This is a genomic window from Pseudomonas fluorescens HK44 (assembly GCF_000217955.3).
GTDB classification, from domain to species: Bacteria; Pseudomonadota; Gammaproteobacteria; order Pseudomonadales; family Pseudomonadaceae; genus Aquipseudomonas; species Aquipseudomonas fluorescens_AQ.
Genome location: NZ_AFOY02000020.1, coordinates 2501 through 52898, shown reverse-complemented (window position 1 = coordinate 52898; position 50398 = coordinate 2501). Strand labels below are relative to the sequence as shown.

The 50398-nt window shown below is 55.7% G+C and carries 58 protein-coding genes, 4 tRNA genes and 2 rRNA genes (1 of these 64 only partly in view); 10 read left to right on the top strand and 54 right to left on the bottom strand.

All coding sequences use genetic code 11. The annotated features are described in order from the left end of the window. The 9 genes from HK44_RS29965 to HK44_RS25565 all read left to right on the top strand — a co-directional run. Positions 1–234, top strand: a 234-nt coding sequence (locus HK44_RS29965) for a hypothetical protein (RefSeq protein WP_242031598.1), incomplete at its 5' end; no start/stop codon positions are given. Then, positions 209–790, top strand: a complete 582-nt coding sequence (locus tag HK44_RS25600) for a YjfI family protein (protein ID WP_242031597.1) — start codon at positions 209–211, stop codon at positions 788–790. The genes HK44_RS29965 and HK44_RS25600, both read left to right, overlap by 26 nt. Positions 791–809: 19 nt before the next feature. After that, the gene (locus HK44_RS25595) at positions 810–1511 is read left to right on the top strand and encodes a PspA/IM30 family protein (protein ID WP_019693867.1); all 702 of its coding nucleotides are present in this window, start codon (positions 810–812) and stop codon (positions 1509–1511) included. Positions 1512–1793: 282 nt separating this feature from the next. Continuing rightward, positions 1794–2357 carry a rhomboid family intramembrane serine protease gene (locus tag HK44_RS25590; RefSeq protein WP_019693868.1) on the top strand — a complete coding sequence of 188 codons (564 nt, stop codon included), beginning with the start codon at positions 1794–1796 and terminating at the stop codon, positions 2355–2357. A 73-nt stretch (positions 2358–2430) separates the two neighbouring features. Beyond that, complete coding sequence (locus tag HK44_RS30710) at positions 2431–2667, top strand: hypothetical protein (RefSeq protein ID WP_019693869.1); 237 nt, start codon at positions 2431–2433, stop codon at positions 2665–2667. After that, positions 2654–3304 (top strand): DUF2491 family protein, encoded by a 651-nt coding sequence (locus HK44_RS25580; RefSeq protein WP_019693870.1) that lies wholly within the window; start codon positions 2654–2656, stop codon positions 3302–3304. Before HK44_RS30710 ends, HK44_RS25580 begins: the two co-directional genes overlap by 14 nt. 12 nt (positions 3305–3316) lie before the next feature. Beyond that, positions 3317–3745 carry a DUF350 domain-containing protein gene (locus tag HK44_RS25575; protein ID WP_019693871.1) on the top strand — a complete coding sequence of 143 codons (429 nt, stop codon included), beginning with the start codon at positions 3317–3319 and terminating at the stop codon, positions 3743–3745. Positions 3746–3764: 19 nt separating this feature from the next. After that, positions 3765–4493: a DUF1190 domain-containing protein gene (locus tag HK44_RS25570; protein ID WP_019693872.1), complete on the top strand. Its 729-nt coding sequence runs from the start codon at positions 3765–3767 to the stop codon at positions 4491–4493. Positions 4494–4505: 12 nt separating this feature from the next. After that, positions 4506–5663, top strand: a complete 1158-nt coding sequence (locus HK44_RS25565; RefSeq protein ID WP_019693873.1) for a glutathionylspermidine synthase family protein — start codon at positions 4506–4508, stop codon at positions 5661–5663. An 87-nt stretch (positions 5664–5750) separates the two neighbouring features. Here the strand turns inward: HK44_RS25565 and HK44_RS25560 are convergent, their stop codons facing one another. Together HK44_RS25560 and HK44_RS25555 are read right to left on the bottom strand one after the other, a co-directional pair. After that, positions 5751–6275: a single-stranded DNA-binding protein gene (locus tag HK44_RS25560; protein WP_019693874.1), complete on the bottom strand. Its 525-nt coding sequence runs from the start codon at positions 6273–6275 to the stop codon at positions 5751–5753. 9 nt (positions 6276–6284) lie between these two features. Further along, the gene (locus HK44_RS25555; RefSeq protein ID WP_019693875.1) at positions 6285–7682 is read right to left on the bottom strand and encodes an MFS transporter; all 1398 of its coding nucleotides are present in this window, start codon (positions 7680–7682) and stop codon (positions 6285–6287) included. 193 nt (positions 7683–7875) lie between these two features. Between HK44_RS25555 and uvrA the strand changes: the two genes are divergently transcribed. Then, positions 7876–10710: an excinuclease ABC subunit UvrA gene (gene uvrA / locus HK44_RS25550; RefSeq protein ID WP_019693876.1), complete on the top strand. Its 2835-nt coding sequence runs from the start codon at positions 7876–7878 to the stop codon at positions 10708–10710. A gap of 144 nt (positions 10711–10854) precedes the next feature. Here uvrA and bfr read toward each other — a convergent pair whose 3' ends face one another. From bfr to HK44_RS25290, 52 genes are all read right to left on the bottom strand, one after another. Then, positions 10855–11319, bottom strand: coding sequence for a bacterioferritin (gene bfr, locus HK44_RS25545; protein ID WP_019693877.1), 465 nt, complete (start codon positions 11317–11319; stop codon positions 10855–10857). 155 nt (positions 11320–11474) lie between these two features. Next, positions 11475–12923: a catalase gene (locus tag HK44_RS25540; RefSeq protein WP_019693878.1), complete on the bottom strand. Its 1449-nt coding sequence runs from the start codon at positions 12921–12923 to the stop codon at positions 11475–11477. A gap of 228 nt (positions 12924–13151) precedes the next feature. After that, a complete protein-coding gene (gene rplQ / locus HK44_RS25535) occupies positions 13152–13538 on the bottom strand; it encodes a 50S ribosomal protein L17 (RefSeq protein ID WP_007924175.1) in 387 nt (128 codons plus the stop codon). A 42-nt stretch (positions 13539–13580) separates the two neighbouring features. Further along, entirely contained in the window at positions 13581–14582 is a 1002-nt protein-coding gene (locus HK44_RS25530; protein ID WP_007924176.1) for a DNA-directed RNA polymerase subunit alpha, read from the bottom strand. Between the two features lie 22 nt (positions 14583–14604). Then, positions 14605–15225 carry a 30S ribosomal protein S4 gene (gene rpsD / locus HK44_RS25525; RefSeq protein WP_003210056.1) on the bottom strand — a complete coding sequence of 207 codons (621 nt, stop codon included), beginning with the start codon at positions 15223–15225 and terminating at the stop codon, positions 14605–14607. 18 nt (positions 15226–15243) lie between these two features. After that, positions 15244–15633, bottom strand: a complete 390-nt coding sequence (rpsK, locus tag HK44_RS25520; protein WP_002555466.1) for a 30S ribosomal protein S11 — start codon at positions 15631–15633, stop codon at positions 15244–15246. A gap of 30 nt (positions 15634–15663) precedes the next feature. After that, positions 15664–16020: a 30S ribosomal protein S13 gene (gene rpsM / locus HK44_RS25515; protein WP_003186020.1), complete on the bottom strand. Its 357-nt coding sequence runs from the start codon at positions 16018–16020 to the stop codon at positions 15664–15666. Positions 16021–16150: 130 nt separating this feature from the next. Beyond that, on the bottom strand, positions 16151–16267 hold the full coding sequence (rpmJ, locus tag HK44_RS25510) for a 50S ribosomal protein L36 (RefSeq protein ID WP_002555468.1): 117 nt from the start codon (positions 16265–16267) through the stop codon (positions 16151–16153). 24 nt (positions 16268–16291) lie between these two features. Next, positions 16292–17620 (bottom strand): preprotein translocase subunit SecY, encoded by a 1329-nt coding sequence (gene secY / locus HK44_RS25505; protein ID WP_003228718.1) that lies wholly within the window; start codon positions 17618–17620, stop codon positions 16292–16294. Next, positions 17621–18058, bottom strand: coding sequence for a 50S ribosomal protein L15 (gene rplO / locus HK44_RS25500; RefSeq protein WP_003228720.1), 438 nt, complete (start codon positions 18056–18058; stop codon positions 17621–17623). It lies immediately after the preceding gene. A gap of 3 nt (positions 18059–18061) precedes the next feature. Then, entirely contained in the window at positions 18062–18238 is a 177-nt protein-coding gene (rpmD, locus tag HK44_RS25495; protein ID WP_003186033.1) for a 50S ribosomal protein L30, read from the bottom strand. Positions 18239–18240: 2 nt separating this feature from the next. Next, entirely contained in the window at positions 18241–18741 is a 501-nt protein-coding gene (rpsE, locus tag HK44_RS25490) for a 30S ribosomal protein S5 (RefSeq protein ID WP_003186035.1), read from the bottom strand. Between the two features lie 3 nt (positions 18742–18744). After that, positions 18745–19095 (bottom strand): 50S ribosomal protein L18, encoded by a 351-nt coding sequence (gene rplR, locus HK44_RS25485; RefSeq protein ID WP_003186037.1) that lies wholly within the window; start codon positions 19093–19095, stop codon positions 18745–18747. A 10-nt stretch (positions 19096–19105) separates the two neighbouring features. After that, positions 19106–19639, bottom strand: coding sequence for a 50S ribosomal protein L6 (gene rplF / locus HK44_RS25480; protein WP_007896774.1), 534 nt, complete (start codon positions 19637–19639; stop codon positions 19106–19108). A 12-nt stretch (positions 19640–19651) separates the two neighbouring features. Continuing rightward, positions 19652–20044 carry a 30S ribosomal protein S8 gene (gene rpsH / locus HK44_RS25475; protein WP_003186040.1) on the bottom strand — a complete coding sequence of 131 codons (393 nt, stop codon included), beginning with the start codon at positions 20042–20044 and terminating at the stop codon, positions 19652–19654. A 208-nt stretch (positions 20045–20252) separates the two neighbouring features. Further along, positions 20253–20558: a 30S ribosomal protein S14 gene (gene rpsN / locus HK44_RS25470; protein ID WP_003176414.1), complete on the bottom strand. Its 306-nt coding sequence runs from the start codon at positions 20556–20558 to the stop codon at positions 20253–20255. Positions 20559–20571: 13 nt separating this feature from the next. Next, positions 20572–21111 carry a 50S ribosomal protein L5 gene (gene rplE, locus HK44_RS25465; protein WP_003210069.1) on the bottom strand — a complete coding sequence of 180 codons (540 nt, stop codon included), beginning with the start codon at positions 21109–21111 and terminating at the stop codon, positions 20572–20574. 20 nt (positions 21112–21131) lie between these two features. Next, positions 21132–21446: a 50S ribosomal protein L24 gene (gene rplX, locus HK44_RS25460; RefSeq protein ID WP_007896770.1), complete on the bottom strand. Its 315-nt coding sequence runs from the start codon at positions 21444–21446 to the stop codon at positions 21132–21134. An 11-nt stretch (positions 21447–21457) separates the two neighbouring features. Beyond that, a complete protein-coding gene (gene rplN, locus HK44_RS25455; protein ID WP_002555479.1) occupies positions 21458–21826 on the bottom strand; it encodes a 50S ribosomal protein L14 in 369 nt (122 codons plus the stop codon). Between the two features lie 23 nt (positions 21827–21849). Beyond that, positions 21850–22116: a 30S ribosomal protein S17 gene (rpsQ, locus tag HK44_RS25450; protein ID WP_003176419.1), complete on the bottom strand. Its 267-nt coding sequence runs from the start codon at positions 22114–22116 to the stop codon at positions 21850–21852. Positions 22117–22118: 2 nt separating this feature from the next. Then, positions 22119–22310 (bottom strand): 50S ribosomal protein L29, encoded by a 192-nt coding sequence (gene rpmC, locus HK44_RS25445; protein ID WP_008030901.1) that lies wholly within the window; start codon positions 22308–22310, stop codon positions 22119–22121. After that, positions 22310–22723 carry a 50S ribosomal protein L16 gene (gene rplP, locus HK44_RS25440; RefSeq protein ID WP_003186052.1) on the bottom strand — a complete coding sequence of 138 codons (414 nt, stop codon included), beginning with the start codon at positions 22721–22723 and terminating at the stop codon, positions 22310–22312. The genes rpmC and rplP overlap by 1 nt, the downstream gene beginning before the upstream one ends. A 12-nt stretch (positions 22724–22735) precedes the next feature. Then, positions 22736–23422, bottom strand: a complete 687-nt coding sequence (gene rpsC / locus HK44_RS25435; protein WP_003176422.1) for a 30S ribosomal protein S3 — start codon at positions 23420–23422, stop codon at positions 22736–22738. Between the two features lie 13 nt (positions 23423–23435). Next, the gene (rplV, locus tag HK44_RS25430) at positions 23436–23768 is read right to left on the bottom strand and encodes a 50S ribosomal protein L22 (protein WP_003103908.1); all 333 of its coding nucleotides are present in this window, start codon (positions 23766–23768) and stop codon (positions 23436–23438) included. A gap of 11 nt (positions 23769–23779) precedes the next feature. Further along, positions 23780–24055 (bottom strand): 30S ribosomal protein S19, encoded by a 276-nt coding sequence (gene rpsS, locus HK44_RS25425; RefSeq protein ID WP_002555486.1) that lies wholly within the window; start codon positions 24053–24055, stop codon positions 23780–23782. A gap of 16 nt (positions 24056–24071) precedes the next feature. Next, entirely contained in the window at positions 24072–24896 is an 825-nt protein-coding gene (gene rplB / locus HK44_RS25420; RefSeq protein ID WP_003186055.1) for a 50S ribosomal protein L2, read from the bottom strand. 14 nt (positions 24897–24910) lie between these two features. Continuing rightward, positions 24911–25210 (bottom strand): 50S ribosomal protein L23, encoded by a 300-nt coding sequence (rplW, locus tag HK44_RS25415; protein ID WP_002555488.1) that lies wholly within the window; start codon positions 25208–25210, stop codon positions 24911–24913. After that, positions 25207–25809 (bottom strand): 50S ribosomal protein L4, encoded by a 603-nt coding sequence (rplD, locus tag HK44_RS25410; RefSeq protein ID WP_003186057.1) that lies wholly within the window; start codon positions 25807–25809, stop codon positions 25207–25209. Before rplD ends, rplW begins: the two co-directional genes overlap by 4 nt. A 12-nt stretch (positions 25810–25821) precedes the next feature. Next, positions 25822–26457, bottom strand: coding sequence for a 50S ribosomal protein L3 (gene rplC / locus HK44_RS25405; RefSeq protein ID WP_003186059.1), 636 nt, complete (start codon positions 26455–26457; stop codon positions 25822–25824). Positions 26458–26537: 80 nt separating this feature from the next. Then, a complete protein-coding gene (gene rpsJ / locus HK44_RS25400; protein WP_003186070.1) occupies positions 26538–26849 on the bottom strand; it encodes a 30S ribosomal protein S10 in 312 nt (103 codons plus the stop codon). Positions 26850–26988: 139 nt separating this feature from the next. Beyond that, positions 26989–28182 carry an elongation factor Tu gene (tuf, locus tag HK44_RS25395; protein ID WP_003186071.1) on the bottom strand — a complete coding sequence of 398 codons (1194 nt, stop codon included), beginning with the start codon at positions 28180–28182 and terminating at the stop codon, positions 26989–26991. Between the two features lie 30 nt (positions 28183–28212). Continuing rightward, positions 28213–30318 (bottom strand): elongation factor G, encoded by a 2106-nt coding sequence (gene fusA / locus HK44_RS25390; protein WP_019693879.1) that lies wholly within the window; start codon positions 30316–30318, stop codon positions 28213–28215. Between the two features lie 30 nt (positions 30319–30348). Then, on the bottom strand, positions 30349–30819 hold the full coding sequence (rpsG, locus tag HK44_RS25385) for a 30S ribosomal protein S7 (protein WP_002555493.1): 471 nt from the start codon (positions 30817–30819) through the stop codon (positions 30349–30351). A gap of 118 nt (positions 30820–30937) precedes the next feature. Next, the gene (gene rpsL, locus HK44_RS25380; RefSeq protein WP_002555494.1) at positions 30938–31309 is read right to left on the bottom strand and encodes a 30S ribosomal protein S12; all 372 of its coding nucleotides are present in this window, start codon (positions 31307–31309) and stop codon (positions 30938–30940) included. Positions 31310–31525: 216 nt separating this feature from the next. After that, the gene (gene rpoC / locus HK44_RS25375) at positions 31526–35725 is read right to left on the bottom strand and encodes a DNA-directed RNA polymerase subunit beta' (protein ID WP_019693880.1); all 4200 of its coding nucleotides are present in this window, start codon (positions 35723–35725) and stop codon (positions 31526–31528) included. A gap of 63 nt (positions 35726–35788) precedes the next feature. Further along, positions 35789–39862: a DNA-directed RNA polymerase subunit beta gene (rpoB, locus tag HK44_RS25370; protein ID WP_019693881.1), complete on the bottom strand. Its 4074-nt coding sequence runs from the start codon at positions 39860–39862 to the stop codon at positions 35789–35791. A gap of 220 nt (positions 39863–40082) precedes the next feature. Beyond that, positions 40083–40448 carry a 50S ribosomal protein L7/L12 gene (gene rplL, locus HK44_RS25365; protein WP_003206098.1) on the bottom strand — a complete coding sequence of 122 codons (366 nt, stop codon included), beginning with the start codon at positions 40446–40448 and terminating at the stop codon, positions 40083–40085. A gap of 75 nt (positions 40449–40523) precedes the next feature. Continuing rightward, positions 40524–41024: a 50S ribosomal protein L10 gene (gene rplJ / locus HK44_RS25360; protein WP_019693882.1), complete on the bottom strand. Its 501-nt coding sequence runs from the start codon at positions 41022–41024 to the stop codon at positions 40524–40526. Between the two features lie 198 nt (positions 41025–41222). Further along, entirely contained in the window at positions 41223–41918 is a 696-nt protein-coding gene (gene rplA, locus HK44_RS25355) for a 50S ribosomal protein L1 (protein ID WP_019693883.1), read from the bottom strand. Further along, positions 41918–42349, bottom strand: coding sequence for a 50S ribosomal protein L11 (gene rplK, locus HK44_RS25350; protein WP_008008888.1), 432 nt, complete (start codon positions 42347–42349; stop codon positions 41918–41920). Before rplK ends, rplA begins: the two co-directional genes overlap by 1 nt. Before the next feature lie 117 nt (positions 42350–42466). Then, a complete protein-coding gene (nusG, locus tag HK44_RS25345; RefSeq protein WP_010443972.1) occupies positions 42467–43000 on the bottom strand; it encodes a transcription termination/antitermination protein NusG in 534 nt (177 codons plus the stop codon). A gap of 9 nt (positions 43001–43009) precedes the next feature. Beyond that, positions 43010–43378: a preprotein translocase subunit SecE gene (gene secE / locus HK44_RS25340; protein WP_019693884.1), complete on the bottom strand. Its 369-nt coding sequence runs from the start codon at positions 43376–43378 to the stop codon at positions 43010–43012. Positions 43379–43423: 45 nt separating this feature from the next. Then, positions 43424–43499: transfer RNA gene (locus HK44_RS25335), tRNA-Trp, on the bottom strand. 53 nt (positions 43500–43552) lie between these two features. Next, the gene (gene tuf / locus HK44_RS25330; protein WP_019693885.1) at positions 43553–44746 is read right to left on the bottom strand and encodes an elongation factor Tu; all 1194 of its coding nucleotides are present in this window, start codon (positions 44744–44746) and stop codon (positions 43553–43555) included. Positions 44747–44830: 84 nt separating this feature from the next. Further along, positions 44831–44906 (bottom strand) — tRNA-Thr (locus HK44_RS25325). 26 nt (positions 44907–44932) lie between these two features. Beyond that, positions 44933–45006 (bottom strand) — tRNA-Gly (locus tag HK44_RS25320). 25 nt (positions 45007–45031) lie between these two features. Next, a tRNA-Tyr gene (locus tag HK44_RS25315) sits at positions 45032–45116 on the bottom strand. A 142-nt stretch (positions 45117–45258) separates the two neighbouring features. Beyond that, positions 45259–45705, bottom strand: a complete 447-nt coding sequence (locus HK44_RS25310) for a hypothetical protein (RefSeq protein ID WP_019693886.1) — start codon at positions 45703–45705, stop codon at positions 45259–45261. Positions 45706–45712: 7 nt separating this feature from the next. Then, the gene (locus HK44_RS25305) at positions 45713–46462 is read right to left on the bottom strand and encodes a pantothenate kinase (RefSeq protein WP_019693887.1); all 750 of its coding nucleotides are present in this window, start codon (positions 46460–46462) and stop codon (positions 45713–45715) included. Further along, the gene (birA, locus tag HK44_RS25300) at positions 46452–47411 is read right to left on the bottom strand and encodes a bifunctional biotin--[acetyl-CoA-carboxylase] ligase/biotin operon repressor BirA (protein WP_019693888.1); all 960 of its coding nucleotides are present in this window, start codon (positions 47409–47411) and stop codon (positions 46452–46454) included. The genes HK44_RS25305 and birA overlap by 11 nt, the downstream gene beginning before the upstream one ends. Positions 47412–47546: 135 nt before the next feature. After that, positions 47547–47662, bottom strand: a 5S ribosomal RNA gene (rrf, locus tag HK44_RS25295). Between the two features lie 160 nt (positions 47663–47822). After that, a 23S ribosomal RNA gene (locus HK44_RS25290) occupies positions 47823–50398 on the bottom strand (it continues 316 nt past the right edge of the window).

Below are 50398 nucleotides of genomic sequence, written 5' to 3'. Positions count from 1 at the left end.
TTTTTTTGTGATGAAAATCAGTCGATTAAAAATCTCACGCGTGAGTTATTGAGAGTGCTTGAATTTATCTGTAGTGTTCTCACGCGTGATACAAAAAAGCGGAGCCACTGCAATGAAACGTCGCTCTCCAGCAGCCTCAGACACAACACCCGCGAGCAGCCAGGGAGAGCGCTCGAAACCTTCCGCGAAAAAACCATCGAGCTTCTATATGAAGCAGATGCGCGGAGGACTTAGCGCCGCCGGCTATGTGAAACATGAAACTTGGGTGCTTCCCGAAAACCGGAGCCTGCTCAAGCAAATGGAGAAACAGCTACGCCAGCCGATCCTGGCTGGTTCATTCATGTTGGAGGATTACATGAGCGCAGGTAACAACTGGAACATCGATCGCCTCTTCAGCGCCCTGCAGGCCCTTGATGAGGTGGTATCCAACGAAATCACCCTGACGTTGATTCAAGGCTCCGAGCAGAGCATCAAGCTTGAAATGAACGAGTTTGGCGGGCTGCCGATTTACATCGCCGTCGTCGGCGAGCAAATCATCGTCGACACGGTGCTGGTCGATCTCGAATCCATCAAGGACGTGCAGCGTTTCAACGATGCCGTGCTGCGCAGCCGGGAAATGTTCCCGCTGTCGTCGATCGGTATCGAATCCATGCCCAACGGGCAGACCGTCTACAGCATGTTCGGCGCACTCAGTTCCGAGTCCAGCCTGACCAACGTCGTGACCGAAATCAAAACGCTCGTCGACAACGTTCAGCGCGCCAGCGAAGCCTTCGAAGGCTTCTTCAACTAATTTCAGGGAGTACCGAGTCATGCAAAACCAATCGATCTGGAGCAAGTTGTTCACCGCACTGCGTGGCGGCGCCAGCGAAGTCGGCGAAGCCATCGCCGACCAACAGGCCCTGCGCATCCTCGATCAGGAAATCCGCGACGCCGACAGCGCCCTGGCAAACGCCAAGCGCGAACTGGTCACCATCATGGCCAAGCACAAACTCTCGGCTGAACGCGTGGCGCAGTACAACGCCAAGATCAAGGACCTGGAATCCAAGGCCATGGCCGCGCTCCAGGCCAACCGTGAAGACCTGGCACTGGAAGTGGCCGAAGCCATTTCGACCCTGACCAACGAACACGACGCCGAACAGAAGCAAACCACCGAGTTCGGTGCCTACGCCGACAAAATGCGCAAGGACATCACCAAGGCCGAAGCCCGCATCAAGAGCCTGCGCCAACAAGTAGACATGGCCAAGGCCCGTGAAAGCGTACAGAAAGCGCAGGTCAGCGCCTCCATCGCCAGTGGCGGCGCCAACGGCAAACTGGAAACCGCCGTCGGCACCTTGAATCGCCTGCAAGCCAAGCAGGAACAACGGGCTGCCGAGCTGGAAGCGAGCGACGAACTGGCGGACGCGTCCACCGGCAACGATCTGGAGCGCAAGCTGCGCGAAGCCGGCATCACCCCCGACCAGGGCAGCGCGAACGCGATTCTGGACCGCCTGAAAAAACAATCGGCCGAGTAACCGGCTTACGCACGCATTCAAAAGGAAGGGCACCGGTGTAATGCCTGTCAGTTAAGGGACTCCGAGTGCAACGCATGACCCGTAGCATCTGGCGAAGCCTGCGTTCGGCTGCGAAGCAGTCGTAAAATCAGGGTATGCGTTACGCCAGGCAGGCAGTGCAAGTAGAGCTCACGACGGCTACGCCGCCGAACGCAGGCTTCGCCAGCTGCTACAGGTCGCGTTACGGCGTAACTGACTGGCATTAACCGGCATGCCCTTCTTTTTGTTGATTCGAGGACAAGGATGGACAGGGTAACCGGCTTCAAGATCATCGCAGGCCTGGCCATGCTGATGGTCGCGATCCACCTGCTGAACGTGCTGACAGGCTACGGCCTGACGATGTTCGGCCTGGTCCCCCGAACCGCCCACGGCCTCGTCGGCATTGTGACCTCACCGTTTCTGCACGCATCCTTTGCCCACTTGATCGCCAACCTGGTGCCATTCCTGGTGCTGGGAACCCTGGTGATCGCCGAGGGCCTCAAACGCTTTGCGGCCGTCAGCGCAATCATCATTCTGCTCGGTGGCTCGCTGGTCTGGCTGTTCGGTTTCAACGGCATTCATGTGGGCGCCAGCGCCTGGGTCTTTGGCCTCTGGGCGTACCTTCTGGCACGTGCCTGGTTCCACCGCAGCTGGAGCAACGTACTGATTGCCGGCATTGTCGCCCTCCTCTACGCAAGCCTGATTTTCGGCTTTATTCCGCGCCAGGGCAGCTCATTTGAAGGGCATATTGGCGGCGCATTCGCTGGATTTATTGCAGCCCGGCTACTTCTCTCCGGGCCGCGCAGCAGGTCTAATGCAGCCCGGTAAACACGCGGGCACGAAAAACGTCCACGGCGGGTTTATTCGTCAAGGACGCGTCACCCCAGGGAGCCAGGGACGAATGTCGATTTTCCTCTTGTTACGTGTGTACGCAGCGTCCTTCTTCCACAAGTCTGGATGGGCCGGCCTTGCCATCGCCTTGGCCTCACACATTGCCACCGCCTGCCTGGGCGAGCTGGCGCGCCTCATCGGCCAACAGCCTTCGATCAACCCGCCCGGCGCCACCCGCGTCCCGGGTGGCGAACACGTCTATATCCCTTCCACCCGCCTGAAGGAAATCACCCATGGGATGGTTTAAACAGTTGATGGGCCTTGAGGCCCCGACACCCAAGGACAGTGCACCGGTTGCCGGCCCCCTCGGGCTCGGCCAGGGCAAAGCGCTGGTGTTCGACACCACCCTCAAGCTGTTGCTCGACGAAAAAACCAGCGTGGTCATTCACGGCACCCAGCAGATCTGGAGCGTCGGCACTGTCGACCTCGGCCAGTCGACCTGGCTTTCGCGCTACTACATGGACGACGAAGACTTCTGGCTGCAGGTCCACACCACCGGTGCCGTCGCCGGCCAGGTCGAGTCGGTGATCCTGTTCAATTACCAAAGCTACGTCACCCTCAACAGTGAATCCGAGCTGCGCAGGCTCGCAGGGCCGAACAGCCTGATCGGTCTGCCGACGTACACCCTTGACGGCGTCGAATACACCCGCGAATGGGGCACCGAGGCCGGGCAGACCGAGCTGGTGGCCTTTACCGAGCAGGTCAGCAATCCGGATCAGTCCTACGCCGTGGAACATCGTTCGATGCTCTACGCCCGCGAGACCGGCCTGACCGACCGCCGCGAATTCCTGCTGTTCTCGGTGGAGGAAGACGCCGAAGGCAGCATCAGCTTGAGCACCTCACTGGGTATCTCGCTGTACACCACCGACCTCACCACAATTTAAAAGGAACAGCCCATGCTAGAAGCACTCTCCGTCTCGCTGAACAAAGCCGCCGTCCTGGGATTTGTTTCGTACATCATCGGTGCCGCCGTGCTGTTCGCGATTTTCCAGTTCGTCTACACCCGCATCACGCCGCACAAAGAGTTCGAACTGATTCGCTCCGGCAACACCGCGGCCGCCATCGCCTTGTCCGGCGCCATCATCGGTTTTGCGATCCCGGCGAGCAATGTGATTGCCTACTCGGTCAGCCTGCTGGACTTCGCGGTATGGGCACTGATTGCCGCAGTGGTGCAACTGCTGGCGTTCCTGATGACCAGCCTGGTGCTCAAAGGCACCTCCGAACGCATCCGTAATGGCGAAATCGCTGCCGCCATCTACGTCGCAGCCGTCGCCATCAGCGTTGGCCTGCTCAATGCTGCGTGCATGACCCCTTCGCAGAACTGATCGCGCCACGGAGGCAATGATGAAACGAAGCAAGTACGTTCAACTGTCCCTGGCGGCATCGGTTGCCGTCGCAATATCAGGTTGCGGGCCGACAGAAAAAACCTACACAGTGAATCAGAAGTTCAACTTTCAATCCGTGCAGCAGTGCGTGGATCAAAAGCTTCCGGTGAGTGTCTGCTCCAATGCCTACATGACCGCCCTCACCGAACACCGTCGCATTGCACCGCTGTACGACAGCCAGGCCGATTGCGATGCCGACTTTGTCGCCGACTGGTGCCAGCAGGACTCCACCGGCAAATTCATTCCAAAGCTTGGCGGCTTCGAGCTGGCAGCCAATGGCCAGGTCACGCAGACCCAGCTGGATGCCGCCAGAGCACAATTGCCCGCCTCCGAAGTGAGCTCGGGCGGTTCAGGCGGAATGGTAAACGGTCTTCTGGCCGGCATGCTGATCAGCAACATGCTGAACAGCAACCGGGGCAGCTACAACTCCGAACCGGTTTACCGCTACCGCGACTCACGTGGCGATTACTCATCGTCGACGCTCAGCCAGCGCATCGCCACGGGCTCGAGCTTCACCAAATCGGACCAGGCGAAATACGGTAGTGGCTACAGCAGCTCCACGTTCAAGTCGAGCAGCTCCAAGCCAATCTCGGTGGAATCGTCCACTTCCCGGGGCGGCTTTGGCAGCCAGGCCAGCGCCCGCAGCGGCTGGGGTGGCTCGAGCAGTTCCGGTCGATCGAGCAGTTAAGGAGCGAGCGCCATGAAGAAAATCCTCTGCCAGGAACGTCACGACTGGAAGCAGACCGCCGAAAACCTCGGCTTCATGTTTCACACCATCGATGACGAACCCTACTGGGACGAAAGCGCGTATTACCAATTCACGCTCAAGCAGATCGAGAACGATCTCGAAGACCCGACTACCGAGATCCATGAGATGTGCATGGACCTGGTCGACCGGGTGGTGCAGAGCGAAGAACTGCTGGAGCGCCTGAGCATTCCGACGCCCTTCTTCGACATGATTCGCACTTCATGGCGCGAAGGCCATCCGCACCTTTACGGTCGCCTGGACTTCTCCTACAACGGCACCGGCCCCGCCAAATTGCTGGAACTCAACTACGACACGCCCACCAGTTTGTACGAGGCCTCGGCGTTTCAATGGGGCTGGTTGGAACAATGCATCGAGCGCGGCTTGCTGCCCAGCCATGCCGATCAGTTCAACAGCATCGACACCAAGCTGCATCAGGCCTTTGCGCAGCTGCAGATCAAACAGCCTTTCTACTTCGCCTCGATGAAACAATCGGTCGAAGACAAGGGCACCACCGACTACTTGCGGCTGATCGCCGAAAAAGTCGGGATCGAGTCACGCCACATCGATATCGAAGACATCGGCCTCAACAGCGAAGGACGATTCGTCGATCTCGAAGAACGCTGGATCCCTCACCTGTTCAAACTGCACGCCTGGGAATTCATTTTCCACGAGCCGTTTGGTGAGGCCATCGCCCAGTGTGACACGCAGTTTTTCGAGCCCGCCTGGAAATCGATCATCTCGAACAAAGGCATCCTGCCCCTGTTGTGGGAGTTCAACAAAGGGCATCCGAACCTGCTCGCCACACACCTGGACCCCGAGCCCGGAAAAGCGGTGCCGAAAGGCTGGGTGCGCAAGCCGTTCTTCTCCCGCGAAGGCGCCAACATCGAACTGCACACCCCGGATGGCCTGGTCGTGAAGGAAGACGGGCCGTACACCGATGCGCCGTTCATCCTTCAGGAGTTCGCCCCGCTACCGAAGTTCGGCGACAGCTACACGTTGATCGGCTCCTGGGTGATCGGCGATCAGGCCGCCGGCATTGGGGTGCGCGAGGACAACAGCTTGATCACCAAAGACTCAAGCCGGTTTTTGCCGCACCTGATACTTGATTGAACGACTTCCACCTCCGGAAAGCGCCCAAAGAAAAAGGCCCGTAGTGTTTGCTACGGGCCTTTTGTCTATATCCGGCGGATCTGATGATTAGAACGGAATATCGTCATCAAAGCTGTCGAAATCCGGAGCTGGCTGCGGTGCGGCCTGCTGTGGTGCCGGAGCCGAACGCTGTTGCGGAGCCGACTGCTGCGGACGCGGCGCTTGCTGACGCGGAGCCGATTGCTGGTAGTTGTTACCGCCTCCGCCCTGGCCCTGTTGGTCGCCCTGTGGACGGCCGCCCAGCAGTTGCATGGTGCCTTGCATGTCGACCACGATTTCAGTGGTGTAACGCTTGATACCGTCTTTTTCCCACTCGCGGGTTTGCAGCTTGCCTTCGATGTAGACCTGCGAACCTTTACGCAGGTATTCGCCGGCGATTTCCGCAACCTTGCCGAACATCGATACACGGTGCCATTCGGTCTTTTCGACTTTCTGGCCGGTTTGCTTGTCGGTCCATTGTTCGCTGGTCGCCAGACTCAGGTTGGTCACGGCGTTACCGTTAGGCAAGTAGCGAACTTCGGGATCCTGGCCGCAAGTGCCGACCAATATGACTTTGTTAACCCCACGGGCCATAACGTTCTCCTAGGCTTCGCACGCGGTCGGGGCCGGGTTGTTGACCAGGCTCTCGAGGGTCGTGCGATCCAATAGTTCGGTGTCCAATTTGATGTAAATGGCCGCTTCATCAGCAACCACCACTGCATCTGTTACCCCAACGACGGCCAGCAGGCGCTCGACCAGACCAGCTTCGCGGATCGCTTCAGGCGATAACGGCAAGCGCAGGCTCGTCACATAGGGAGGTTCACGCATGGTAACAGCAAAGGCCAACCAGAGGGCAGCCAGTCCTGCGCATCCAAGGAACACAACCGACAGACCGCCGTGCTGGAACAACCAGCCCCCCATGATCCCGCCCAGTGCCGAACCGAGGAACTGACTGGTGGAATAAACCCCCATCGCCGTGCCTTTACCGCCTGCCGGTGAAACCTTGCTGATCAGCGACGGCAACGAGGCTTCGAGCAGATTGAACGCGGTGAAGAACACCACCGTACCAATCACCAGAGCCCGCAAGCTGTCGCCGAACTGCCAGAAGAATAGCTCAGTGAGCATCAGCGTACTGACCGCACCGAGTAAAACTCGTTTCATTTTGCGTTTCTTCTCGCCGTAGATAATGAACGGGATCATGGCGAAGAACGAAATCAGCAGCGCGGTCAGGTACACCCACCAGTGCTGCTCCTTGGGCAGCCCGGCTTTCTCGACCAGCGCCAGCGGCAACGCGACGAAGCTCGACATCAACATCGCGTGCAACACAAAAATACCCAGGTCCAGGCGCAGCAGGTCCGGATGCTTGAGCGTCGGGATCAGCGCCTGACGGGCAACGCCGGATTCGCGGTGATGCAACGGACTGGTGGCACGCGGCACCATGAACATCACGATCACGATGCCAAACAACGCCATGCCACCCGTCGCCAGGAACAAGCCGGACAGCCCAAAGGCACGGGTCAGCAATGGCCCGACCACCATGGCCACGGCGAACGACAGCCCGATGGTCATGCCGATCATGGCCATGGCTTTGGTGCGGTGTTGTTCGCGGGTCAGGTCCGACAGCAAGGCCATGACCGCCGCGGAAATCGCCCCGGCGCCTTGCAGGATTCGTCCGGCGATCACGCCCCAGATCGAATCGGCATTGGCGGCCAAAATGCTACCGAGGGCGAAGACGATCAGCCCCAGGTAAATCACCGGGCGGCGACCTATACGGTCGGAAATGATCCCGAACGGAATCTGAAAAATCGCCTGAGTCAGGCCGTAAGCGCCAATCGCCAGACCGATGAGGGCCGGGGTCGCTCCTGCGAGATCCATTCCATAGGTCGCCAACACCGGCAACACCATAAACATGCCAAGCATACGGAAGGCGAACACCAGGGCCAGACCGCTTGCTGCGCGGGTCTCGCCACCACTCATGCGTTCGCTGTGGGGATCGTGCATGGAATAACCTCATGTGAACCGGCGGCGATTCTACCAGTCCCATCGGTTGACGGGGTATAGGGCGACGCTTTGTCGCGAGCCTGCCTCGCGCCGTTGTCAGGCGCCGTTCAGCAAGCGTCACTTGATAGTGTGCATCCATCCAGTATTTGCCCGTATACTCCTACGTTTTCGACGCCCGCCAAGCGAGGCCACCTTGGACAAGATCCTGATTCGTGGGGCTCGAACCCACAACCTGAAGAACATCGACCTGACCCTGCCACGGGACAAACTGATCGTCATCACCGGTTTGTCCGGGTCCGGCAAGTCTTCCCTGGCATTCGACACCTTGTACGCCGAGGGTCAGCGACGCTATGTCGAGTCGCTGTCGGCCTATGCCCGGCAGTTCCTGTCGATGATGGAAAAACCTGACGTCGACACCATCGAAGGTCTGTCGCCGGCCATCTCCATCGAACAGAAGTCGACCTCGCACAACCCGCGTTCGACAGTCGGCACCATCACCGAAATCTACGACTACCTGCGCCTGCTTTACGCGCGCGTGGGTATTCCGCGCTGCCCGGATCACGACATTCCGCTGGAAGCGCAGACCGTCAGTCAGATGGTCGATCTGGTCCTCGCCGAGCCCGAAGGCAGCAAGTTGATGCTGCTGGCGCCGGTGATCCGCGAGCGCAAGGGTGAACACCTTTCGGTCTTTGAAGAACTGCGCGCCCAGGGCTTTGTCCGGGCTCGGGTCAACGGCAAGCTCTTCGAACTGGACGAATTGCCGAAGCTGGATAAACAGAAGAAGCACTCGATCGATGTCGTGGTCGACCGCTTCAAGGTCCGCGCCGACCTGCAACAGCGGCTGGCCGAGTCGTTCGAGACGGCGCTGAAGCTGGCAGACGGGATTGCACTGGTCGCGCCGATGGACGACGAGCCGGGCGAAGAAATGATCTTCTCCGCACGCTTCGCCTGCCCGATCTGCGGCCACGCCATCAGCGAACTGGAACCCAAGCTGTTCTCCTTCAACAACCCGGCCGGCGCCTGCCCGACCTGCGACGGCTTGGGAGTTAAACAGTTCTTCGACATCAAGCGCCTGGTCAATGGTGAGCTGACCCTGGCTGAAGGGGCGATTCGCGGCTGGGACAGGCGCAACGTCTACTACTTCCAGATGCTCGGCTCACTGGCCTCGCATTATGGCTTCAGCCTGGAAGTGCCGTTCAACCAGCTGCCGGTCGATCAGCAAAAGGTCATCCTGCATGGCAGCGGCACGCAGAACGTCGATTTCAAATATTTGAACGACCGTGGCGACATCGTCAAACGCTCGCACCCGTTTGAAGGCATCGTGCCGAACCTGGACCGTCGTTACCGCGAAACCGAGTCCGCGTCGGTGCGCGAAGAACTGGCCAAGTTCCTCAGCACCCAGCCTTGCCCGGATTGCCGCGGCACTCGCCTGCGCCGTGAAGCACGGCATGTATGGGTCGGCGAGAAGACGCTGCCGGCGGTGACCAACCTGCCGATTGGCGATGCGTCCGATTACTTCGGCACGCTGAAACTGACCGGTCGACGCGGCGAAATTGCCGACAAGATTCTCAAGGAAATCCGCGAACGCTTGCAGTTCCTGGTCAACGTCGGTCTCGACTATCTGTCGCTGGACCGCAGTGCCGACACCCTGTCTGGCGGTGAAGCACAACGCATTCGTCTGGCCAGCCAGATCGGCGCCGGCCTGGTGGGCGTGCTGTACATTCTCGACGAACCGTCGATTGGCTTGCACCAGCGCGACAACGATCGACTGCTGGGGACCCTCAAGCATCTGCGCGATATCGGCAACACGGTGATCGTGGTCGAGCACGACGAAGATGCGATTCGTCTGGCCGACTATGTGGTGGACATCGGCCCGGGTGCTGGCGTGCACGGCGGTCACATTGTCGCCGAAGGTACCCCGGCCGAAGTCATGGCGCACCCTGACTCACTGACCGGTAAATACCTGTCCGGCCGCGTGAAGATCGAAGTCCCGGCCAAACGCACGCCACGCAACAAGAAGCTCTCGTTGTCGCTCAAGGGCGCCCGGGGGAACAACTTGCGCGACGTCGATCTGGACATTCCGATTGGCTTGCTGACCTGCGTGACCGGCGTGTCCGGTTCGGGCAAGTCGACGCTGATCAATAACACCCTGTTCCCGCTCAGCGCCACCGCACTGAACGGTGCGACAACCCTGGAAGCCGCAGCCCACGACAGCATCAAGGGCCTTGAGCATCTGGACAAAGTCGTCGACATCGACCAAAGCCCGATCGGTCGTACGCCGCGCTCCAACCCGGCGACCTACACCGGGCTGTTCACACCGATTCGTGAATTGTTTGCCGGCGTGCCGGAATCGCGCTCACGCGGCTATGGTCCAGGGCGTTTCTCCTTCAACGTGAAGGGCGGACGCTGCGAGGCCTGTCAGGGCGACGGTCTGATCAAGGTGGAAATGCACTTTCTGCCGGACATCTATGTTCCGTGCGACGTCTGCAAGAGCAAGCGCTATAACCGCGAGACCCTGGAAATCAAGTACAAGGGCAAGAGCATCCACGAAACGCTGGAAATGACCATCGAAGAAGCCCGGGTGTTTTTCGATGCGGTTCCGGCGCTGGCGCGCAAGCTTCAAACGTTGATGGATGTAGGCCTGTCGTACATCAAGCTGGGGCAATCGGCGACCACCCTGTCGGGTGGTGAAGCGCAGCGGGTCAAACTATCCCGCGAGCTGTCCAAGCGCGATACCGGCAAAACCTTGTATATCCTCGATGAGCCGACCACGGGTCTGCACTTCGCGGATATCCAGCAGCTGCTTGATGTACTCCACCGTCTGCGCGATCACGGCAACACCGTGGTGGTGATCGAGCACAACCTGGATGTGATCAAGACCGCTGACTGGCTGGTGGACCTTGGGCCGGAAGGCGGTTCCAAGGGCGGACAGATCATTGCCGTAGGTACGCCGGAGGAAGTCGCCGAGATGAAACAGTCGTATACCGGTTTCTACCTCAAGCCATTGCTGGAACGCGATCGGGCTTAACGTCCGCGCATGAAAAAGCCCCGGTCACTTCATCAGTGACCGGGGCTTTTTTGTACCTGACTTGTAGGAGCACGGCTTGCCGGCGATGGCGTCCTTGAAATCGCCATCGCGAGCAAGCTTGGCTCCTACAAGTTGGTCATAGCATCAGAACTGCGATTGCAGGTAGTTTTCCAGACCGACCAATTTGATCAGACCCAACTGCTTCTCCAGCCAGTACGTGTGATCTTCTTCAGTGTCGGCCAGTTGAATGCGCAGGATCTCGCGGCTGACATAGTCCTTGTGCAGCTCGCAGAGCTCGATGCCTTTGCAGAGCGCGGCACGGACTTTGTATTCCAGGCGCAAGTCGGCAGCGAGCATCTCGGGAACCGTGGTGCCGACGTCCAGATCGTCCGGGCGCATGCGTGGCGTGCCTTCCAGCATGAGGATTCGGCGCATCAGCGCATCGGCGTGCTGGGCCTCTTCTTCCATCTCGTGATTGATACGCTCGTAGAGCTCAGTAAAGCCCCAGTCCTCATACATCCGCGAATGGATGAAATATTGATCACGTGCTGCCAGTTCGCCCGTGAGCAACGTGTTGAGGTAATCGATTACGTCTGGATGGCCTTGCATCGCCCTACATCTCCCTGCTTGAAAGGCTGTAGTTTGAACCAAGCGGACTGATTGGTCACTCGAGTAGCACGATAAAAGCGAAGATACGCTGAGAAAAGTAGCTGAAATAACGCAAAAACCGCCCAAATGAGGGCGGTTCTGCTTATCGTTTAGACTTACTTAAGCTGTACGCCCAGAGCCTTTGCGATGCCTTCCCCGTAAGCGGTATCCGCTTTGTAGAAGTGCTGCAGTTGACGCTGAACCACGTCACTGGAAACGCCCGCCATCGCACCGGCAATGTTGTTGATCAGCAGGGTTTTCTGCTCATCGCTCATCAAGCGAAACAGCGCACCGGCGTGGCTGTAGTAATCGGTATCTTCACGATGATCGTAACGATCGGCCGCGCCGCTCAGGGCCAGTGCTGGCTCTGCGTATCGTGGAGCTTGCTTCGGCGCATCGGCGTAGCTGTTTGGCTCGTAGTTCGGTGTACCGCCACCGTTGCTGCCAAATGCCATGGAGCCGTCACGCTGATAGCTGTTGACCGGACTACGTGGCGCATTCACCGGCAACTGCTGGTGATTGGTACCGACGCGATAGCGGTGGGCATCAGCGTAGGCGAACACCCGACCTTGCAGCATACGGTCCGGTGACAAGCCCACACCCGGCACCATGTTGCTTGGACCAAACGCCGCCTGCTCGACTTCAGCGAAGTAGTTCTGCGGGTTGCGATTGAGCTCAAGCTCACCGACTTCGATCAGCGGGAACTCTTTCTGCGACCAGGTTTTGGTCACATCGAACGGGTTCTCGTAATGCGCCGCGGCCTGGGCCTCGGTCATGATCTGAATGCACACGCGCCATTTCGGAAAGTCACCGCGCTCGATCGCACCGAACAAGTCGCGCTGAGCGTAATCCGGATCAGTACCCGCCAGGCGTGCAGCCTCGGCCGGCGCCAGGTTCTTGATGCCCTGCCTGGTCTTGTAGTGCCACTTCACCCAATGACGCTCGCCTTTGGCGTTGATCAGGCTGTAGGTGTGGCTGCCAAAGCCGTGCATGTGACGGTAGCCGTCAGGGATGCCGCGATCCGAGAACAAGATAGTGACCTGGTGCAGCGCCTCAGGCGAATGCGACCAGAAGTCCCACATCATCTGTGCGCTTTTCAGGTTGCTTTGCGGCAAACGTTTTTGGGTGTGGATAAAGTCCGGGAACTTCAGCGGATCACGGATGAAGAACACTGGCGTGTTGTTGCCAACGATGTCCCAGTTGCCTTCCCCGGTGTAGAACTTCAGCGCAAAACCACGCGGGTCGCGTTCGGTATCTGCAGAACCGCGCTCGCCACCCACCGTGGAGAAACGCAGGAAGGTCGGGGTTTGCTTGCCAACGGACTCAAACAGCTTGGCACTGGTGTACTGGGTAATGTCGCGGGTAACGGTGAACGTACCGTAAGCACCCGAGCCTTTGGCGTGTACGCGGCGCTCCGGGATGTTTTCACGGTTGAAGTGGGCAAGCTTCTCGATCAGGTGAAAGTCGTCGAGCAGCAGCGGGCCACGAGGGCCGGCGGAACGGGAATTCTGGTTGTCGGCGACGGGTGCGCCACTGGCGGTAGTAAGCGTTTTATCCTGGCTCATGCTCAATCTTCCTCTTCAGTCTTGGAAACTGCCGGCGAATCGGCTGGGAGGGAGTATTGACCACGAGCACGGCACCATCAAATTCATTAAATTGTCTTGATCGATAGAAATTAACTAACGATCAAGCCTTGCAGACAGTAAGGGTATCGGCATAACGCTTCAGTGCACTTTTCTTGCAGGCACAAAAAACCGGGCACTAGGCCCGGCTCTTCGTTTCAGACTGACGTCTTACTCAGCGGATACAGCTTCACCGCCGACAGCACGATCAACCAACTCGACGTACGCCATAGGCGCGTTGTCGCCAGCGCGGAAACCGCACTTGAGGATGCGCAGGTAGCCACCCTCACGGGTAGCGTAACGCTTGCCCAGGTCGTTGAAGAGCTTACCAACGATAGCTTTCGAACGAGTACGGTCGAAAGCCAGACGGCGGTTAGCCAGGCTGTCTGTCTTGGCCAAAGTGATCAGCGGCTCAGCAACGCGACGCAGTTCTTTAGCTTTTGGCAGTGTAGTTTTGATCAGCTCGTGCTCGAACAGCGACACCGCCATGTTTTGAAACATGGCCTTGCGGTGCGAGCTGGTGCGGCTCAGGTGACGACCACTTTTACGATGACGCATGGTTCATTCCTTACCAAACACAACGTTCGGTGATTACGACGATCAGGCAGTCGCCTTGTCGTCCTTCTTAAGACTTGCAGGCGGCCAGTTGTCGAGGCGCATGCCGAGGGACAGACCGCGGGAGGCCAGAACGTCCTTGATTTCAGTCAAGGATTTCTTGCCAAGGTTCGGAGTCTTCAACAGTTCTACTTCGGTACGCTGAATCAGGTCGCCGATGTAGTAAATGTTTTCCGCCTTAAGGCAGTTAGCCGAACGTACAGTCAGTTCCAGATCGTCAACCGGGCGAAGCAGGATCGGATCGATCTCGTCTTCTTGCTCGATTACCACTGGTTCGCTGTCACCTTTGAGGTCGACGAACGCAGCCAACTGCTGTTGCAGAATGGTTGCAGCACGGCGGATAGCCTCTTCAGGATCCAGAGTACCGTTGGTTTCCAGATCAATAACCAGCTTGTCCAGGTTAGTACGCTGCTCGACACGGGCGTTTTCCACCACGTATGCGATACGGCGAACCGGGCTGAACGAAGAGTCAAGCTGCAAGCGACCGATGCTGCGGCTTTCGTCTTCATCGCTCTGACGCGAGTCGGCCGGTTCATAACCACGACCACGAGCTACTACTAGCTTCATGTTCAGGGCGCCGTTAGACGCCAGGTTAGCGATTACGTGATCGGGATTAACGATCTCGACATCATGATCCAGCTGAATATCGGCAGCGGTAACCACCCCCGAACCCTTCTTCGACAAGGTCAGCGTAACTTCGTCACGGCCGTGCAGCTTGATAGCCAGACCTTTAAGGTTCAACAGGATTTCAATTACGTCTTCCTGTACACCTTCGATGGCGCTGTACTCGTGGAGCACACCGTCAATCTCGGCCTCGACTACTGCACAGCCGGGCATTGAGGACAACAGGATGCGGCGCAGCGCGTTGCCCAGGGTGTGGCCAAAACCACGCTCGAGAGGCTCGAGAGTGATCTTGGCGCGGGTTGGACTGACAACCTGCACATCAATATGGCGGGGTGTCAGGAACTCATTTACCGAAATCTGCATGGATGCACCTATTTTCTAGCCCTTACTTGGAGTAGAGCTCGACAATCAGGCTTTCGTTGATGTCGGCGGACAGATCACTGCGAGCTGGAACGTTCTTGAAAACGCCCGACTTCTTCTCAGTGTCTACTTCTACCCATTCTACGCGGCCACGTTGGGCACACAGATCGAGAGCTTGGACAATGCGAAGTTGGTTCTTTGCTTTCTCGCGAATCGCGACCACGTCACCAGCACGAACCTGGTAGGACGGCACGTTTACGGTCTGACCGTTAACGCTGACGGATTTGTGCGATACCAGCTGACGGGATTCGGCACGAGTCGAACCAAAGCCCATACGGTATACAACGTTGTCCAGACGGCATTCGAGCAGCTGCAACAGGTTTTCGCCGGTTGCGCCTTTCTTGCCAGCAGCTTCTTTGTAGTAGCCGCTGAATTGACGCTCGAGAACGCCGTAGATACGACGGACCTTCTGCTTTTCACGCAGTTGGGTGCCGTAATCGGACTGGCGACCGCGGCGTTGGCCGTGGATACCAGGTGCTGCTTCAATGTTGCACTTCGATTCGATCGCGCGCACGCCGCTCTTCAGGAAGAGATCGGTGCCTTCGCGACGAGCGAGTTTGCATTTTGGACCAATGTAACGAGCCATTCTTTACAATCTCCTGGATTACACGCGGCGCTTCTTCGGCGGACGGCACCCGTTGTGCGGGATTGGCGTCACGTCGGTGATGCTGGCGATCTTATAGCCACAGCCGTTCAAAGCACGGACAGCGGACTCACGACCTGGACCTGGACCTTTGACGTTAACGTCGAGGTTTTTCAGGCCATATTCCAGCGCAGCTTGACCAGCACGTTCAGCAGCTACTTGAGCAGCAAACGGGGTGGACTTGCGGGAACCGCGGAAACCCGAACCACCGGAGGTAGCCCAGGAAAGAGCGTTACCTTGACGGTCGGTGATGGTCACGATTGTGTTGTTAAAAGACGCGTGGATGTGGGCGATGCCATCAACCACTGTCTTTTTGACTTTTTTACGAGGACGAGCAGCAGGTTTTGCCATGATTAAATTCCTGTCGATTCGCTGGGGCGATTACTTGCGGATCGGCTTACGCGGACCTTTACGGGTACGCGCGTTGGTCTTGGTACGCTGACCGCGTACTGGCAGACCACGACGATGACGCAGACCGCGATAGCAACCGAGGTCCATCAAGCGCTTGATTTTCATGTTGATTTCGCGACGCAGGTCACCTTCAGTGGTGAACTTCGCCACTTCGCCACGCAGCTGTTCAATCTGCTCGTCGCTCAGATCCTTGATCTTTGCGGCTGGGTTTACCCCAGTCACTGCACAGATCTTCTGTGCAGTTGTGCGACCAACACCATAGATGTAGGTCAGCGAGATAACAGTATGCTTGTTATCTGGAATGTTGACGCCTGCAATACGGGCCATTCAGTGGGACTCCAATTGACAGCTACCTACGCCCCGGAAGCCAAGAAATAGGGCGCGAGATAATATCGCTGTAATAACAAATAATCAACCCAGCAGCGCACTAGCTGCTGGGCTTGAAGCACAATCACACTCAGCCTTGGCGCTGTTTGTGACGCGGTTCCGCGCTGCAAATTACTCGAACAACACCTTCGCGGCGAATAATCTTGCAGTTACGGCACAGCTTTTTCACCGATGCACGAACTTTCATCACCAACTCCTCGAACCTTATGGGTCAGCGCAGCATGCCGCTGCCGTAACCCTTCAGGTTGGCTTTCTTCATCAGGGATTCGTACTGGTGCGAAACGAGGTGCGATTGTACTTGGGACATGAAGTCCATCACAACCACGACCACGATCAGCAACGAGGTCCCGCCAAGGTAGAACGGAACGTTTGCCGCAACCACCAGGAACTGGGGCAACAAGCACACGGCCGTCATATAAAGAGCACCGAACATGGTCAAGCGAGTCAGAACGCCATCAATATAGCGCGCAGACTGCTCACCTGGACGGATACCCGGAATAAAGGCACCGGACTTCTTCAGGTTTTCCGCTACGTCTTTCGGATTGAACATCAACGCCGTATAGAAGAAGCAGAAGAAAATAATCCCTGCACTAAACAGCAGAATATTCAACGGCTGACCAGGAGCGATCGACTGCGAGATGTCCTGTAACCAGCCCATACCTTCAGACTGACCAAACCAGGCACCCAACGAAGCCGGGAACAGCAAAATGCTGCTCGCGAAAATAGCCGGAATAACACCGGCCATGTTCACTTTCAGCGGCAAGTGGCTAGTCTGCGCAGCAAACACCTTGCGGCCCTGCTGACGCTTGGCGTAGTGAACAGCAATACGACGCTGACCACGCTCAATGAACACCACGAAACCGATAATCGCTACTGCCAGCAAACCGATGGCAACCAAGGCGAAGATATTGATATCACCCTGACGCGCAGACTCGAAAGACTGCCCGATTGCTCTCGGAAGACCGGCGACGATACCCGAAAAAATCAACATCGAGATACCGTTGCCAACACCACGCTCAGTAATCTGCTCACCCAGCCACATCATGAACATCGCACCAGCCACAAAAGTGGATACCGCGACGAAATGGAAGCCAAAGTCACCAGTGAACGCAACGCCCTGCCCCGCCAGACCAATGGACATGCCAATTGCCTGAACGAGAGCGAGGACGACAGTGCCGTAGCGGGTGTACTGGCTGATCTTGCGACGGCCAGCTTCACCTTCCTTCTTCAACTGCTCCAGCTGCGGGCTGACGGCTGTCATCAGTTGCATGATGATCGATGCCGAAATGTACGGCATGATCCCCAGTGCAAAGATGCTCATCCGCTCCAGCGCGCCGCCGGAAAACATGTTGAACAAGCTAAGAATGGTCCCCTCATTCTGTCGAAACAGGTCTGCGAGTCGGTCCGGGTTGATACCTGGAACCGGGATGTGTGCGCCTATTCGGTAGACGATAATCGCCAGGAACAGAAAACGCAGACGAGCCCAGAGTTCAGACATACCGCCTTTGCCGAGCGCAGAGAGAGCACCTTGCTTAGCCATTTATTCCTCGAACTTGCCGCCAGCTGCTTCGATAGCCGCACGCGCACCTTTGGTGGCGCCGATTCCCTTTCCGATGGTGACAGCGCGAGTAACTTCGCCGGACAGCATGATTTTCACACGCTGAACGTTGACGTTAATTACGTTGGCATCTTTCAGGGACTGCACGGTGACGATGTCGCCTTCCACTTTAGCCAGTTCGGACAGACGCACTTCTGCGCGGTCCATGGCCTTCAGGGAAACGAAACCGAACTTCGGCAGGCGACGATGCAGCGGCTGTTGACCGCCTTCAAAGCCTGGAGCAATGGTGCCACCGGAGCGGGAGGTTTGACCTTTGTGACCACGGCCACCAGTCTTACCCAAACCACTACCGATACCACGGCCCGGACGATGCTTTTCGCGACGGGAACCCGGCGCTGGACTCAGATCATTGAGTTTCATCGATTAACCCTCGACACGCAGCATGTAGTAAGCCTTGTTGATCATCCCGCGATTCTCGGGAGTATCCAGCACTTCTACAGTGTGACCGATGCGACGCAGACCCAGACCCTTAACGCACAGTTTGTGGTTAGGGATGCGGCCGGTCATGCTTTTGATCAGCGTTACTTTAACGGTAGCCATGATCAGAAGATCTCCTTGACGCTTTTGCCACGCTTGGCGGCAATGGATTCAGGAGACTGCATAGCTTTCAAACCTTTGAAAGTGGCGTGAACCACGTTTACCGGGTTAGTCGAGCCGTAGCACTTGGCCAGAACGTTCTGAACGCCAGCAACTTCGAGGACAGCACGCATAGCGCCGCCAGCGATGATACCGGTACCTTCAGAAGCAGGCTGCATGTACACCTTCGAAGCGCCATGGGCAGACTTCATTGCGTACTGCAGAGTGGTGCCGTTCAGATCAACTTGGATCATGTTGCGGCGAGCAGCTTCCATTGCCTTCTGGATCGCAGCAGGCACTTCACGCGACTTGCCACGGCCGAAGCCAACGCGCCCTTTACCATCACCAACCACGGTCAACGCGGTGAAAGTGAAGATACGGCCGCCTTTAACGGTTTTGGCTACGCGGTTAACTTGAACCAGCTTCTCGATGTAGCCTTCGTCGCGCTTTTGGTCGTTATTTGACATAACTTAGAACTCCAGCCCAGCTTCACGAGCAGCATCAGCCAGCGCCTTGACGCGGCCGTGGTACTTGAAGCCAGAGCGGTCGAAAGCCACCTGCGAGACGCCAGCGGCTTTAGCACGCGTAGCGACCAGCTGGCCAACCTTAGTGGCCGCGTCGATGTTGCCAGTGGCACCATCACGCAGTTCTTTATCCAAAGTCGAGGCACTTGCCAGGACTTTGTTGCCGTCGGCCGAAATGACCTGGGCGTAGATGTGCTGCGACGAACGGAACACGCAGAGACGCACGACTTCGAGTTCGTGCATTTTCAGGCGTGCTTTGCGAGCGCGACGCAGTCGAGTAACTTTTTTGTCGGTCATTTGCTATGCCCTACTTCTTCTTGGCTTCTTTACGACGGACGACTTCGTCCGCGTAGCGCACACCTTTGCCTTTGTACGGCTCTGGTGGACGGAAGTCGCGGATCTCGGCGGCCACTTGACCTACCAGCTGCTTATCGATACCCCGGATCAGGATGTCGGTCTGGCTAGGAGTCTCAGCGGTGATGCCTTCCGGCAGTTCGTAATCCACTGGGTGCGAGAAGCCAAGAGCCAGGTTCAGCACTGTGCCTTTTGCTTGCGCTTTGTAACCAACACCGACCAGCTGGAGCTTGCGCTCGAAGCCTTGGCTTACGCCTTGGACCATGTTGTTTACCAACGCACGAGTGGTACCGGCCATTGCGCGAGTTTGTTGATCGCCATTGCGAGCAGCGAAACGCAGCTCACCAGCTTCTTCAACGATCTCAACGGACGAATGGATATTCAGTTCAAGAGTACCCTTGGCACCCTTCACCGAAAGCTGTTGACCTGCGAATTTTACTTCGACACCGGCTGGCAGCTTAACGGGGTTCTTAGCGACGCGAGACATGCTTATCCCCCCTTAGAACACAGTGCAAAGAACTTCGCCGCCGACACCGGCAGCGCGCGCAGCACGATCCGTCATCACACCTTTGTTGGTGGAGACGATAGACACACCGAGACCGCCACGAACTTTTGGCAGATCATCGACGGACTTGTACTGACGCAGGCCTGGACGGCTAACGCGCTTCACTTCCTCGATGACCGGGCGGCCCTCGAAGTACTTCAGCTCGATGGACAGCAGTGGCTTGATTTCGCTGCTGATCTGATAACCCGCGATGTAACCTTCGTCCTTCAGGACTTTAGCTACAGCCACCTTCAACGTGGAAGACGGCATGCTTACGACGGACTTTTCAGCCATCTGGGCATTACGGATTCGAGTTAGCATGTCCGCTAACGGGTCCTGCATACTCATGGGCTAGACGCTCCTAATACAAAAAAATAAGCCTTGCGGCTACTACCTTCGCCGAGAAACTCCGCACGAAAAAAGCACGGGCTCAGGCGAGCCGGGTATTCTAGACACACCCCACAAATGAATCAAGCCCCAATAGGGGCTTGATTCAAGTTCAAGGTCGCCGGCGGTCAGGATCTTGCGATCCCGAGCACCGAGACTTTGATAGTGCTTACCAGCTGGCTTTAACCAGACCAGGTACGTCACCACGCATTGCCGCTTCACGCAGTTTGTTACGGCCAAGGCCGAACTTGCGGTAAACGCCGTGTGGACGACCGGTCAGGCGGCAGCGGTTACGCATGCGCGAAGCGCTTGCGTCACGTGGCTGCTTCTGCAGAGCTACTGTAGCTTCCCAACGCGCTTCTGGACTTGCGTTCAGATCAACGATGATAGCTTTCAGTGCTGCACGCTTCTTGGCGTACTTGGCAACCGTGAGCTGACGCTTCAGCTCGCGGTTTTTCATGCTCATCTTGGCCATTTTCCTACTCCAATCAGTTGCGGAACGGGAATTTGAAAGCACGCAGCAGTGCGCGACCTTCATCATCGTTCTTGGCAGTGGTGGTCAGGGTAATGTCCAGACCGCGGAGAGCATCGATCTTGTCGTAATCGATTTCCGGGAAAATGATCTGCTCTTTTACGCCCATGCTGTAGTTACCACGACCATCGAAGGACTTGGCATTCAGGCCGCGGAAGTCGCGAACCCGAGGCAGGGAGATCGACAGCAGACGATCCAGGAACTCATACATACGCTCACGGCGCAGGGTCACTTTGACGCCGATCGGCCAACCTTCACGGACTTTAAAGCCAGCGATGGATTTCCGAGCGTAGGTCACAACGACTTTCTGGCCGGTGATCTTTTCCAGGTCAGCAACAGCGTGCTCGATGACTTTTTTGTCGCCGATCGCTTCGCCCAGACCCATGTTCAGGGTGATTTTGGTAACGCGCGGAACTTCCATCACGTTCGAAAGCTTAAGTTCTTCCTTAAGTTTCGGTGCGATTTCCTTCCGGTAAATCTCTTTTAGTCGTGCCATGGTCTTCTACCTAGCAGTGTTCAAGCATCAACCGCTTTTTGGGTCGACTTGAAGACACGAATTTTCTTGCCGTCTTCTACTTTGAAACCAACGCGGTCAGCCTTGTTGGTTTCGCCGTTGAAAATGGCGACGTTGGAAGCGTGCAGTGGCGCTTCTTTTTCGACGATACCGCCTTGTACGCCCGACATCGGGTTAGGCTTGGTATGACGCTTAACCAGGTTCAGACCACCAACGACCAGACGGTCGTCAGCGAGAACCTTAAGCACCTTACCGCGCTTACCTTTGTCTTTGCCGGCGATCACGATGATCTCGTCGTCACGACGAATCTTTTGCATGTCGGATCTCCTTACAGCACTTCTGGGGCGAGCGAGACGATCTTCATGAACTTCTCAGTACGAAGTTCACGGGTCACTGGCCCAAAGATACGGGTGCCGATCGGCTCTTGCTTGTTGTTCAGAAGAACAGCAGCGTTGCCATCAAAGCGGATAATGGAGCCATCAGCACGACGAACGCCGTGACGAGTGCGGACTACAACAGCAGTCATCACTTGGCCTTTTTTCACTTTACCGCGAGGAATTGCTTCCTTGACGGTAACTTTGATGATGTCACCGATACCAGCGTAACGACGATGGGAGCCACCCAGCACCTTGATGCACATAACACGGCGAGCGCCGCTGTTATCGGCCACATCGAGCATGGATTGAGTCTGAATCATATAATTTCTCCGACCCCTAGTCCTTAGACTTCCACAGCGCGTTCGAGAACATCAACCAGTGCCCAAGACTTGGTCTTGGCCAAAGGACGAGTTTCACGAATAGTGACTTTGTCGCCGATGTGGCACTGATTGGTTTCGTCGTGCGCGTGCAGCTTAGTCGAACGCTTAACGTATTTACCGTAGATCGGGTGCTTTACGCGACGCTCGATCAGAACGGTGATGGTCTTGTCCATTTTGTCGCTGACAACACGGCCAGTCAGCGTACGGACGGTTTTTTCGGCTTCAGCCATGATTACTTACCTGCCTGCTGTTTGAGCACAGTCTTCACGCGAGCGATGTCACGCTTAACTTGCCGGAGCAGGTGAGACTGCCCCAACTGGCCAGTTGCTTTCTGCATACGCAGATTGAACTGGTCGCGCAACAGGCCGAGCAGTTGCTCGTTTAGCTGTGGCGCGTCTTTTTCACGAAGTTCATTCGCTTTCATCACATCACCGTCCGTTTAACAAAGGAGGTGGCGAGCGGCAGCTTTGCAGCAGCCAGGGCGAAAGCCTCACGCGCCAGCTCTTCAGAAACGCCCTCGATTTCATACAGGACTTTGCCTGGCTGAATCTGGGCAACCCAGTACTCCACGTTACCCTTACCTTTACCCATCCGAACTTCGAGTGGCTTTTTGGTGACAGGCTTGTCCGGGAATACACGGATCCAGATCTTGCCGCCACGTTTTACGTGACGGGTCAGAGCACGACGCGCTGACTCGATCTGACGAGCGGTGAGACGACCACGAGCAACAGACTTCAGCGCGAACTCGCCGAAGCTGACTTTGCTACCGCGCAATGCCAGACCACGGTTGTGGCCAGTCATCTGCTTGCGGAACTTCGTACGCTTTGGTTGCAACATTTGGCGTACCCCTTACTTAGCAGCTTTTTTACGAGGCGCTGGTGCTTGTGGCTTCAGCTCTTCTTGGCGACCACCAATTACTTCGCCTTTGAAGATCCAAACCTTTACACCGATCACACCGTAGGTGGTGTGAGCTTCGTAGTTGGCATAGTCGATGTCGGCACGCAGGGTGTGCAGTGGCACACGACCTTCGCGATACCATTCAGTACGTGCGATTTCAGCACCGCCGAGACGACCGCTCACTTGGATTTTGATGCCTTTGGCACCAATGCGCATGGCGTTTTGTACAGCGCGCTTCATAGCGCGACGGAACATAACGCGACGCTCCAGCTGCTGAGCTACGCTCTGCGCAACCAGCATACCGTCGAGTTCCGGCTTGCGGATCTCTTCGATATTGATGTGCACAGGCACACCCATTTGCTTGGTCAGGTCCTGACGCAGTTTCTCAACATCTTCACCTTTCTTCCCGATAACGATACCTGGACGAGCGGTGTGGATGGTGATACGTGCAGTTTGGGCCGGACGATGGATATCGATACGGCTTACGGACGCGCTTTTTAGTTTGTCTTGGAGATACTCACGCACCTTCAGATCAGCGAACAAATAGTCCGCATAAGTCCGACCGTCTGCGTACCAGACGGAGGTGTGCTCCTTGACGATTCCCAGGCGAATGCCAATGGGATGTACTTTCTGACCCATCTCTTCGACTCCGTTACTTGTCAGCAACCTTGACAGTGATATGGCAAGACCGCTTGACGATGCGATCAGCACGGCCTTTGGCACGTGGCATGATGCGCTTCAGCGAACGCCCTTCGTTGACGAAAACGGTGCTGACTTTAAGGTCATCAACGTCTGCGCCTTCGTTATGCTCGGCGTTGGCTACGGCCGACTCCAGCACTTTCTTCATGATCTCGGCGGCTTTCTTACTGCTGAAAGCCAACAGGTTGAGCGCTTCGCCCACCTTCTTCCCGCGGATCTGGTCGGCGACCAAGCGGGCTTTCTGGGCGGAGATTCGAGCGCCCGACAACTTAGCGGCTACTTCCATTTCCTAACCCCTTAACGCTTGGCTTTCTTGTCAGCCACGTGCCCACGATATGTGCGGGTACCGGCGAACTCGCCCAGTTTGTGGCCGACCATGTCTTCGTTAACGAGAACTGGGACGTGTTGACGACCGTTGTGTACTGCGATGGTCAGACCGACCATTTGTGGCAGGATCATGGAACGGCGCGACCAGGTCTTAACTGGTTTGCGATCGTTCTTTTCCGCCGCCACTTCGATCTTCTTCAGTAGGTGAAGATCGATAAAAGGACCTTTTTTCAGAGAACGTGGCACTGTCGTATCCCTCTATTTACTTGCGACGACGGACGATCATTTTGTCGGTACGCTTATTACCACGAGTCTTCGCGCCCTTAGTCGGGAAGCCCCATGGCGATACCGGATGACGACCACCAGAGGTACGACCTTCACCACCACCATGTGGGTGGTCAACCGGGTTCATGGCAACACCACGAACGGTTGGGCGAACGCCACGCCAGCGTTTGGCACCAGCTTTACCCAGCGAACGCAGGCTGTGCTCGGAGTTCGAGACTTCGCCCAGGGTCGCACGGCATTCAGCCAGCACTTTACGCATCTCACCAGAACGCAGACGCAGGGTCACGTAGACACCTTCACGAGCGATCAGCTGAGCCGAAGCACCAGCGGAACGAGCGATTTGCGCGCCTTTACCTGGCTTCAATTCGATGCCGTGTACGGTGCTACCAACTGGAATGTTACGCAGTTGCAGAGCGTTGCCCGGCTTGATCGGTGCCAGAGCACCTGCGATCAGCTGGTCGCCAGCGCTCACGCCTTTAGGGGCGATGATGTAGCGACGCTCGCCATCTGCGTACAGCAGCAGAGCGATGTGAGCAGTACGGTTTGGATCGTATTCGATACGCTCGACAGTGGCAGCGATGCCATCTTTGTCGTTACGACGGAAGTCGACCAGACGATAATGCTGCTTATGACCACCACCGATGTGACGAGTGGTAATACGGCCATTGTTGTTACGACCACCAGACTTCGATTTTTTCTCGAGCAGCGGTGCGTGAGGAGCGCCTTTATGCAGCTCCTGGTTGACCACCTTGACCACAAAACGGCGGCCAGGGGAAGTCGGTTTGCATTTAACGATTGCCATGATGCACCCCTTCCTTACTCAGCACTGCTGCTGAAATCGAGATCTTGGCCTGGCTGAAGGGAGATAACTGCCTTCTTCCAGTCATTACGCTTGCCCAGACCGCGAGCAGTGCGCTTGCTCTTACCCAGAACATTCAGGGTAGTAACACGCTCTACTTTCACGCTGAACAGGCTTTCGACGGCCTTCTTGATTTCCAGCTTGGTTGCATCAGTAGCAACCTTGAAAACGAACTGGCCTTTCTTGTCTGCCAGAACCGTAGCCTTCTCGGAAACGTGCGGGCCAAGCAGAACTTTAAATACGCGTTCCTGGTTCATCCCAGCAGCTCCTCGAATTTCTTCACGGCCGACACGGTGATCAACACCTTGTCGTATGCGATCAGACTAACTGGATCGGAACCTTGCACGTCACGCACATCAACGTGTGGCAGGTTACGAGCAGCCAGGTACAGGTTCTGATCAACAGCATCGGACACGATCAGGACATCAGTCAGACCCATGCCATTGAGCTTGTTCAGCAGATCTTTGGTTTTCGGTGCTTCAACAGCGAAGTCCTGAACCACGACCAGACGATCAGTACGCACCAGCTCAGCAAGGATGGAACGCATTGCTGCGCGATACATCTTCTTGTTCAGCTTTTGGGAGTGATCCTGTGGACGAGCCGCGAAAGTGGTACCGCCGCCGCGCCAGATTGGGCTACGGATAGTACCAGCACGAGCACGGCCGGTACCTTTCTGACGCCATGGGCGCTTACCGCCACCAGAAACGTCGGAACGGGTCTTTTGCTGCTTGCTACCTTGACGGCCGCCGGCCATGTAGGCCACGACTGCTTGGTGAACCAGCGTCTCGTTGAACTCGCCGCCAAATGTCAGTTCGGAAACTTCGATCGCTTGAGCGTCATTTACATTTAATTGCATGTCAGCTTCCCCTTAACCGCGAGCCTTGGCTGCTGGACGTACAACCAGGTTGCCGCCAGTAGCGCCAGGAACAGCGCCCTTGACCAACAACAGATTGCGTTCAGCGTCCACGCGCACTACTTCCAGGGACTGCACGGTCACGCGCTCAGCGCCCATATGACCGGACATTTTTTTGCCCTTGAATACACGACCAGGAGTCTGGCACTGGCCGATAGAGCCTGGGACGCGGTGGGATACGGAGTTACCGTGGGTGTTATCTTGCCCGCGGAAATTCCAACGCTTGATCGTACCTTGGAAGCCTTTACCTTTGGACTGACCGGTTACATCAACCAGTTGGCCAGCGGCGAAGATTTCAGCGTTGATCAGATCGCCGGCCTGGTACTCGCCTTCTTCAAGGCGGAATTCCATTACGGTACGACCAGCGGCAACGTTCGCTTTAGCGAAGTGGCCAGCCTGAGCAGCTGTTACACGCGAAGCACGACGCTCGCCGACAGTGACTTGCACTGCACGATAGCCATCGGTCTCTTCAGTTTTGAACTGGGTGACGCGATTCGGCTCGATCTCAATGACCGTGACCGGAATGGAGACACCTTCTTCGGTGAAAATACGGGTCATACCGCATTTACGACCGACTACACCAATAGTCATGTTGTAAACCTCATGAGTGTACGGGGCTTTCACCCGCTATGGCCGCCCATTTCAGAGCGTTACACGACTAAGACCGAGTCTTAGCCGAGGCTGATCTGCACTTCCACACCGGCCGCAAGATCAAGCTTCATAAGTGCATCAACGGTTTTATCCGTTGGCTGGACGATGTCCAGAACGCGCTTATGAGTACGGATCTCGTACTGGTCACGCGCGTCTTTGTTGACGTGCGGGGAGACCAGAACGGTGAACCGCTCTTTACGGGTAGGCAGTGGAATTGGACCACGCACTTGAGCACCAGTACGTTTCGCGGTTTCCACGATTTCCTGGGTGGATTGGTCGATCAGGCGATGGTCAAAAGCCTTCAACCTGATACGGATTTGCTGATTTTGCATTGGATTTCAGACTCCGGCTGCTATTCCCACCGGGCGCACTGCGCCCGTTAAAAGGAGGCGCAATTCTATAGACGGGCTAACACAGTGTCAACCCAATAAAAAAGCCCCCGCAAGCGGGGGCTTTTTATCAAATCAACGATTACTCGATGATTTTGGCTACGACGCCAGCGCCGACGGTACGACCGCCTTCACGGATAGCGAAACGCAGACCGTCTTCCATTGCGATGGTCTTGATCAGGGTGACAACCATTTTGATGTTGTCGCCTGGCATTACCATTTCAACGCCTTCCGGCAGTTCGCAGTTACCGGTCACGTCAGTGGTCCGGAAGTAGAACTGTGGACGGTAGCCTTTGAAGAACGGAGTGTGACGACCGCCTTCCTCTTTGCTCAGAACGTACACTTCAGCTTCGAACTTGGTGTGCGGCTTAACCGAACCCGGCTTAACCAGAACCTGGCCACGCTCAACGTCGTCACGCTTGGTACCACGCAGCAGAACGCCGCAGTTCTCGCCAGCACGACCTTCGTCGAGCAGCTTACGGAACATTTCAACACCGGTGCAGGTGGTGACGGTAGTGTCACGCAGACCAACGATTTCCAGTGGATCCTGAACCTTGACGATACCGCGCTCGATACGGCCAGTTACAACAGTACCACGACCGGAGATCGAGAATACGTCTTCGATTGGCATCAGGAACGGCTTGTCGATAACACGAACTGGCTCTGGAATGTAGCTGTCCAGAGTCTCTACCAGACGCTTAACAGCGGTGGTACCCATTTCGTTGTCGTCTTGGCCGTTCAGAGCCATCAGAGCCGAACCGATGATGATCGGAGTGTCGTCACCCGGGAAGTCGTAAGTGCTCAGCAGATCGCGCACTTCCATCTCAACCAGTTCCAGCAGCTCAGCGTCGTCAACCATGTCAGCCTTGTTCAGGAAGACAACGATGTACGGAACGCCTACCTGACGGGACAGCAGGATGTGCTCACGGGTTTGTGGCATCGGACCATCAGCGGCCGAGCAAACCAGAATAGCGCCGTCCATCTGTGCAGCACCGGTGATCATGTTCTTCACATAGTCAGCGTGACCTGGGCAGTCAACGTGAGCGTAGTGACGAATCGAAGAGTTGTACTCAACGTGCGCGGTGTTGATGGTGATACCACGAGCCTTTTCTTCCGGAGCGCTGTCGATTTTATCGAAAGCAACAACGGCCGAACCGAAAACTTCGGAGCAGACGCGAGTCAGAGCAGCAGTCAAAGTGGTTTTACCGTGGTCGACGTGACCGATGGTGCCAACGTTGACGTGCGGTAGGGAACGATCAAATTTTTCTTTAGCCACGACAATTAACTCCTTGCCTAAAGGGCTGAATCAGCCTTGCTTTTTGGTAACAGTTTCGACGATGTGCGACGGAGCTGTATTGTATTTTTTGAATTCCATAGAGTAGCTTGCGCGACCCTGGGACATGGAACGAACGTCGGTCGCATAACCGAACATCTCGCCCAGCGGTACTTCGGCGCGAATTACTTTGCCGGAGACCGTGTCTTCCATACCCAAGATCATGCCGCGACGACGGTTAAGGTCGCCCATCACGTCACCCATATAGTCTTCAGGTGTAACAACCTCTACCGCCATGATCGGCTCAAGCAACTCACCACCGCCCTTCTGGGCCAGTTGCTTGGTCGCCATGGAAGCAGCCACCTTAAACGCCATCTCGTTGGAGTCGACGTCGTGGTAGGAACCATCAAACACGGTAGCCTTCAGGCCGATCAGCGGATAGCCGGCAACAACGCCGTTCTTCATCTGCTCTTCGATACCCTTCTGGATAGCCGGGATGTATTCCTTAGGAACCACACCACCCACCACTTCGTTCAGGAATTGCAGACCTTCCTGACCTTCGTCAGCAGGAGCAAAACGGATCCAGCAATGACCGAACTGGCCACGACCACCGGACTGACGAACGAACTTGCCTTCGATCTCACAGCTCTTCGTGATGCGCTCACGATAGGAAACCTGAGGCTTACCAATGTTGGCTTCGACGTTGAACTCACGACGCATCCGGTCAACCAGGATGTCCAGGTGCAACTCGCCCATGCCGGAGATGATCGTCTGACCAGTCTCCTCATCGGTTTTAACGCGGAAAGACGGGTCTTCCTGAGCAAGCTTGCCCAGAGCGATACCCATTTTTTCCTGGTCATCCTTGGTCTTAGGCTCAACGGCAACCGAAATAACCGGTTCCGGGAAGTCCATGCGAACCAGGATGATTGGCTTGTCAGCGTTGCACAAGGTTTCGCCAGTGGTGACGTCCTTCATGCCGATCAAGGCCGCGATGTCACCAGCGCGTACTTCCTTGATTTCTTCACGGGCGTTTGCGTGCATTTGCACCATACGACCCACGCGCTCTTTCTTGCCTTTAACCGAGTTGATCACGCCGTCGCCGGAGGCCAACACGCCCGAGTAAACACGAACAAAGGTCAAGGTACCCACGAATGGGTCGGTAGCGATCTTGAACGCCAGAGCCGAGAACGGCTCGTCGTCGCTCGCATGACGCTCCATTTGCTTTTCCTCGTCATCCGGGTCAGTACCCTTGATGGCAGGAATATCGGTAGGAGCAGGCAAGTAGTCGATAACGGCGTCGAGAACCAGGGGAACACCCTTGTTCTTGAAGGAAGAACCGCAAACAGCCAGAACGATCTCACCAGCGATAGTACGCTGACGCAGAGCAGCCTTGATTTCCTCGATGGAGAGTTCTTCCCCTTCGAGGTACTTGTTCATCAGCTCTTCACTGGCTTCAGCCGCAGCCTCAACCATGTTGCTACGCCACTCTTCAGCCAGTTCCTGCAGCTCAGCAGGGATAGCTTCGCGACGAGGCGTCATGCCCTTGTCAGCATCGTTCCAGTAAACCGCTTCCATGGTCATCAGATCGATCTGACCCTGGAAGTTGTCTTCGGAACCGATAGCCAACTGGATTGGCACCGGAGTGTGACCCAGACGCTGCTTGATCTGAGCGATCACGCGCAGGAAGTTCGCACCAGCACGGTCCATCTTGTTCACGTAAACGATACGTGGAACACCGTACTTGTTGGCTTGACGCCATACGGTTTCGGACTGAGGTTCAACACCCGAAGTACCACAGAACACAACGACCGCGCCATCGAGTACACGCAGGGAACGCTCAACTTCAATGGTGAAGTCTACGTGGCCCGGGGTGTCAATGACGTTGAAGCGGTATTGGTCCTTGTGCTGCTTCGCAGAACCCTGCCAGAAGGCGGTGATAGCAGCAGAAGTAATGGTAATACCACGCTCCTGCTCCTGCACCATCCAGTCCGTGGTCGCGGCGCCGTCATGCACCTCGCCCATCTTGTGACTTTTGCCGGTGTAAAAAAGGACGCGCTCAGTGGTAGTGGTTTTACCAGCATCCACGTGAGCAACGATACCGATGTTACGGTAGCGGCTAATCGGAGTAGTACGAGCCATAAAGCCCTCGCAAAATTAGTGAAGCTAAAATTAGAAGCGGTAGTGCGAGAAAGCTTTGTTAGCTTCAGCCATACGGTGCACGTCTTCACGCTTCTTAACAGCAGCACCTTTACCTTCAGCAGCGTCCAACAGTTCGCCAGCCAAACGCAGAGCCATAGACTTCTCGCCGCGCTTACGGGCGAAGTCTACCAACCAGCGCATTGCCAGAGCGTTACGACGGGACGGACGAACTTCGACCGGAACCTGGTAAGTAGCACCACCTACACGGCGCGACTTCACTTCGACCAGCGGAGCGATGGCGTCGAGAGCTTTCTCGAAGATTTCCAGGGGATCGCTGTTCTTGCGTTCTTTAACCTTTTCCAGCGCGCCATAAACGATACGCTCGGCAACGGCTTTCTTGCCGCTCTCCATCACGTGGTTCATGAACTTGGCCAGGATTTGGCTTCCGTATTTTGGATCGTCAAGCACTTCGCGCTTGGCTGCTACGCGTCTTCTTGGCATGGATAAGCCCTCAAACGGTCTTCAGGTTCGCTCGGAATCGGTGCCCTTTCGGGACGCCTCCGACCTTACTCTTATCGACTCAGAAAATAGATAATTCAGTGTTTACAAAAAGCCGCTACTACTTAGGCTTCTTGGTACCGTACTTCGAACGACCCTGGTTACGACCTTTAACGCCGGAAGTATCCAAAGAACCGCGTACGGTGTGGTAACGAACACCTGGCAAGTCTTTTACACGACCGCCGCGGATCAGTACCACGCTGTGCTCTTGCAGGTTGTGGCCTTCACCGCCGATGTACGAGGAAACCTCGAAACCGTTGGTCAGACGCACACGGCATACTTTACGCAGTGCCGAGTTAGGTTTTTTCGGCGTGGTGGTATACACACGGGTGCATACGCCACGACGTTGCGGGCAGTTCTGCAGCGCAGGCACGTCGGATTTCTCGACGATACGCTTACGCGGCTGACGTACCAGCTGGTTGATAGTTGCCATCTACTAGCTCCACTGTTGTCTTGCGACGCTATTGTCTTGCAAGAAAAGCAAAATGGCAGGAACGAATTCCCGCCAAATTTAGGGGTACAAGAGTCTAAAGAGGATCTTGTCCCCAGTCAAGGCAAGGCCCCGACCTCCCCGCTCATCCAACCTCGACAAATTGTCTCGATTCGATGAGCGGGGGCGCCAGGGCCCCACACTTATTTATCGCAGAACTCAGTTACCACTCGAGTTCAGCGCTTCGGTCAGTGCAGCTTCCACTTCACTGGCGCTTACGCGCAACGGTTTGTCAGCATCACGGCGGCGCTTGCGCTCGCTGTGATAAGCCAGACCGGTACCTGCCGGGATCAAACGACCCACGACCACGTTTTCTTTCAGGCCGCGCAGGTAATCGCGCTTGCCGGTTACCGCCGCTTCGGTCAGTACGCGAGTGGTCTCTTGGAAAGAGGCCGCCGAGATGAACGATTCGGTCGACAACGACGCCTTGGTGATACCCAGCAGAACGCGAGTGAACTTGGAAACGAACTTGTCGTCGCCAGCCAAACGCTCGTTCTCTACCAGGACGTGAGTCAATTCCATCTGGTCGCCCTTGATGAAAGTGGAATCGCCGGATTCAGCGATTTCAACTTTACGCAGCATCTGACGCAGGATGGTCTCGATGTGCTTATCGTTGATCTTCACGCCTTGCAGACGGTAAACGTCCTGGATCTCGTTAACAATGTACTTGGCCAGCGCACTCACACCCAGCAGACGCAGGATGTCGTGTGGATCGCTCGGGCCGTCGGAGATAACTTCGCCGCGGTTCACTTGTTCGCCTTCGAAGACGTTCAGGTGACGCCACTTCGGAATCAGCTCTTCATACGGATCGCTACCGTCGTTCGGGGTAATGACCAGACGGCGCTTGCCTTTGGTCTCTTTACCGAACGCGATGGTGCCGCTGACTTCAGCCAGAATCGAGGCTTCTTTCGGACGACGGGCTTCGAACAAGTCGGCAACACGCGGCAGACCACCGGTGATGTCACGGGTCTTCGAAGTCTCTTGCGGAATACGCGCGATAACATCACCGATCGCGATTTTCGCACCGTCCGCCACACCGACCAGGGCGTTGGCAGGCAGGAAGTACTGAGCAATTACGTCGGTACCCGGCAGCAAGAGATCCTTGCCATTGTCATCAACCATCTTCACTGCAGGACGGATGTCTTTACCGGCAGCTGGACGGTCTTTGGCGTCGAGTACTTCAATGTTGGTCATACCGGTCAATTCGTCAGTCTGACGCTTGATCGTGATGCCTTCTTCCATGCCCACGTAGGTCACGGTACCTTTCATTTCGGTAACGATCGGGTGAGTGTGCGGATCCCACTTGGCCACGATTGCACCAGCGTCGACCTTGTCACCTTCTTTAACCGAAATCACGGCACCGTACGGTAGCTTGTAGCGCTCGCGCTCACGACCGTAGTCATCAGCGATTGCCAGCTCACCGGAACGGGATACAGCAACCAGGCAACCATCCACTCGCTCAACGTGCTTCAGGTTATGCAGACGGACGGTACCGCCATTCTTCACCTGAACGCTGTCGGCTGCGGAGGTCCGGCTTGCCGCACCACCGATGTGGAACGTACGCATTGTCAGCTGGGTACCCGGCTCACCGATCGACTGGGCAGCGATTACGCCGACAGCTTCACCGATGTTCACCTGGTGACCACGAGCCAGATCACGGCCGTAGCACTTGGCGCAAATGCCATAACGGGTTTCGCAGCTGATCGGCGAACGCACGATCACTTCGTCGATGCTGTTCAGCTCGATGAATTCAACCCACTTCTCGTCTACCAGAGTGCCGGCAGGAACGATGATTTCCTCGGTACCTGGCTTGAACACGTCACGGGCGATCACACGACCCAATACACGCTCACCCAACGGCTCTACAACGTCACCGCCTTCAATGTGCGGAGTCATCAGCAGACCGTGTTCGGTGCCGCAATCGATCTCGGTTACCACCAGATCCTGCGCTACGTCTACCAGACGACGAGTCAGGTAACCGGAGTTCGCAGTTTTCAACGCGGTATCCGCCAGACCTTTACGAGCACCGTGAGTGGAGATGAAGTACTGAAGTACGCTCAAACCTTCACGGAAGTTCGCAGTAATCGGCGTTTCGATGATGGAACCGTCCGGCTTGGCCATCAGGCCACGCATACCGGCGAGCTGACGGATCTGCGCAGCAGAACCCCGTGCGCCCGAGTCGGCCATCATGTACATCGAGTTGAAGGACTCTTGCTCGACTTCGACGCCATGACGGTCGATGACTTTCTCTTTCGAGAGGTTGGCCATCATCGCCTTGGAAACTTCGTCGTTCGCCTTGGACCAAAGGTCGATCACTTTGTTGTACTTCTCGCCCTGGGTTACCAGGCCGGAGGCGTACTGACTTTCGATCTCTTTCACTTCATCGGTGGCAGCACTGATGATGCGGGCCTTTTCATCCGGGATAACGAAGTCGTTAACACCGATGGAAACGCCGGAAATGGTCGAATAGGCGAAACCGGTGTACATCAACTGGTCAGCGAAGATCACGGTCTCTTTCAAACCAACCACGCGGTAGCACTGGTTGATCAGCTTGGAGATCGCCTTTTTCTTCATTGGCAGGTTGACGACATCGTACGACAGACCTTTTGGCACAACCTGGAACAACAGCGCACGGCCGACAGTGGTGTCGACGATACGGGTGTTGCTCACGCTGCCACCGTCACGGTCGTTGACGGTTTCGTTGATCCGCACTTTAACCTTGGCGTGCAGTGCGGCTTCGCCGGCACGGAACACACGGTCAACTTCTTGCAGATCCGCGAACACACGACCTTCGCCTTTGGCGTTGATCGCTTCACGAGTCATGTAGTACAGACCCAATACAACGTCCTGCGACGGAACGATGATTGGCTCACCGTTGGCTGGCGACAGAATGTTGTTGGTCGACATCATCAACGCGCGCGCTTCCAACTGGGCTTCCAGTGTCAGCGGTACGTGCACGGCCATTTGGTCGCCGTCGAAGTCGGCGTTGTACGCGGCGCAGACCAGCGGGTGCAGCTGGATAGCTTTACCTTCGATCAGAACCGGTTCAAATGCCTGGATACCCAAACGGTGAAGGGTAGGTGCACGGTTGAGAAGCACTGGGTGTTCGCGGATAACTTCAGCGAGAACGTCCCAAACTTCCGGCAGTTCGCGCTCAACCATCTTCTTGGCAGCTTTGATGGTGGTCGCGAGACCACGCATTTCCAGCTTGCCGAAAATGAACGGCTTGAACAGCTCGAGAGCCATTTTCTTCGGCAGACCGCATTGGTGCAGACGCAGGGTCGGACCTACGGTAATTACCGAACGACCGGAGTAGTCAACACGCTTACCGAGCAAGTTCTGACGGAAACGACCCTGCTTACCCTTGATCATGTCAGCCAGGGATTTCAGAGGACGCTTGTTGGAACCGGTGATAGCGCGGCCACGACGACCGTTATCGAGCAAGGCGTCGACAGCTTCCTGCAACATACGCTTTTCGTTGCGCACGATGATGTCCGGAGCGGACAGATCAAGCAGGCGCTTCAAGCGGTTGTTACGGTTGATCACTCGACGATACAGGTCATTGAGGTCGGAAGTCGCGAAACGACCGCCATCCAATGGGACCAGTGGACGCAGATCTGGCGGCAGAACCGGCAGAACGGTCAGCACCATCCACTCTGGCAAGTTGCCGGAACCCTGGAAGGCTTCCATCAACTTCAGACGCTTGGACAGCTTCTTGATTTTGGTTTCGGAGTTGGTTTGCGGAATTTCTTCACGCAGACGACCAATCTCGTGTTCCAGGTCGATAGCGTGCAGCAGTTCACGGACAGCTTCGGCACCCATGCGGGCATCGAAATCGTCGCCGAACTCTTCCAGCGCTTCGAAGTACTGCTCGTCGTTGAGCAGCTGACCTTTTTCAAGGGTGGTCATGCCTGGATCGATAACGACATAGCTCTCGAAGTAGAGAACACGTTCGATATCACGCAGGGTCATGTCCATCAGCAAGCCGATACGGGACGGCAGCGATTTCAGGAACCAGATGTGGGCAACTGGCGAGGCCAGTTCGATGTGCGCCATGCGCTCACGACGAACTTTTGCCAGCGCGACTTCAACGCCGCACTTCTCGCAGATCACACCACGGTGCTTCAAGCGCTTGTACTTACCGCACAGGCACTCGTAATCCTTTACCGGGCCAAAGATCTTGGCGCAGAACAGGCCGTCACGCTCAGGTTTGAACGTACGGTAGTTGATGGTTTCCGGCTTTTTAACTTCACCGAACGACCACGAACGGATCATCTCAGGCGATGCCAATCCGATACGGATGGCGTCGAACTCTTCGACTTGACCCTGGTTTTTCAGCAAATTCAGTAGGTCTTTCAAGGCCTTTCCTCCTGGCGGAGCAGAGAGCGGGCAATCCTGCCCCGCTCTCATTCGCGTCACGTGTTATTCGGTTTCCAGATCGATATCGATGCCGAGGGAACGAATTTCCTTGATCAACACGTTGAAGGACTCGGGCATGCCCGGCTCCATACGGTGATCGCCGTCCACGATGTTTTTGTACATCTTGGTCCGACCGTTCACATCGTCCGACTTCACTGTGAGCATTTCTTGCAGAGTGTATGCAGCACCGTATGCTTCCAGTGCCCAGACCTCCATCTCCCCGAAACGCTGACCACCGAACTGCGCCTTACCACCCAGCGGCTGCTGGGTAACCAGGCTGTACGAACCGGTAGAACGAGCGTGCATCTTGTCGTCTACCAAGTGGTTCAGCTTCAGCATGTACATGTAGCCAACGGTAACCGGGCGCTCGAACTTGTTGCCGGTACGACCGTCAGTCAGCTGCATCTGGCCGCTTTCCGGCAGGTCTGCCAGTTTCAGCATGGCCTTGATTTCGCTTTCCTTGGCACCGTCGAACACCGGAGTGGCCATCGGTACGCCGCCGCGCAGGTTCTTCGCCAGATCCAGGATTTCCTGGTCGGAGAAGGTGTCCAGCTCTTCGTTGCGACCGCCGATCTCGTTGTAGATCTCGTGCAGGAACTTGCGAAGGTCAGCAACCTTGCGCTGCTCTTCGATCATACGGTTGATCTTCTCGCCCAGGCCTTTGGCCGCAAGGCCCAGGTGGGTTTCAAGGATCTGACCAACGTTCATACGCGAAGGTACGCCCAACGGGTTGAGGACGACGTCGACCGGGGTGCCATTGGCATCGTGCGGCATGTCTTCAACCGGCATGATCACGGAGACCACACCCTTGTTACCGTGACGACCGGCCATCTTGTCGCCCGGCTGGATGCGGCGACGGATTGCCAGGTAGACCTTGACGATTTTCAGCACGCCTGGAGCCAGGTCATCGCCCTGCTGCAGTTTGCGCTTCTTGTCTTCGAACTTGTCGTCCAGCAGACGGCGGCGATCAACGATGTAGGCCTGAGCCTTCTCGAGCTGCTCGTTCAGAGCATCTTCAGCCATGCGCAGCTTGAACCACTGGCCATGCTCAAGACCGTCGAGAACTTCGTCGGTGATTTCCTGACCTTTCTTCAGACCGGCGCCGCCTTCGGCTTTGTGGCCGACCAGAGCGGAACGCAGACGTTCGAAAGTAGCGCCTTCAACGATACGGAACTCTTCGTTCAGGTCCTTGCGGATCTCGTCGAGTTGAGTCTTCTCGATCGACAGAGCACGAGCATCACGCTCAACACCGTCACGGGTGAAGACCTGTACGTCGATGACAGTACCCTTGGTACCGGTAGGTACGCGCAGGGAAGTGTCTTTAACGTCGCTGGCTTTTTCACCGAAGATCGCACGCAACAGCTTCTCTTCCGGAGTCAGTTGGGTCTCGCCTTTCGGAGTGACCTTACCAACCAGAATGTCGCCTGCGCCAACTTCAGCACCTACGTAAACGATACCGGCTTCGTCCAGCTTGTTCAGTGCAGCTTCACCCACGTTCGGGATGTCTGCAGTGATTTCCTCTGGCCCAAGCTTGGTGTCACGTGCCACACAGGTCAGTTCCTGGATGTGGATCGTGGTAAAGCGGTCTTCCTGAACCACACGCTCGGACAGGCAGATGGAGTCTTCGAAGTTGAAGCCGTTCCACGCCATGAACGCGATGCGCATGTTCTGGCCCAGAGCCAGTTCACCCATGTCGGTGGACGGGCCGTCGGCCATGATGTCGCTACGCTGAACCCGATCACCCTTGCTCACCAGCGGACGCTGGTTGATGCAGGTGTTCTGGTTGGAGCGGGTGTATTTGGTCAGGTTGTAGATGTCGACACCAGCTTCGCCGGTTTCAACTTCGTCATCAGCAACACGGACCACGATACGGCTGGCATCAACGGAGTCGATCACGCCGCCACGACGAGCCACGACGCAAACGCCGGAGTCACGAGCCACGTTACGCTCCATGCCGGTACCTACCAGCGGCTTGTCAGCGCGCAGGGTTGGTACAGCTTGACGCTGCATGTTCGAACCCATCAACGCACGGTTGGCGTCGTCGTGCTCGAGGAACGGGATCAGCGACGCTGCAACCGAAACTACCTGCTTCGGCGATACGTCCATCAAGGTGACGTCTTCCGGCGCCTTGACGGTGAACTCGTTCAAGTGACGAACAGCTACCAGTTCGTCGACCAGGACTTTCTTGTCGTTCATCGTGGCCGAAGCCTGAGCGATCACGTGATCAGCTTCTTCGATGGCGGACAGGAACACGATCTCGTCGGTGACCAGAGCGTCTTTTACCACGCGGTACGGGCTCTCGAGGAAGCCGTACTGGTTGGTGCGCGCATAGGCGGCCAAGGAGTTGATCAGACCGATGTTCGGACCTTCCGGCGTTTCAATCGGGCATACACGACCGTAGTGAGTCGGGTGTACGTCACGAACTTCAAAGCCGGCACGCTCACGAGTCAGACCGCCAGGGCCGAGTGCAGAGACACGACGCTTGTGGGTGATCTCGGACAGCGGGTTGTTCTGGTCCATGAACTGGGACAGCTGGCTGGAACCGAAGAACTCTTTCACCGCCGCAGCCACTGGCTTGGCGTTGATCAGGTCTTGCGGCATCAGGCCTTCGCTTTCTGCCATCGACAGACGCTCTTTGACCGCACGCTCAACGCGTACCAGGCCAACGCGGAACTGGTTCTCGGCCATTTCGCCTACGCAGCGAACACGACGGTTACCCAGGTGGTCGATGTCATCGACGATGCCTTTGCCGTTACGGATGTCGACCAGAGTCTTCAATACCGCAACGATGTCTTCTTTGCACAACACGCCCGAACCTTCAATCTCGGTACGACCGATACGACGGTTGAACTTCATCCGGCCGACCGCAGACAGGTCATAACGCTCAGGGCTGAAGAACAGGTTGTTGAACAGAGTCTCGGCAGCGTCTTTGGTTGGCGGCTCGCCTGGACGCATCATGCGATAGATCTCGACCAGCGCTTCCAATTGGTTGCTGGTGGAGTCGATCTTCAGTGTGTCGGAGACGAACGGACCGCAGTCGATATCGTTGGTGTACAGAGTCTCGATGCGAACAACCTGGGCCTTGGCGATTTTCGCCAGGATTTCGGTGTTCAGCTCGGTATTGCACTCTGCCAGGATTTCGCCGGTAGCCGGATGCACGATGACCTTGGCGGTAGTGCGACCCAGGACGTAGTCCAGAGGCACTTGCAGCTCTTTGATCCCGGCTTTTTCCAGCTGGTTGATGTGACGAGCGGTGATACGACGACCTTGCTCGACAATAACCTTGCCTTTGTCATCCTGAATATCGAGGACAGCAATTTCACCGCGCAGGCGCTGAGGCACCAGTTCCAAGCTAAGGTTTTCACCTTGCACGTGGAAGACGTTGGTGGTGTAGAACGCGTCCAGCACTTCTTCAGTAGTATAGCCGAGCGCGCGCAGCAGTACCGATGCAGGCAGCTTGCGACGACGGTCGATACGCACGAATACGCAGTCTTTCGGGTCGAACTCGAAGTCCAGCCACGAACCGCGGTAAGGAATGATCCGCGCGGAGTACAGCAGTTTGCCGGAGCTGTGCGTCTTGCCACGGTCGTGGTCGAAGAACACGCCCGGGGAACGGTGCAGCTGGGAAACGATTACACGCTCGGTACCGTTGATTACGAAGGTACCGTTCTCAGTCATCAGGGGGATTTCACCCATGTAGACTTCTTGCTCTTTGATGTCCTTGATCGCTTTGTTCGACGATTCTTTGTCGAAAATGATCAGGCGCACTTTTACCCGCAAAGGTACGGCGTAAGTCACACCGCGCAATACGCATTCTTTGACATCAAATGCCGGTTCGCCCAGGCGATAACCGACGTACTCCAGCGCAGCATTGCCGGAGTAGCTGATGATCGGGAAAACGGATTTGAAGGCCGCATGCAGGCCCACGTCGCGGAACTGATCTTTAGTCGCTCCCGCTTGCAAGAATTCACGATACGAATCCAGCTGGATGGCCAGGAGGTACGGCACATCCATGACGTCCGGCAACTTGCTAAAGTCCTTGCGGATACGTTTTTTCTCAGTATATGAGTAAGCCATCAGCGTTCCCCAGCTTGGTCACCTGCTTGTTTGGCCCCTCCCGACGGGAGCAGCCAGAAAATCGTGCAAACCCCATGGTTTGCGCCACCGCATCGGGTGGTTACAGCTCGTTATCAGCACCGACCCAGTCGGCTGCCAATAACGGAAAAAGGCCGGTGGCAAGAGCCACCAGCCATCAGCCTTTCGCTTAACGCTCGGGCTGGAGACGCAAAGTCGAAGCTTACTTCAGCTCGACTTTAGCGCCTGCTTCTTCCAGAACTGCTTTGGCTTTGTCAGCTGCGTCTTTGGCAACAGCTTCCAGAACCATGGCAGGAGCGCCGTCAACTACAGCCTTGGCTTCTTTCAGGCCCAGACCGGTCAGTTCACGTACAGCCTTGATCACGTTAACTTTCTTCTCGCCAGCTTCGGTCAGCATGACGTTGAATTCGGTTTGCTCTTCAGCAACGGCAGCAGCAACAGCTGGACCAGCCGATGCAGCAGCAGCGGTAACGCCGAATTTTTCTTCGAAAGCTTTGATCAGTTCAACAACTTCCATTACGGACATGTTGCCAACGGCTTCAAGGATATCGTTTTGAGAGATAGACATGACTCTAATTCCTGAATTGGGGGACGGCCTACGCGACCATCGAAATAAACAAAAAACGCGAGAAGATGGTGAGCCTTAGGCTGCAGCAGCTTCTTTCTGGTCGCGAATTGCCGCCAGAGTACGAGCCAACTTGCTGGTAGCGCCTTGAATCACGCTCATCAGCTGAGAAATTGCTTCGTCACGGGTCGGCAGAGTTGCCAGTACGTCGATTTGGTTAGCTGCGAGGAACTTGCCCTCGAACGCAGCTGCCTTGATCTCGAACTTGTCCTGACCTTTTGCGAATTCCTTGAAGATACGAGCAGCAGCGCCCGGATGTTCTTTGGAGAATGCAATCAAGGTCGGGCCAGTGAACACGTCGTTGAGAACACTGTATTCAGTGTCAGCAACAGCGCGTTTGAGCAGGGTGTTACGTACAACACGTACGTAAACGCCAGCTTCACGAGCCTCTTTACGGAGTCCGGTCATAGCGCCTACTGTTACGCCACGGGCATCAGCCACGACAGCGGACAGAGCAGCTTTGGCAGCCTCGTTGACTTCAGCGACGATGGCCTTCTTGTCTTCGAGTTTAATTGCCACGGGTTTAACTCCTGCTTGTTACCGTTTCATCCAGCCGGGGCCGGATGTCGTTTTGGTGTCTGATTCGGTAAGGAACCGGGAGCACCATCTGCGTAGGCTTGAGGTTTAAGACTTTCGTCGCCTACGGTCTTGGATAGCCCCCGCCAGGCAGGGACCCCAATTTTTCAATTGGCGCAATTACTTGCGCCAATCTGTGTCTTACGCGTCGAGCGAACCTTGGTCGATGACCAGACCTGGGCCCATAGTGGTGCTCAGGGTAACGCGTTTGACGTAAATACCTTTCGAGGAAGCTGGCTTGATGCGCTTCAGATCAGCGATCAGGGCTTCAACGTTTTCCTTCAGCTTGACGGCATCGAAGCCGACTTTGCCAACGGAGGTGTGGATGATGCCGTTTTTGTCAGTGCGATAACGAACCTGACCAGCTTTTGCGTTTTTAACCGCGGTAGCTACGTCTGGCGTTACGGTGCCGACTTTAGGGTTAGGCATCAGGCCACGTGGACCGAGGATCTGACCCAACTGACCTACAACGCGCATTGCATCCGGGGAAGCAATAACTACGTCATAGTTCAGGTCGCCGCCTTTCATTTCGGCAGCCAGGTCGTCCATGCCTACGCGATCAGCGCCGGCGGCCAGAGCAGCTTCAGCTGCTGGGCCCTGGGTGAACACAGCAACGCGAACGGTCTTGCCAGTGCCGTGTGGCAGCACGGTAGCACTACGAACAACCTGGTCAGATTTACGCGGGTCAACACCCAGGTTCACAGCAACGTCGAACGACTCGCTGAACTTGACAGTCGACAGCTCAGCCAGCAGAGCAGCGGCGTCTACAAAATTGTAGGCCTTGCCTGCTTCGATTTTGCCGGCGATAGCCTTTTGGCGCTTGGTCAGCTTAGCCATTACACACCCTCCACGTTAAGGCCCATGCTACGAGCAGAACCGGCGATAGTACGCACGGCTGCTTCCATATCAGCTGCAGTCAGATCCGCGTTTTTGGTTTTCGCGATTTCTTCCAGCTGAGCACGAGTTACAGTGCCAACCTTAACGGTGTTTGGACGAGCGGAACCGCTAGTCAAACCAGCAGCCTTCTTCAGCAGAACCGAAGCCGGGGTGCTTTTTGTTTCGAAAGTGAAGCTACGGTCGCTGTAGACAGTGATGATCACTGGAGTCGGCAGGCCTGGCTCAATACCCTGAGTACGGGCGTTGAAAGCCTTGCAGAACTCCATGATGTTCACGCCGTGCTGACCCAGAGCAGGACCAACAGGTGGGCTTGGGTTAGCCTGAGCGGCCTTCACTTGCAGCTTGATGTAAGCGGTAATCTTCTTGGCCATGAGGCACTCCAATTACGGGTTCGAACGCCTCGAAAGGCTCCCCGGTTACTTGCGCGTTTATCCCAGTGACGACAAAACCCCACAGCCTAGGGCTGCGGGGTTGGGATGCTTGTTCGGCTAGACCTTTTCGACCTGGCTGAACTCTAGCTCTACCGGAGTAGAGCGACCGAAAATGAGCACAGCGACTTGGATCCGGCTCTTTTCGTAGTTAACTTCTTCGACCGTGCCATTAAAATCAGCGAACGGACCGTCGGTAACACGAACCACTTCACCCGGCTCGAACAGAGTCTTGGGCTTCGGCTTGTCGCTACCATCAGCGACACGACGCAGAATTGCCTCTGCTTCTTTGTCAGTGATCGGCGCCGGCTTATCAGCTGTACCACCGATAAAGCCCATCACCCGAGGAGTATCCTTGACCAAGTGCCAAGTACCCTCATTCATGTCCATCTGAACCAGCACGTAGCCTGGGAAGAACTTACGCTCGCTTTTGCGTTTCTGGCCATTACGCATTTCAACCACTTCTTCAGTGGGAACCAGAATTTCGCCGAAGCCATCTTCCATGCCAGCCAGCTTTACGCGCTCGATCAACGAGCGCATGACATGCTTCTCGTAACCCGAGTAAGCATGCACAACGTACCAACGCTTAGCCACGGGACACCCTTAGCCAACAATCAAGGAAACAAGCCAGCCGAGCAGGGAATCAAGCCCCCACAACAGCAACGCCATAACCAGAACAACAGCCACCACAATCAGGGTGGTCTGCGTGGTTTCTTGGCGAGTTGGCCACACGACTTTACGAATCTCGGTGCGAGCTTCCTTAACCAGTACAAAGAAAGACTTGCCCTTGACCGTCTGCAGGCCTACAAAGGCAGCTACAGCGGCAATAACAAGCAAAGCGAGTACACGGTACAGGATCGGCGCAGCATGGTAATACTGATTGCCGACAACGCCAACAACCACCAAGGCGACTACTACAAGCCACTTGAGCAGATCGAAGCGAGAGCCTTGAGCTTCAGCTTTAGGAGTCATCTATGAAGATCCTGTGAAAAGAAAGCCAGACACACTGAGTGAATCTGGCAGGTCAGGAGGGAATCGAACCCCCAACCTACGGTTTTGGAGACCGTCGCTCTGCCAATTGAGCTACTGACCTAAAACAAAATTAGGCCGACCATTATGCCGGCCTAAAAAAGACATTACAACAACTTACTCGATGACTTTGGCCACGACACCAGCGCCAACGGTACGCCCGCCCTCACGGATAGCGAAGCGAAGACCATCTTCCATCGCGATGGTTTTGATCAGAGTGACAGTCATCTGGACGTTGTCACCCGGCATTACCATCTCAACACCTTCTGGCAGCTCGCAGTTACCAGTCACATCAGTAGTACGGAAGTAGAACTGTGGACGGTAGCCCTTGAAGAACGGAGTATGACGACCGCCTTCTTCCTTGCTCAGAACATAAACCTCTGCAGTGAACTTGGTGTGCGGCTTAACGGTACCCGGCTTAACCAGAACCTGACCACGCTCAACATCGTCACGCTTGGTGCCACGCAGCAGCACACCGCAGTTCTCGCCAGCACGACCTTCGTCGAGCAGCTTGCGAAACATCTCAACACCAGTACAGGTAGTTTTGACAGTGTCACGAAGACCAACAATCTCAACCTCTTCCTGAATGCGGACAATGCCACGCTCAACACGACCAGTTACAACAGTACCGCGACCCGAGATCGAGAACACATCCTCGATAGGCATCAGGAACGGCTTGTCGATAGCACGCTCCGGCTGCGGAATGTAGCTATCCAGAGTCTCAACCAACTTTTTGACGGCAGTAGTGCCCATCTCGTTGTCGTCTTGACCATTCAGAGCCATCAAAGCCGAACCGATGATGATTGGAGTGTCATCACCCGGGAAATCGTAGGCGCTCAACAGATCGCGCACTTCCATCTCAACCAGCTCCAACAGCTCAGCGTCGTCAACCATGTCAGCCTTGTTCAGGAAGACAACGATATACGGAACGCCCACCTGACGAGACAGCAGGATGTGCTCACGGGTTTGCGGCATCGGACCATCAGCGGCCGAGCAAACCAGAATAGCGCCATCCATCTGAGCAGCGCCGGTGATCATGTTTTTTACGTAGTCGGCGTGACCCGGGCAATCAACGTGTGCGTAGTGACGCACGGCCGAATCATACTCGACGTGAGCGGTGTTAATGGTAATACCACGAGCTTTTTCTTCTGGGGCGCTATCGATCTTGTCGAAGTCGACCTTTGCCGAACCGAAAACCTCGGAACAGACTCGAGTCAGAGCGGCAGTCAGAGTAGTCTTACCGTGGTCGACGTGACCAATGGTGCCTACGTTGACGTGCGGCTTATTACGTTCGAACTTTTCCTTAGCCATCGAAATCACCCCTAGGAGAAGAATTAAGCAAGTCACACTAACCATTAAAACAAAGGCAGATATTTTCATATCTGCCTTGTTATATGGAGCTCTTGAGCGGATTTGAACCGCTGACCTCACCCTTACCAAGGGTGTGCTCTACCAACTGAGCTACAAGAGCGAAACACTTTGCACAACCTGCAAACTTGGAGCGGGTAGCGGGAATCGAACCCGCATCATCAGCTTGGAAGGCTGAGGTTCTACCACTAAACTATACCCGCGTAAGCTTGCAGCTCACGCTAAAAATGGTGGAGGGGGAAGGATTCGAACCTTCGAAGTCGTAGACGTCAGATTTACAGTCTGATCCCTTTGGCCGCTCGGGAACCCCTCCTAAGCGAGCCGGCATTCTACATCATGCCAGCCTTCTGTCAAGCATTTTCTCATTAAAAACCTGAGGTTAGCTGCGTTGACTTCGCTTCGCACCGTTGACCGTTAAAGGTCTTCACTGCGAAGCGGGCGCCATTCTATGCAACCTATTCATCAGTTGCAACCCCCTCACACGGCATTATTTTATGTTTTAACTCATTGAATTCTTTAGCAAGGTTCTGCAATACGGAATCGTCAGCCAATCGCCGGCTTTCCGGGGTCACACGCATCCAATATCCAACAGAATCAGGAAGAGAAACCGATAGCTGCTGAACCCTGATGTCGAGAGCAGTCAATCGCTGTTCGAGCGCCTTCGCCGTCTCCTGACGAGCAAAGCCACCCAAGTAAAGACAGCTGCTATCCGCCTGCGCAGATTTACCCTTGTCACGCGCAGCTGCTGCATCAGGCGTCTCACTCAACAGGCGAATGTCCTGCTGCGAACCTTTATACAAACTCAACGGAGTGACGTCCTTCGCACGCAAGGGCGCCTCCTGCTGATGCCAAACGTAATAAAACACATTGAGGACCAGCAACAGCAGAAACAACCAACGCATAAAAACCTCAGGACAATGGGCACGCCATGGCCAAACCTACGAATACGAGATCCGGCACTACCCGCGCTTCTGGCACGATTCCGGAAACCAGGCCTGCATCGCCACCAGTAAGGAACACCGAGAATTCCTGCCCCCAATAGCTGCGCGCCAACTCCAGTTGCGTCAGGACAAACCCTCTCAACATTAATGAACAGCCACGCTCGACAGCCTCCACCGTATTTCGCCCTGGCTCAAAGCTCTCGAGCGCCCTGGATGCCGCGAGATCGTCATAGCGAATCCGCCGGGTATGGGTGCGTAACTGATTACGCATCAAGGGCATTCCTGGACAAATGAACCCTCCCAGGTGCTCACCATCCGCGGCAATAAGGTCTGCGGTAAGCGCAGTACCAAAATCAAGAACCAGACAAGCTCCCGGGGCAAGATGAAATGCCCCAAGCATCGCAAGCCAGCGATCAAGGCCCAGTCGCTGATAATCCTCGTAACCGTTGCGGACTCCAGACATTTCACGAGCCGGTGCCGCGCAGGACACCGTTACGCCGAATGTATCAACCAGCAAGGAAACAAGCGCAGCGGTCTCCTCATTGGTTCTTACGCTTACCAGGCGACAGTATTTGAGATTCAGCGCATCACAACCGTGCAGACTGTCCAGTAAGGCTTGATCCGAGTCGACAACCCCCTCGGCAACCAAGCGCGCCGCATCTGCGTGCAGCACACGCCATTTAATAAAACTGTTTCCGCAGTCGAGCTCAAGAATCATCGCGCAACCTCAGACTTAGCTCACCACCACTAAACACTTTTTCTACGCCACCCACCTTCAAACGCAATGCGCCCTGGCCATCAATCCCTATCACCTCACCGTCAATCCGGCTCACTCCAGCAATCAGCGAAACCGCGCGCCCCTGCCATAAGTGTCCCTTCTCCCACTCTGCCTGAAGTGACGAAAACCCTGCCGACTGGTGACGACGCAGGTGCTCCTGGAGAACAATCCCCAGATGCGCCACTAGAAGATTACGATCAAACACCCTTCCTGCTTCAAGACGCATAGAGGTCCATTGCTGATCGACCTCATCAGCCATTTGCATATTTACATTGATTCCCACACCCAGAACGACATGACACACATCAGCGGGATCCCCGACCAACTCCAACAATATCCCGGCGATTTTCTTCTCACCAACCAGGACATCGTTAGGCCACTTCAAACCAGCTCCGGCAATACCCAGATCACGCAGCGTTTGCATCACCGCCAGGCCGACGACCAAGCTGAGCCCCTCAAGCTGTCGCATGCCACCATCAATTCGCAGCACGAGGCTATAGTAGATATTTTCGGCAAACGGACTCACCCACTTGCGGCCGCGCCGACCGCGACCAGCAGTTTGTCGCTCTGCAAGCACAAGAAACGGCGCAGCCATTCCGCGCTCTATAGAGCGCAAAGCTTCAGCATTGGTGGAATCAATCGAGTCGAAGACTAGTACGGGCCAGTCGCAAGCAGGTGAATGCTCACAGATTTGCGCAGCATTGAGCAGAGTCAACGGCGCACTCAACTGGTAACCCCGACCACGCACCTTGTGGATAGAAAGACCCAGCTCAGCCTCGAGGTGCTGGAGCTGTTTCCATACAGCGCTACGACTGATACCGAGAGCAGCGCCCAGCGCTTGGCCGGAATGGAAACGGCCGTCCTTCAGAAGCTTTAACAACGTCAGCATGCAAGTATCGCCTCACAATGAGGCCCGCATGATAGCCATGCCCCGAGCCGTTGCATAGAAATCGTAAGAATCAACTTTCTTGCAGGCAAAACAAAACCCCTACCTGCATACGCAGATAGGGGTTTCGGAATTTAATCTTGACGATGACCTACTCTCACATGGGGAAACCCCACACTACCATCGGCGATGCATCGTTTCACTGCTGAGTTCGGGATGGGATCAGGTGGTTCCAATGCTCTATGGTCGTCAAGAAATTCGGGTACTGAGTCGTGACCTGATGGCCTCGCTTCAGCAAATTGGGTATGTGATAGCTTTCGGTGTTTTGTGAGCAGCTCGAACTTTCGGTTCGTTTCGTCTTCACACACACCGCAATCTGGCCTCTTTCGAGTTCGCAAATTGCTTGGGTGTTATATGGTCAAGCCTCACGGGCAATTAGTATTGGTTAGCTCAACGCCTCACAGCGCTTACACACCCAACCTATCAACGTCGTAGTCTTCGACGGCCCTTCAGGGGACTCAAGGTCCCAGTGAGATCTCATCTTGAGGCTAGTTTCCCGCTTAGATGCTTTCAGCGGTTATCTATTCCGAACATAGCTACCCGGCAATGCCACTGGCGTGACAACCGGAACACCAGAGGTTCGTCCACTCCGGTCCTCTCGTACTAGGAGCAGCCCCTCTCAAATCTCAAACGTCCACGGCAGATAGGGACCGAACTGTCTCACGACGTTCTAAACCCAGCTCGCGTACCACTTTAAATGGCGAACAGCCATACCCTTGGGACCGGCTTCAGCCCCAGGATGTGATGAGCCGACATCGAGGTGCCAAACACCGCCGTCGATATGAACTCTTGGGCGGTATCAGCCTGTTATCCCCGGAGTACCTTTTATCCGTTGAGCGATGGCCCTTCCATACAGAACCACCGGATCACTAAGACCTACTTTCGTACCTGCTCGACGTGTCTGTCTCGCAGTCAAGCGCGCTTTTGCCTTTATACTCTACGACCGATTTCCGACCGGTCTGAGCGCACCTTCGTACTCCTCCGTTACTCTTTAGGAGGAGACCGCCCCAGTCAAACTACCCACCATACACTGTCCTCGATCCGGATAACGGACCTGAGTTAGAACCTCAAAGTTGCCAGGGTGGTATTTCAAGGTTGGCTCCACGCGAACTGGCGTCCACGCTTCAAAGCCTCCCACCTATCCTACACAAGCAAATTCAAAGTCCAGTGCAAAGCTATAGTAAAGGTTCACGGGGTCTTTCCGTCTAGCCGCGGATACACTGCATCTTCACAGCGATTTCAATTTCACTGAGTCTCGGGTGGAGACAGCGCCGCCATCGTTACGCCATTCGTGCAGGTCGGAACTTACCCGACAAGGAATTTCGCTACCTTAGGACCGTTATAGTTACGGCCGCCGTTTACCGGGGCTTCGATCAAGAGCTTCGCGTTAGCTAACCCCATCAATTAACCTTCCGGCACCGGGCAGGCGTCACACCCTATACGTCCACTTTCGTGTTTGCAGAGTGCTGTGTTTTTAATAAACAGTCGCAGCGGCCTGGTATCTTCGACCGGCATGGGCTTACGGAGCAAGTCCTTCACCCTCACCGGCGCACCTTCTCCCGAAGTTACGGTGCCATTTTGCCTAGTTCCTTCACCCGAGTTCTCTCAAGCGCCTTGGTATTCTCTACCCAACCACCTGTGTCGGTTTGGGGTACGGTTCCTGGTTACCTGAAGCTTAGAAGCTTTTCTTGGAAGCATGGCATCAACCACTTCGTGTTCTAAAAGAACACTCGTCATCAGCTCTCGGCCTTAAGATCCCGGATTTACCTAAGATCTCAGCCTACCACCTTAAACTTGGACAACCAACGCCAAGCTGGCCTAGCCTTCTCCGTCCCTCCATCGCAATAACCAGAAGTACAGGAATATTAACCTGTTTTCCATCGACTACGCTTTTCAGCCTCGCCTTAGGGACCGACTAACCCTGCGTCGATTAACGTTGCGCAGGAAACCTTGGTCTTTCGGCGTGGGTGTTTTTCACACCCATTGTCGTTACTCATGTCAGCATTCGCACTTCTGATACCTCCAGCAAGCTTCTCAACTCACCTTCACAGGCTTACAGAACGCTCCTCTACCGCATCACCTAAGTGATACCCGTAGCTTCGGTGTATGGTTTGAGCCCCGTTACATCTTCCGCGCAGGCCGACTCGACTAGTGAGCTATTACGCTTTCTTTAAAGGGTGGCTGCTTCTAAGCCAACCTCCTAGCTGTCTAAGCCTTCCCACATCGTTTCCCACTTAACCATAACTTTGGGACCTTAGCTGACGGTCTGGGTTGTTTCCCTTTTCACGACGGACGTTAGCACCCGCCGTGTGTCTCCCATGCTCGGCACTTGTAGGTATTCGGAGTTTGCATCGGTTTGGTAAGTCGGGATGACCCCCTAGCCGAAACAGTGCTCTACCCCCTACAGTGATACATGAGGCGCTACCTAAATAGCTTTCGAGGAGAACCAGCTATCTCCGAGCTTGATTAGCCTTTCACTCCGATCCACAGGTCATCCGCTAACTTTTCAACGGTAGTCGGTTCGGTCCTCCAGTTAGTGTTACCCAACCTTCAACCTGCCCATGGATAGATCGCCCGGTTTCGGGTCTATTCCCAGCGACTAGACGCCCTATTAAGACTCGCTTTCGCTACGCCTCCCCTATTCGGTTAAGCTCGCCACTGAAAATAAGTCGCTGACCCATTATACAAAAGGTACGCAGTCACCCAACAACGTGGGCTCCCACTGCTTGTACGCATACGGTTTCAGGATCTATTTCACTCCCCTCTCCGGGGTTCTTTTCGCCTTTCCCTCACGGTACTAGTTCACTATCGGTCAGTCAGTAGTATTTAGCCTTGGAGGATGGTCCCCCCATATTCAGACAAAGTTTCTCGTGCTCCGTCCTACTCGATTTCATGACCAAGAGATTTTCGCGTACAGGGCTATCACCCAC

Bases quoted from the DNA above. Each gene is read 5' to 3' on its own strand.
- rplV (WP_003103908.1), bottom strand. From the start codon at position 23,768: ATGGAAGTAGCCGCTAAGTTGTCGGGCGCTCGAATCTCCGCCCAGAAA.
- HK44_RS25310 (WP_019693886.1), bottom strand. From the start codon at position 45,705: ATGCGTTGGTTGTTTCTGCTGTTGCTGGTCCTCAATGTGTTTTATTAC.
- rpsM (WP_003186020.1), bottom strand. From the start codon at position 16,020: ATGGCCCGTATTGCAGGCGTCAACATTCCAGATAACAAGCATACTGTT.
- HK44_RS25580 (WP_019693870.1), top strand. From the start codon at position 2,654: ATGGGATGGTTTAAACAGTTGATGGGCCTTGAGGCCCCGACACCCAAG.
- HK44_RS25530 (WP_007924176.1), bottom strand. From the start codon at position 14,582: ATGCAGATTTCGGTAAATGAGTTCCTGACACCCCGCCATATTGATGTG.
- HK44_RS25305 (WP_019693887.1), bottom strand. From the start codon at position 46,462: ATGATTCTTGAGCTCGACTGCGGAAACAGTTTTATTAAATGGCGTGTG.
- rplL (WP_003206098.1), bottom strand. From the start codon at position 40,448: ATGTCTATCTCTCAAAACGATATCCTTGAAGCCGTTGGCAACATGTCC.
- rplK (WP_008008888.1), bottom strand. From the start codon at position 42,349: ATGGCCAAGAAGATTACCGCTTACATCAAGCTGCAAGTGAAGGCCGCT.
- rpsE (WP_003186035.1), bottom strand. From the start codon at position 18,741: ATGTCAAATAACGACCAAAAGCGCGACGAAGGCTACATCGAGAAGCTG.
- rpsQ (WP_003176419.1), bottom strand. From the start codon at position 22,116: ATGGCTGAAGCCGAAAAAACCGTCCGTACGCTGACTGGCCGTGTTGTC.
- HK44_RS25590 (WP_019693868.1), top strand. From the start codon at position 1,794: ATGGACAGGGTAACCGGCTTCAAGATCATCGCAGGCCTGGCCATGCTG.
- rplN (WP_002555479.1), bottom strand. From the start codon at position 21,826: ATGATTCAGACTCAATCCATGCTCGATGTGGCCGATAACAGCGGCGCT.
- secY (WP_003228718.1), bottom strand. From the start codon at position 17,620: ATGGCTAAGCAAGGTGCTCTCTCTGCGCTCGGCAAAGGCGGTATGTCT.
- rpsD (WP_003210056.1), bottom strand. From the start codon at position 15,225: ATGGCTCGTTACATTGGTCCAAAATGCAAACTCGCTCGTCGCGAAGGC.
- rplR (WP_003186037.1), bottom strand. From the start codon at position 19,095: ATGACCGACAAAAAAGTTACTCGACTGCGTCGCGCTCGCAAAGCACGC.
- tuf (WP_019693885.1), bottom strand. From the start codon at position 44,746: ATGGCTAAGGAAAAGTTCGAACGTAATAAGCCGCACGTCAACGTAGGC.
- rplE (WP_003210069.1), bottom strand. From the start codon at position 21,111: ATGGCACGACTAAAAGAGATTTACCGGAAGGAAATCGCACCGAAACTT.
- HK44_RS25595 (WP_019693867.1), top strand. From the start codon at position 810: ATGCAAAACCAATCGATCTGGAGCAAGTTGTTCACCGCACTGCGTGGC.
- rpsK (WP_002555466.1), bottom strand. From the start codon at position 15,633: ATGGCAAAACCTGCTGCTCGTCCTCGTAAAAAAGTCAAAAAGACAGTG.
- rplB (WP_003186055.1), bottom strand. From the start codon at position 24,896: ATGGCAATCGTTAAATGCAAACCGACTTCCCCTGGCCGCCGTTTTGTG.
- rpmJ (WP_002555468.1), bottom strand. From the start codon at position 16,267: ATGAAAGTTCGTGCATCGGTGAAAAAGCTGTGCCGTAACTGCAAGATT.
- rpoB (WP_019693881.1), bottom strand. From the start codon at position 39,862: ATGGCTTACTCATATACTGAGAAAAAACGTATCCGCAAGGACTTTAGC.
- rplD (WP_003186057.1), bottom strand. From the start codon at position 25,809: ATGCAATTAAATGTAAATGACGCTCAAGCGATCGAAGTTTCCGAACTG.
- rpsH (WP_003186040.1), bottom strand. From the start codon at position 20,044: ATGAGTATGCAGGACCCGTTAGCGGACATGCTAACTCGAATCCGTAAT.
- HK44_RS25540 (WP_019693878.1), bottom strand. From the start codon at position 12,923: ATGAGCCAGGATAAAACGCTTACTACCGCCAGTGGCGCACCCGTCGCC.
- birA (WP_019693888.1), bottom strand. From the start codon at position 47,411: ATGCTGACGTTGTTAAAGCTTCTGAAGGACGGCCGTTTCCATTCCGGC.
- HK44_RS25565 (WP_019693873.1), top strand. From the start codon at position 4,506: ATGAAGAAAATCCTCTGCCAGGAACGTCACGACTGGAAGCAGACCGCC.
- rplX (WP_007896770.1), bottom strand. From the start codon at position 21,446: ATGCAAAAGATTCGTCGTGACGACGAGATCATCGTGATCGCCGGCAAA.
- HK44_RS25600 (WP_242031597.1), top strand. From the start codon at position 209: ATGAAGCAGATGCGCGGAGGACTTAGCGCCGCCGGCTATGTGAAACAT.
- rpmC (WP_008030901.1), bottom strand. From the start codon at position 22,310: ATGAAAGCGAATGAACTTCGTGAAAAAGACGCGCCACAGCTAAACGAG.
- rplP (WP_003186052.1), bottom strand. From the start codon at position 22,723: ATGTTGCAACCAAAGCGTACGAAGTTCCGCAAGCAGATGACTGGCCAC.
- rpsN (WP_003176414.1), bottom strand. From the start codon at position 20,558: ATGGCCAAGATGAGCATGAAAAACCGCGAGCTGAAGCGTCAGCTCACG.
- bfr (WP_019693877.1), bottom strand. From the start codon at position 11,319: ATGCAAGGCCATCCAGACGTAATCGATTACCTCAACACGTTGCTCACG.
- HK44_RS25555 (WP_019693875.1), bottom strand. From the start codon at position 7,682: ATGCACGATCCCCACAGCGAACGCATGAGTGGTGGCGAGACCCGCGCA.
- rplC (WP_003186059.1), bottom strand. From the start codon at position 26,457: ATGACTATTGGTGTAGTCGGTCGTAAATGCGGTATGACCCGTATTTTC.
- rplF (WP_007896774.1), bottom strand. From the start codon at position 19,639: ATGTCTCGCGTCGCTAAGAACCCCGTTAAGCTGCCAGCCGGTGTCGAA.
- rpmD (WP_003186033.1), bottom strand. From the start codon at position 18,238: ATGGCTACCGTTAAAGTAACGCTGATCAAAAGCATGACCGGCCGCATC.
- rpsC (WP_003176422.1), bottom strand. From the start codon at position 23,422: ATGGGTCAGAAAGTACATCCCATTGGCATTCGCCTGGGAATCGTCAAG.
- HK44_RS25575 (WP_019693871.1), top strand. From the start codon at position 3,317: ATGCTAGAAGCACTCTCCGTCTCGCTGAACAAAGCCGCCGTCCTGGGA.
- fusA (WP_019693879.1), bottom strand. From the start codon at position 30,318: ATGGCTCGTACTACTCCGATTAGCCGCTACCGTAACATCGGTATCGTT.
- rplO (WP_003228720.1), bottom strand. From the start codon at position 18,058: ATGAAACTCAATGATCTGAGTCCAGCGCCGGGTTCCCGTCGCGAAAAG.
- secE (WP_019693884.1), bottom strand. From the start codon at position 43,378: ATGACTCCTAAAGCTGAAGCTCAAGGCTCTCGCTTCGATCTGCTCAAG.
- HK44_RS30710 (WP_019693869.1), top strand. From the start codon at position 2,431: ATGTCGATTTTCCTCTTGTTACGTGTGTACGCAGCGTCCTTCTTCCAC.
- rplW (WP_002555488.1), bottom strand. From the start codon at position 25,210: ATGAACCAGGAACGCGTATTTAAAGTTCTGCTTGGCCCGCACGTTTCC.
- rpsJ (WP_003186070.1), bottom strand. From the start codon at position 26,849: ATGCAAAATCAGCAAATCCGTATCAGGTTGAAGGCTTTTGACCATCGC.
- rplA (WP_019693883.1), bottom strand. From the start codon at position 41,918: ATGGCTAAGCTGACCAAGCGCCAAAAGGCTATCGCCGGCAAAATCGAA.
- HK44_RS25570 (WP_019693872.1), top strand. From the start codon at position 3,765: ATGAAACGAAGCAAGTACGTTCAACTGTCCCTGGCGGCATCGGTTGCC.
- rplQ (WP_007924175.1), bottom strand. From the start codon at position 13,538: ATGCGTCATCGTAAAAGTGGTCGTCACCTGAGCCGCACCAGCTCGCAC.
- HK44_RS25560 (WP_019693874.1), bottom strand. From the start codon at position 6,275: ATGGCCCGTGGGGTTAACAAAGTCATATTGGTCGGCACTTGCGGCCAG.
- rpsG (WP_002555493.1), bottom strand. From the start codon at position 30,819: ATGCCAAGAAGACGCGTAGCAGCCAAGCGCGAAGTGCTTGACGATCCA.
- rpsL (WP_002555494.1), bottom strand. From the start codon at position 31,309: ATGGCAACTATCAACCAGCTGGTACGTCAGCCGCGTAAGCGTATCGTC.